The 57,671-nt window shown below is 26.6% G+C and carries 61 protein-coding genes and 1 pseudogene (2 of these 62 cut by a window edge); 33 read left to right on the forward strand and 29 right to left on the reverse strand.

Annotated features, from left to right (window positions below; all coding sequences use genetic code 11):
- The 13 genes from CRU91_RS01235 to CRU91_RS01295 form a co-directional block, all read left to right on the forward strand.
- On the forward strand, positions 1-94 hold the final stretch of the coding sequence (locus tag CRU91_RS01235; protein ID WP_113892568.1) for a SulP family inorganic anion transporter. Its footprint begins 1,472 nt before the window's first position; only the last 94 of its 1,566 coding nucleotides appear in the window; its start codon lies beyond the left edge, outside the window; it ends in the stop codon at positions 92-94.
- Between the two features lie 3 nt (positions 95-97).
- Positions 98-739 carry a uroporphyrinogen-III synthase gene (locus CRU91_RS01240; protein WP_113892570.1) on the forward strand — a complete coding sequence of 214 codons (642 nt, stop codon included), beginning with the start codon at positions 98-100 and terminating at the stop codon, positions 737-739.
- A 284-nt stretch (positions 740-1,023) separates the two neighbouring features.
- Positions 1,024-2,295, forward strand: a complete 1,272-nt coding sequence (gene purD / locus CRU91_RS01245) for a phosphoribosylamine--glycine ligase (protein ID WP_113892572.1) — start codon at positions 1,024-1,026, stop codon at positions 2,293-2,295.
- Between the two features lies 1 nt (position 2,296).
- Entirely contained in the window at positions 2,297-2,731 is a 435-nt protein-coding gene (locus tag CRU91_RS01250; RefSeq protein ID WP_113892574.1) for an RDD family protein, read from the forward strand.
- Positions 2,724-4,883 carry an LPS-assembly protein LptD gene (locus tag CRU91_RS01255; protein ID WP_113892576.1) on the forward strand — a complete coding sequence of 720 codons (2,160 nt, stop codon included), beginning with the start codon at positions 2,724-2,726 and terminating at the stop codon, positions 4,881-4,883. The genes CRU91_RS01250 and CRU91_RS01255 overlap by 8 nt, the downstream gene beginning before the upstream one ends.
- The gene (locus CRU91_RS01260) at positions 4,870-5,529 is read left to right on the forward strand and encodes a phosphoribosyltransferase family protein (RefSeq protein ID WP_113892578.1); all 660 of its coding nucleotides are present in this window, start codon (positions 4,870-4,872) and stop codon (positions 5,527-5,529) included. Before CRU91_RS01255 ends, CRU91_RS01260 begins: the two co-directional genes overlap by 14 nt.
- Positions 5,526-7,673, forward strand: coding sequence for a polyribonucleotide nucleotidyltransferase (locus CRU91_RS01265; RefSeq protein ID WP_113892580.1), 2,148 nt, complete (start codon positions 5,526-5,528; stop codon positions 7,671-7,673). The genes CRU91_RS01260 and CRU91_RS01265 overlap by 4 nt, the downstream gene beginning before the upstream one ends.
- 109 nt (positions 7,674-7,782) lie before the next feature.
- The gene (locus tag CRU91_RS01270) at positions 7,783-8,151 is read left to right on the forward strand and encodes a response regulator (RefSeq protein ID WP_026804398.1); all 369 of its coding nucleotides are present in this window, start codon (positions 7,783-7,785) and stop codon (positions 8,149-8,151) included.
- Positions 8,152-8,167: 16 nt separating this feature from the next.
- On the forward strand, positions 8,168-10,240 hold the full coding sequence (locus CRU91_RS01275) for a chemotaxis protein CheA (protein WP_113892582.1): 2,073 nt from the start codon (positions 8,168-8,170) through the stop codon (positions 10,238-10,240).
- Between the two features lie 8 nt (positions 10,241-10,248).
- The gene (locus CRU91_RS01280) at positions 10,249-11,094 is read left to right on the forward strand and encodes a CheR family methyltransferase (protein WP_113892584.1); all 846 of its coding nucleotides are present in this window, start codon (positions 10,249-10,251) and stop codon (positions 11,092-11,094) included.
- Positions 11,091-11,765, forward strand: a complete 675-nt coding sequence (locus tag CRU91_RS01285) for a chemotaxis protein CheD (protein WP_113892587.1) — start codon at positions 11,091-11,093, stop codon at positions 11,763-11,765. Before CRU91_RS01280 ends, CRU91_RS01285 begins: the two co-directional genes overlap by 4 nt.
- Before the next feature lie 21 nt (positions 11,766-11,786).
- Complete coding sequence (locus CRU91_RS01290) at positions 11,787-12,860, forward strand: protein-glutamate methylesterase/protein-glutamine glutaminase (protein ID WP_113892589.1); 1,074 nt, start codon at positions 11,787-11,789, stop codon at positions 12,858-12,860.
- A gap of 147 nt (positions 12,861-13,007) precedes the next feature.
- A complete protein-coding gene (locus tag CRU91_RS01295; protein ID WP_113892591.1) occupies positions 13,008-14,060 on the forward strand; it encodes a tyrosine-type recombinase/integrase in 1,053 nt (350 codons plus the stop codon).
- Between the two features lie 6 nt (positions 14,061-14,066).
- Here CRU91_RS01295 and CRU91_RS01300 read toward each other — a convergent pair whose 3' ends face one another.
- Genes CRU91_RS01300 through hemW form a run of 5 tightly spaced genes read right to left on the reverse strand, consistent with a single transcriptional unit; the run spans position 14,067 to position 18,832 of the window.
- A complete protein-coding gene (locus CRU91_RS01300; RefSeq protein ID WP_113892593.1) occupies positions 14,067-14,345 on the reverse strand; it encodes a hypothetical protein in 279 nt (92 codons plus the stop codon).
- A gap of 13 nt (positions 14,346-14,358) precedes the next feature.
- Positions 14,359-14,865 carry a hypothetical protein gene (locus CRU91_RS01305; RefSeq protein ID WP_113892595.1) on the reverse strand — a complete coding sequence of 169 codons (507 nt, stop codon included), beginning with the start codon at positions 14,863-14,865 and terminating at the stop codon, positions 14,359-14,361.
- Positions 14,866-14,919: 54 nt separating this feature from the next.
- Positions 14,920-16,884: a M3 family metallopeptidase gene (locus CRU91_RS01310; RefSeq protein ID WP_113892597.1), complete on the reverse strand. Its 1,965-nt coding sequence runs from the start codon at positions 16,882-16,884 to the stop codon at positions 14,920-14,922.
- Positions 16,877-17,716 (reverse strand): peptide chain release factor N(5)-glutamine methyltransferase, encoded by an 840-nt coding sequence (prmC, locus tag CRU91_RS01315; protein ID WP_113892599.1) that lies wholly within the window; start codon positions 17,714-17,716, stop codon positions 16,877-16,879. Before prmC ends, CRU91_RS01310 begins: the two co-directional genes overlap by 8 nt.
- A gap of 24 nt (positions 17,717-17,740) precedes the next feature.
- Entirely contained in the window at positions 17,741-18,832 is a 1,092-nt protein-coding gene (hemW, locus tag CRU91_RS01320) for a radical SAM family heme chaperone HemW (RefSeq protein WP_113892601.1), read from the reverse strand.
- A 55-nt stretch (positions 18,833-18,887) separates the two neighbouring features.
- On the opposite strand from hemW, the gene CRU91_RS01325 reads away from it, so the two are divergent.
- Genes CRU91_RS01325 through folP form a run of 5 tightly spaced genes read left to right on the forward strand, consistent with a single transcriptional unit; the run spans position 18,888 to position 22,928 of the window.
- A complete protein-coding gene (locus CRU91_RS01325) occupies positions 18,888-19,379 on the forward strand; it encodes an RNA pyrophosphohydrolase (protein ID WP_113892603.1) in 492 nt (163 codons plus the stop codon).
- A gap of 18 nt (positions 19,380-19,397) precedes the next feature.
- Entirely contained in the window at positions 19,398-20,609 is a 1,212-nt protein-coding gene (locus tag CRU91_RS01330) for an aspartate kinase (RefSeq protein ID WP_113892605.1), read from the forward strand.
- A gap of 2 nt (positions 20,610-20,611) precedes the next feature.
- Positions 20,612-21,163: a HobA family DNA replication regulator gene (locus CRU91_RS01335; protein WP_113892607.1), complete on the forward strand. Its 552-nt coding sequence runs from the start codon at positions 20,612-20,614 to the stop codon at positions 21,161-21,163.
- A gap of 2 nt (positions 21,164-21,165) precedes the next feature.
- Positions 21,166-21,792 (forward strand): DNA polymerase III subunit delta', encoded by a 627-nt coding sequence (locus CRU91_RS01340; protein ID WP_113892820.1) that lies wholly within the window; start codon positions 21,166-21,168, stop codon positions 21,790-21,792.
- Entirely contained in the window at positions 21,789-22,928 is a 1,140-nt protein-coding gene (gene folP, locus CRU91_RS01345; RefSeq protein ID WP_113892608.1) for a dihydropteroate synthase, read from the forward strand. Before CRU91_RS01340 ends, folP begins: the two co-directional genes overlap by 4 nt.
- On the opposite strand, the gene comJ is transcribed toward folP, so the two are convergent.
- The 7 genes from comJ to CRU91_RS01380 all read right to left on the reverse strand — a co-directional run bounded on the left by comJ (position 22,925) and on the right by CRU91_RS01380 (position 29,211).
- Positions 22,925-23,386, reverse strand: a complete 462-nt coding sequence (gene comJ, locus CRU91_RS01350; RefSeq protein ID WP_113892610.1) for a competence protein ComJ — start codon at positions 23,384-23,386, stop codon at positions 22,925-22,927. The genes folP and comJ overlap by 4 nt on opposite strands.
- Positions 23,387-23,421: 35 nt before the next feature.
- Positions 23,422-23,967 carry a protein adenylyltransferase Fic gene (gene fic / locus CRU91_RS01355; protein WP_113892612.1) on the reverse strand — a complete coding sequence of 182 codons (546 nt, stop codon included), beginning with the start codon at positions 23,965-23,967 and terminating at the stop codon, positions 23,422-23,424.
- Entirely contained in the window at positions 23,951-24,607 is a 657-nt protein-coding gene (locus CRU91_RS01360) for a hypothetical protein (RefSeq protein WP_113892613.1), read from the reverse strand. Before CRU91_RS01360 ends, fic begins: the two co-directional genes overlap by 17 nt.
- A gap of 21 nt (positions 24,608-24,628) precedes the next feature.
- Positions 24,629-25,447, reverse strand: coding sequence for an AbiTii domain-containing protein (locus tag CRU91_RS01365; RefSeq protein WP_113892615.1), 819 nt, complete (start codon positions 25,445-25,447; stop codon positions 24,629-24,631).
- 94 nt (positions 25,448-25,541) lie between these two features.
- Positions 25,542-27,311, reverse strand: a complete 1,770-nt coding sequence (locus CRU91_RS01370; RefSeq protein WP_113892617.1) for an Eco57I restriction-modification methylase domain-containing protein — start codon at positions 27,309-27,311, stop codon at positions 25,542-25,544.
- On the reverse strand, positions 27,220-28,362 hold the full coding sequence (locus CRU91_RS01375) for a type I restriction enzyme HsdR N-terminal domain-containing protein (RefSeq protein WP_113892619.1): 1,143 nt from the start codon (positions 28,360-28,362) through the stop codon (positions 27,220-27,222). Before CRU91_RS01375 ends, CRU91_RS01370 begins: the two co-directional genes overlap by 92 nt.
- A 12-nt stretch (positions 28,363-28,374) precedes the next feature.
- Complete coding sequence (locus CRU91_RS01380; RefSeq protein ID WP_113892621.1) at positions 28,375-29,211, reverse strand: prephenate dehydrogenase; 837 nt, start codon at positions 29,209-29,211, stop codon at positions 28,375-28,377.
- 99 nt (positions 29,212-29,310) lie between these two features.
- On the opposite strand from CRU91_RS01380, the gene bamA reads away from it, so the two are divergent.
- The 6 genes from bamA to CRU91_RS01410 are packed head-to-tail and all read left to right on the forward strand — an operon-like array spanning position 29,311 to position 37,180.
- Positions 29,311-31,569, forward strand: coding sequence for an outer membrane protein assembly factor BamA (gene bamA, locus CRU91_RS01385; RefSeq protein ID WP_113892623.1), 2,259 nt, complete (start codon positions 29,311-29,313; stop codon positions 31,567-31,569).
- Positions 31,569-32,642 (forward strand): dehypoxanthine futalosine cyclase, encoded by a 1,074-nt coding sequence (locus CRU91_RS01390; protein WP_113892625.1) that lies wholly within the window; start codon positions 31,569-31,571, stop codon positions 32,640-32,642. The genes bamA and CRU91_RS01390 overlap by 1 nt, the downstream gene beginning before the upstream one ends.
- Positions 32,643-32,702: 60 nt before the next feature.
- Positions 32,703-33,941 (forward strand): M16 family metallopeptidase, encoded by a 1,239-nt coding sequence (locus CRU91_RS01395; RefSeq protein WP_113892626.1) that lies wholly within the window; start codon positions 32,703-32,705, stop codon positions 33,939-33,941.
- A 2-nt stretch (positions 33,942-33,943) separates the two neighbouring features.
- Positions 33,944-35,245: a glutamate--tRNA ligase gene (gene gltX / locus CRU91_RS01400; protein ID WP_113892628.1), complete on the forward strand. Its 1,302-nt coding sequence runs from the start codon at positions 33,944-33,946 to the stop codon at positions 35,243-35,245.
- Positions 35,242-35,514, forward strand: coding sequence for a YggT family protein (locus tag CRU91_RS01405; RefSeq protein ID WP_113892630.1), 273 nt, complete (start codon positions 35,242-35,244; stop codon positions 35,512-35,514). Before gltX ends, CRU91_RS01405 begins: the two co-directional genes overlap by 4 nt.
- Positions 35,515-35,518: 4 nt before the next feature.
- Positions 35,519-37,180, forward strand: a complete 1,662-nt coding sequence (locus tag CRU91_RS01410) for a lytic transglycosylase domain-containing protein (RefSeq protein WP_113892632.1) — start codon at positions 35,519-35,521, stop codon at positions 37,178-37,180.
- Here the strand turns inward: CRU91_RS01410 and CRU91_RS01415 are convergent.
- Positions 37,146-37,625: a hypothetical protein gene (locus tag CRU91_RS01415; protein ID WP_113892635.1), complete on the reverse strand. Its 480-nt coding sequence runs from the start codon at positions 37,623-37,625 to the stop codon at positions 37,146-37,148. The two genes, CRU91_RS01410 and CRU91_RS01415, sit on opposite strands and share 35 nt — an antisense overlap.
- Positions 37,626-37,722: 97 nt before the next feature.
- Between CRU91_RS01415 and mobB the strand changes: the two genes are divergently transcribed.
- Genes mobB through CRU91_RS01440 form a run of 5 tightly spaced genes read left to right on the forward strand, consistent with a single transcriptional unit; the run spans position 37,723 to position 42,227 of the window.
- Positions 37,723-38,220, forward strand: a complete 498-nt coding sequence (gene mobB, locus CRU91_RS01420) for a molybdopterin-guanine dinucleotide biosynthesis protein B (protein ID WP_113892637.1) — start codon at positions 37,723-37,725, stop codon at positions 38,218-38,220.
- Complete coding sequence (locus tag CRU91_RS01425) at positions 38,221-39,063, forward strand: class 1 fructose-bisphosphatase (protein ID WP_113892639.1); 843 nt, start codon at positions 38,221-38,223, stop codon at positions 39,061-39,063. It begins immediately after the preceding gene.
- Entirely contained in the window at positions 39,056-39,259 is a 204-nt protein-coding gene (locus CRU91_RS01430; RefSeq protein ID WP_113892640.1) for a hypothetical protein, read from the forward strand. Before CRU91_RS01425 ends, CRU91_RS01430 begins: the two co-directional genes overlap by 8 nt.
- 14 nt (positions 39,260-39,273) lie before the next feature.
- Complete coding sequence (gene metG / locus CRU91_RS01435) at positions 39,274-41,229, forward strand: methionine--tRNA ligase (RefSeq protein ID WP_113892642.1); 1,956 nt, start codon at positions 39,274-39,276, stop codon at positions 41,227-41,229.
- Complete coding sequence (locus tag CRU91_RS01440) at positions 41,229-42,227, forward strand: UDP-N-acetylmuramoyl-tripeptide--D-alanyl-D-alanine ligase (RefSeq protein WP_113892644.1); 999 nt, start codon at positions 41,229-41,231, stop codon at positions 42,225-42,227. The genes metG and CRU91_RS01440 overlap by 1 nt, the downstream gene beginning before the upstream one ends.
- Here the strand turns inward: CRU91_RS01440 and CRU91_RS01445 are convergent.
- Entirely contained in the window at positions 42,224-42,880 is a 657-nt protein-coding gene (locus CRU91_RS01445; RefSeq protein WP_113892646.1) for a S24 family peptidase, read from the reverse strand. The two genes, CRU91_RS01440 and CRU91_RS01445, sit on opposite strands and share 4 nt — an antisense overlap.
- A gap of 172 nt (positions 42,881-43,052) precedes the next feature.
- Here CRU91_RS01445 and CRU91_RS01450 point away from each other — a divergent pair, with 172 nt between their 5' ends.
- Both CRU91_RS01450 and pckA read left to right on the forward strand, forming a co-directional pair.
- Positions 43,053-43,262, forward strand: a complete 210-nt coding sequence (locus CRU91_RS01450) for a hypothetical protein (protein ID WP_146951586.1) — start codon at positions 43,053-43,055, stop codon at positions 43,260-43,262.
- A 121-nt stretch (positions 43,263-43,383) separates the two neighbouring features.
- Entirely contained in the window at positions 43,384-44,961 is a 1,578-nt protein-coding gene (pckA, locus tag CRU91_RS01455; protein ID WP_113892650.1) for a phosphoenolpyruvate carboxykinase (ATP), read from the forward strand.
- A gap of 29 nt (positions 44,962-44,990) precedes the next feature.
- Here pckA and CRU91_RS01460 read toward each other — a convergent pair whose 3' ends face one another.
- The 12 genes from CRU91_RS01460 to CRU91_RS01510 all read right to left on the reverse strand — a co-directional run bounded on the left by CRU91_RS01460 (position 44,991) and on the right by CRU91_RS01510 (position 55,474).
- Entirely contained in the window at positions 44,991-46,022 is a 1,032-nt protein-coding gene (locus CRU91_RS01460; RefSeq protein ID WP_113892652.1) for a bifunctional 3,4-dihydroxy-2-butanone 4-phosphate synthase/GTP cyclohydrolase II, read from the reverse strand.
- A gap of 52 nt (positions 46,023-46,074) precedes the next feature.
- A complete protein-coding gene (locus CRU91_RS01465) occupies positions 46,075-47,046 on the reverse strand; it encodes an LPP20 family lipoprotein (RefSeq protein WP_113892654.1) in 972 nt (323 codons plus the stop codon).
- Positions 47,043-48,041, reverse strand: coding sequence for a tetratricopeptide repeat protein (locus CRU91_RS01470; RefSeq protein ID WP_113892656.1), 999 nt, complete (start codon positions 48,039-48,041; stop codon positions 47,043-47,045). Before CRU91_RS01470 ends, CRU91_RS01465 begins: the two co-directional genes overlap by 4 nt.
- Positions 48,038-48,166 carry a hypothetical protein gene (locus CRU91_RS12450; protein ID WP_257118598.1) on the reverse strand — a complete coding sequence of 43 codons (129 nt, stop codon included), beginning with the start codon at positions 48,164-48,166 and terminating at the stop codon, positions 48,038-48,040. The genes CRU91_RS01470 and CRU91_RS12450 overlap by 4 nt, the downstream gene beginning before the upstream one ends.
- An 8-nt stretch (positions 48,167-48,174) precedes the next feature.
- On the reverse strand, positions 48,175-48,696 hold the full coding sequence (locus CRU91_RS01475; protein ID WP_113892658.1) for an LPP20 family lipoprotein: 522 nt from the start codon (positions 48,694-48,696) through the stop codon (positions 48,175-48,177).
- A gap of 74 nt (positions 48,697-48,770) precedes the next feature.
- The gene (locus tag CRU91_RS01480) at positions 48,771-49,715 is read right to left on the reverse strand and encodes a tetraacyldisaccharide 4'-kinase (protein ID WP_113892660.1); all 945 of its coding nucleotides are present in this window, start codon (positions 49,713-49,715) and stop codon (positions 48,771-48,773) included.
- Between the two features lie 6 nt (positions 49,716-49,721).
- Entirely contained in the window at positions 49,722-50,861 is a 1,140-nt protein-coding gene (locus tag CRU91_RS01485; RefSeq protein ID WP_113892662.1) for a DegT/DnrJ/EryC1/StrS family aminotransferase, read from the reverse strand.
- Positions 50,862-50,873: 12 nt separating this feature from the next.
- Positions 50,874-51,626: an NAD+ synthase gene (locus tag CRU91_RS01490; protein ID WP_113892664.1), complete on the reverse strand. Its 753-nt coding sequence runs from the start codon at positions 51,624-51,626 to the stop codon at positions 50,874-50,876.
- Between the two features lie 20 nt (positions 51,627-51,646).
- On the reverse strand, positions 51,647-51,868 hold the full coding sequence (locus CRU91_RS01495; protein WP_113892666.1) for a hypothetical protein: 222 nt from the start codon (positions 51,866-51,868) through the stop codon (positions 51,647-51,649).
- Positions 51,869-51,870: 2 nt separating this feature from the next.
- The gene (locus CRU91_RS01500) at positions 51,871-52,101 is read right to left on the reverse strand and encodes a (2Fe-2S)-binding protein (RefSeq protein WP_113892668.1); all 231 of its coding nucleotides are present in this window, start codon (positions 52,099-52,101) and stop codon (positions 51,871-51,873) included.
- Positions 52,101-52,859 (reverse strand): DnaJ domain-containing protein, encoded by a 759-nt coding sequence (locus CRU91_RS01505; RefSeq protein WP_235826917.1) that lies wholly within the window; start codon positions 52,857-52,859, stop codon positions 52,101-52,103. The genes CRU91_RS01500 and CRU91_RS01505 overlap by 1 nt, the downstream gene beginning before the upstream one ends.
- 224 nt (positions 52,860-53,083) lie before the next feature.
- The gene (locus CRU91_RS01510) at positions 53,084-55,474 is read right to left on the reverse strand and encodes a TonB-dependent siderophore receptor (RefSeq protein WP_113892670.1); all 2,391 of its coding nucleotides are present in this window, start codon (positions 55,472-55,474) and stop codon (positions 53,084-53,086) included.
- A 209-nt stretch (positions 55,475-55,683) separates the two neighbouring features.
- Between CRU91_RS01510 and CRU91_RS01515 the strand changes: the two genes are divergently transcribed.
- Together CRU91_RS01515 and CRU91_RS01520 are read left to right on the forward strand one after the other, a co-directional pair.
- Entirely contained in the window at positions 55,684-56,091 is a 408-nt protein-coding gene (locus CRU91_RS01515) for a hypothetical protein (protein ID WP_113892672.1), read from the forward strand.
- Entirely contained in the window at positions 56,084-56,863 is a 780-nt protein-coding gene (locus CRU91_RS01520) for a nucleotidyl transferase AbiEii/AbiGii toxin family protein (protein ID WP_113892674.1), read from the forward strand. The genes CRU91_RS01515 and CRU91_RS01520 overlap by 8 nt, the downstream gene beginning before the upstream one ends.
- 93 nt (positions 56,864-56,956) lie before the next feature.
- On the opposite strand, the gene CRU91_RS01525 is transcribed toward CRU91_RS01520, so the two are convergent.
- The 3 genes and pseudogenes from CRU91_RS01525 to CRU91_RS01535 all read right to left on the reverse strand — a co-directional run.
- A complete protein-coding gene (locus CRU91_RS01525) occupies positions 56,957-57,241 on the reverse strand; it encodes an addiction module antidote protein (protein ID WP_113892676.1) in 285 nt (94 codons plus the stop codon).
- Positions 57,234-57,395, reverse strand: a pseudogene (locus tag CRU91_RS12525) (type II toxin-antitoxin system RelE/ParE family toxin); the annotation flags it as partial. The gene CRU91_RS01525 and the pseudogene CRU91_RS12525, both read right to left, overlap by 8 nt.
- 111 nt (positions 57,396-57,506) lie before the next feature.
- On the reverse strand, positions 57,507-57,671 hold the 3' end of the coding sequence (locus CRU91_RS01535; protein WP_113892678.1) for an AAA family ATPase. Its footprint extends 1,305 nt past the window's final position; only the last 165 of its 1,470 coding nucleotides appear in the window; its start codon lies off the right edge, out of view — the gene reads right to left on this strand; its stop codon occupies positions 57,507-57,509.

Consider the following 57,671-nt stretch of genomic DNA (forward strand, 5'->3'; position numbering starts at 1 on the left):
AGTCTTAAATATTGATAAATCAGATATATTTAAAAATATTAAGATTTATAGAAGTATTGATGATGCTATAGATTATATAAAAAAGATAAATTAAAATATGAGTAAAATATATTTATTAAATGAACAAAAATTTGAAAATGTCGAGAATTTAGAAGTTTTTGATATAGAATTTATAAATTTTAATATAGATTTAAAAAAATATGATGCCTTGGTTTTTACTTCGAAAAATGCAGTTTATTCACTTGATAAAAACAATAAAGATTGGAAAAACATTCCATCTTATCTAATTGCACAAAAAACTGCAAATATTGCTAAAAACTTAGGAGCGAATATAGCTTTTATAGGTGAAAGTGGACATGGAAATGATTTTGCTTATGAATTAATTCCACATTTAAAAGAGAAAAAAGTTTTATATATAAAAGCTTTAAAAACGGTATCTGATTTGCCAAATATTTTAAAGGGAAATAATATAGATTTGGATGAAGTTATAGCATATAAAACAACTTGTAATCACAAAGAGCCAATAATTTTAGAAAAAAATTCAACTATAATATTTACTTCTCCATCTAGTGTAGAGTGTTTTTTTAAAAAATATAGTTGGGATAATAGTTTTAAAGCAATATCAATAGGAAAAACAACAGCCAATTTTCTTCCAAAAAATATAAATTCAAAAATAAGTGATATTACAAGTGTAGAAGAGTGTGTAAAAATAGCTTTAAAAAATAGCTTTAAAAAATAGCTTTAAAAAATAGCTTTAAAAAATAGCTTTAAAAAATAGCTTTAAAAAATAGCTTAAACACAGTTTTAAACTTTTTTAGATAAAATCTTGAACTCTAAGTGGTACGGGATTTTCATTACTTGCGGGTCCGATAATATAATTTTTATACGAATTGTAGTCGTATAGTGTGTAGCAATTCATTGTGTTTTTGCTCCTAAAATACGCTCTTTGTATTACAACTGGCTTTTAGGGCCATTTTATGATTAACGGCTACTTGGATTTTATAATTTTTAAAAGGAAAAATCGTGAATATATTAATACTTGGAAGTGGAGGAAGAGAGTACTCTATAGGGTTAGCTTTAAAAAAAGAGCAATCTCACAAACTATTTTTTATGCCTGGAAATGGTGCAACTTCAAATCTAGGAACAAATATTAATATAAGTGATTATGATAAGTTAGCAATTTTTGCAAAGGAAAATAGTATTGATTTGACTATAGTTGGACCTGAAGCTCCTTTAGTAGATGGTGTTGTTGATATATTTAGAAAAAATGAACTTGTGATTTTTGGACCTACAAAAGAAGCTGCAAAATTAGAAGGTTCAAAAGCATATATGAAAAATATTTTAAAAAAATACAATATACCAACAGCAGCATTTATAGAAACATCTAGTGAGAATGAAGCACATAGTTTTATAAATAGTATGAGTTCTACTCCTATTGTTGTAAAAGCTGATGGACTTTGTGCTGGAAAAGGTGTAATTATAGCTCAAAGTAAAGATGAAGCAAAAAAAACTGTAACTGATATGCTAAGTGGAACTTCTTTTGGAGAAGCAGGTGCAACTGTTATAGTTGAAGAATTTTTAGATGGTTATGAATTATCAGTTTTTGCTATTTGTGATGGAGAAAATTATAAAGTTTTACCAGCAGCTCAAGATCACAAAAGAGTAGGAGATGGTGATACTGGACCAAATACTGGTGGTATGGGTGCTTATGCTCCAACTCCTTTAGTAAATGATGAAATTTACAAAAAAATTGAAGAAAGAGTTATAAAACCAACATTAAAAGGTATGCAACAAGAAAATGCACCTTATGAAGGTGTTTTGTTTATAGGTATTATGGTTGTAAATAATGAACCAATAGTATTAGAGTATAATGTAAGATTTGGAGATCCAGAGTGTGAAATTTTGATGCCACTTTTAGAATCAAAAGCTTCTGAACTATTTTATTATGGTGCTACAAAACAACTTGATAAATTAGATATTAAAATAAAAAATGAATATTGCGTTGGAGTTGTAATGGCAAGTGAGAATTATCCATATAGTTCATCTGCTCCAGCTATTATTACTATTGATAATATAGTAGATAAAGATTTATTGGATAATTCTCATATCTCTTTTGCAGGAGTTGAAGAAAAAGAAGGTAAACTTTTAGCAACAGGTGGAAGAGTTTTAGTTTGTGTTGGAATAGGAAAAAGTATTAAAAAAGCAAGAGATAGAGCTTATATGTTATCTTCAGAAGTTCATTTTGATGGTAAAAAATTTAGAACTGATATTGCATATCAAGCTTTAAAGAATTAATATGCAAGAAAATAATGGAAATTTACAATTAGCTTCTATGCGGTCAAGAGCATTTGCTTTTGTAATAGATGATGTGATTGTTAGTGTATTAATGATGTTTATTTACTGGGATAGTGTCGTATCAATAAGTGATGATAGTGATGCTATGATTTCTCTTATGCAGACTATTTTAATTCCATTAATGATATTAAAAGTTATATATCACACTTTTTTTGTTTGGTATTATGGAGCAACTATTGGTAAGAAAATTGTAAAAATCAGAGTAATAGATGCAAATCATTGGGATAGAGTTACAATCTTCCAATCTTTTTTAAGAGCCGTAGGAAGAGTTATATCTGAATTGTTCTACTATATTGGATTTATAGTTGGATTTTTTAATGATGGTAGAAAAACTTTCCATGATTTTACTGGTAAAACGTTGGTAGTAAATGCGTAAAGTAGTTGCATCTTTACTTATTGCTTCAGTTTTATTCGAAGTACAAGCAGAAGAATTAAAAAGTGAAAAATTACAATTAGTTGCAAAAAATGTTGATACAAAAGAAAATATTATTACAGCAATAGGTGATGTTGTAGCATATTCTCCTACATATTATTTAAGTGCAGATAAACTTGTTTATAATAAAGAAAAAGAGATTTTAGAACTTTTTGATAATGTTTTAATTATAAAAGACAATAGAGTTCAAACACAAAGTAATTATGCTTATGTAGATTTAAATAATGAAATTATAAATCAAGACCCTGTTTTTTTATTTGATTCTCCTTCTAATATATGGACAAATGCAAAAGAAGCAAATAAAAACAAAGAGATAATAAACCTCGATGGTTCAATTATATCATCTTGCGATTGTGTTGATCCAATTTGGAGTATTAGAACATCAAGTGCTGATTATGATACGGAAGATATGTGGATAAATGCTTATAATGCAAGACTTTATGTAAAAGATATACCAGTTTTTTATCTCCCATATTTTGGGTTTCCCACAGATACAACTAGAAGAACTGGATTATTACTTCCAACTTTAGGTTATTCAAGTGATGAAGGTTTTTTATACTCTCAACCTTTATTTATAGCACCTGCTGATAATTATGATATAGAATTAATCCCACAAATTAGAGCTTTAAGAGGATATGGAAGTTATGCAAATTTTAGATATGCTGATTCACCTAATTCTATGCTTAAAATTAAAACTGGATACTTTAAAGAAAAAAATAATTATAGGAAAAAAGAAAAGCTTGAAAATAGCGAACATTTTGGTTTAGATGTAGATTATGAAAGAAGAAATATAGTTTCTAACAGTAGAAATCATCAAGATGGAGTTTTTACATCCATTAAATTATTAAATGATATTGAATATAGAACTTTATCAGAAACAAGTAATGATGATATAGGTACTGATAAAAAAGTTGAATCAAAATTTAACTATTTTTATAATACTCCTGAATATTATGCTGGAGCATATGCTAAATATTATATAGATGCTTCACAAAAATCAAATAGTCAAACTCTACAAGAAATTCCACAATTTCATCTTCATTCATATAATAAAGAACTTTTTTTAGAAAATTTGATTTATTCAATTGATGCAAAATATCAAAATTTTACAAGAGAAAAAGGATTAACAGCACAAATATATGAGCTTAGTGTTCCGCTTAGTTATAGTCAAAATATTTTAGATGACTATTTATATGTAGGTGTTGAAAATAAAACTACTTTAAATCAATTTAATTATAGTAATTCTATTCATAAAAATTCAGACTATGAGAATGGTACTTTAATACAAAATATAACATCTTTTAAAATGGGAAGTGATTTAATAAAGCCATATAAAGATTATATTCATACTATAAATCTTAGTGCAAGTTATGATATACCGAAGAATTTGAGAAAAGATGGTGATTTGTATGGGATAACAGTAGATAAAGATCAATCTTCAAAATATCGTGAATTATCAGCATTTCCAACAATTCAAGATAATAAAACTATCAATTTGACTCTAAATCAATCAATTTATGATAAAGAGAGTTTACAACAGTTTATAAATCACAAAATGAGTCAATCTATTATTTATGATAGCTTAGATGAACCAAAATTTCAAGATTATGAAAATTATGTAAAAATAAATCATGATTTTGGTTCTATATCTGGAAAAGTTATTTACAATATGGATGACAATGAGATTGTTGAAAGTAGTGTAGACAATAGTTTTACTTATGAAAATTTTACTTTAAGTGCTGGATATTATAAAACAAAAAAAACAAATAATGATTTTAACGATAGAGATGACTTAGAATCATATAGGCTAAATACTTCATATAAAATAGCAAAAGATTACTCTGTTGGATATTATGAAAACTATAACTTAGAAGAAAAGCTAAGAAATAAACAAGGAGTAAGATTAAATATTGATGATGATTGCTGGAATTTAGATTTAAGGCTAGAAAAAGAAATTACTCCAAGAAGTAGTTATAGAAGTGGTGGAACACGATATGATAGCCATGAACAAACTATAGTTTATGCTGTTTTAATGTTAAAACCAATTGGAGGAATAAGACAAAAATATAAAGTAAGTGATAATGAACCAAGATAAGATTTTTTTTAAAAATAGAAAAGAAGCTTCTTTACAATTACTTGATGTTCTACCAGTTGAAAGTATGAAGCTAGAAAAGTGGATAGTGATTGGTTGTTCTTATGGTGGATATGAAATGTCTAAAATTATAGCAGAGGCTTTAAATGCAGATTTTGATATTATGTTTAGTCAAAAAATATTTGCACCAAATAATGAGGAGTGTGAAATAGCAGTTGTTACCGAACTTGAAGAGGTTTTAATCCACGAAGAGTTGGTAAAAGCTTTTGATATAAATTTAGATTCAATTTATTTGAAATCAAAAGATATATATGATAGCAGTATTAAAATATTAGCAAATAGATTTAGACAAAATGAAAAATTACAAAATTTACTTGGTAAAAATGTTTTAATTATAGATGAAGATATAAATGTTGGATTGGTAGTAATGGCTTGTATAAAAACTATTATTAATCAAAAAGTAAAATCTTTAAGTGTTGCAACTCCTATTTTATCAACAGCAAGTATTTCTACAGTTGATAGAATCACTGATGATTTGTATTATATAAAAAAGCTTGAACATTATATAGAAGCTGATTACTACTATGAAAATTTAGAGGAATTAACTTTTGAAGATATTGAAAGAATTAAAAATGAAGGAAAAAAATGACAATAGCATGCGAATTTGAATTAAATGGAAAAAATGAGATATTTGAGTTTAATAAAGTAGCCAAACAAGCAAATGGTTCTGTTTTATTAAAAGTAGGGGATGCGGTAATACTAGCAACTGTTGCTTGTGAATTTGATAATCCAGTAAGTGAAGATTTTACACCATTAACAGTTCAATATATTGAGAAAACTTATGCATCAGCAAAATTACCTGGAGGTTTTATAAAAAGAGAAGGGAAACCTAGCGATTTTGAAACTTTAACTTCAAGAGTTATAGATAGAAGTTTAAGACCACTTTTTCCAAAAGGTTTTGTATATCCAACAACAATAACTGTAATGGTATTGAGTGCAGATAAAAATGTTGATTTACAAACTGTAGCTTTAAATGCAGCTAATGCAGCACTATATACTTCAAATTTACCTATAAAAAAATCTGTTTGTGGAGTACGAATTGGGAAAATAGATGGTGAACTTGTGGTAAATCCAAATCAAAATGATTTAACTAATTCAACTTTAGATTTGTATATTGCTGGTTCAAAAGATGAACTTTTAATGATAGAAATGAAAAGTATATCTTCATTAGAAGAAAAGAATCACAAAACAAATGAAATTGTTGAAGAAAATCTAGTTGAAGCTATAGCTTTTGCACAAAATGCTTTAAAAAATTCAAATATTTCTTATGAAAATGGTTTTGAAAAAGCTTGTAAAGAAAAAGCTATTGTTGAACTTGTAGAATTTTCTATTGATGAAAAAGTGATCTCTTATGTAAGAGAAAAATTTTCAAATGATATAAAAGAAGCAATTAAAAAATTAGCAAAAAGTGAAAGAGCAACACAATTAAAAGATGTTGCAAAAATAATTTCAAAAAATGAATATTGTATATCAAATGAGATAGAATTTAATACAATTTATGAAGCTGTAAGTATAGTAAAAAGAGAACTTGTAAGAGCTATGATTGTAAATGATAGAGTAAGAGCAGATGGAAGAGGGCTTAAAGATGTAAGACCAATATCTATTGAAACAAATATTTTACCATCAGCTCACTCTTCTTGTTTATTTACAAGAGGTGAAACACAAGCTATTGTTATTGGTACACTTGCTGGTCATAAAGATGGTCAAATGTACGAAGTTTTAACAGATAAATCAACTTCAATGGAAAACTTTATGGTACATTATAACTTTCCAGGTTTTAGTGTTGGAGAAGCAAAACCAATATTTGGTGTAGGAAGAAGAGAATTAGGACATGGAAACTTAGCTAAAAAAGCTTTAGAGTCTACAATTGATAAAAAGTTTAGTGATACTGTAAGAATTGTATCTGAAATATTAGAGTCAAATGGTTCTTCATCTATGGCAACTGTTTGTGGTGGTTCATTGGCCCTTAAAGCGGCTAGAATTCCAGTTTCAAATCTTGTAGCTGGAGTTGCTATGGGAATGGTTGTTGAAGATTCTAAATATGCAATATTAACTGATATTATGGGATTAGAAGATCATGATGGAGATATGGATTTTAAAGTTGCTGGAACAAAAAATGGTATTACTGCATTGCAAATGGATATAAAACTTGGTGGAATTGAATTAAAAGTTTTAGAAGAAGCTTTACTTCAAGCAAAAGAAGGAAGAGAACATATTTTAACTATTATGGAAGAAGCATCAAAAGATATCATTTCAAGTAAAGCTTTACCAAAAGTGGAAGAATTTCCAATAGATTCATCGAAGATGATGGTAGTTATTGGAAAAGGTGGAGCAACTATAAAAGAAATTATTGAGAAATATTCTGTTAGTATAGATTTAGATAGAGATAATGGTATTGTAAAAGTTACTGGAGATAATGAACAAAAAATAAATGATGCTTGTGAATTTATAAAAACCCTTGTAAATAATGCAAATTCTTCAAAACCTCAATCTAAAAATATAGATTTTGAAAAGCTATATAGTGTTGATGAAGTCGTATCAGGAAGAGTTGAAAGAGTTGTTGATTTTGGAGCATTTATTCTTTTATCTAAAGGGGGAGAAGGTTTGTTGCACATCTCTAAAATATCTGATAAAAGAGTTGAAAAAGCAAGTGATGTTTTATCAGTTGGACAAGAAATAGAAATAAAAGTATTAAAAGTTCAAAAAGATAGAATAGAACTAGGAATGAAATAAGTTAATAATATATGAATATTATGATGTACATAGAGAAATATAATTTTAAATTAATAATTTCTATGTTAGGATAGTAAAATTTTAAATTGTAAGAATCTAAGGGGTTTATATGGCTAAGCTTTTAATAGTAGATGACTCAACTATGCTAAGAGATATGTTAAACTATGCTTTAAATGAAGGTGGTTATACAGATGTTATTGAAGCGGTTGATGGTGTAGATGGTCTAGCTAAAGCAAAAACTACGAATTTTGATCTAGTAATTACAGATGTTAATATGCCAAATATGGATGGATTAACTCTAATTGGGGAACTTAGAAAAATTCCTCATTATTCAAAAATACCAATTTTAGTTCTTACAACAGAACGAAGTGATGAGATGAAAGCAAAAGGTAAGATAGCTGGTGCTACAGGATGGATTGTTAAACCTTTTGTACCTGATCAGTTATTAAAGGCTGTAAATATAGTATTAAGTAGATAAATAGGGGGAACTTGATATGTCATTTGATATTTCTAAATATAGAGAAATGTTTTTAGAGGAAGCTACAGAGCTTTTCGAATCAGCAGATAATGTGTTATTAGAAGCTGAGAATAACGGGACGCTAACAGATGATGAAATGGGACAACTTTTCCGAGATGTTCATACATTAAAGGGTAGTGGAGCTTCTGTTGAGTTATCATATTTCGCAGAGTTTACTCATGATGTAGAAAATTTGATGGATAAACTTAGAAGTCATAAGATAGAGTATATTCCAGAAATGGCAGAAACTCTTATTGATGGGCTAGATGTTATGAAAGAAATTTTGGATCTTGAAGTTTCAGAACAAATAAACAGAGAAAAATTTACTGAAATGACTAGTTCTTTATTAGAAGAAATTAGAGCTTATTCAAATGGTGCTAAAGTTGTTAGAATTGAACCTGTTTTAGAAACTAAACAAGCAAAAATAGTTCAATCTCAATCAAAAACTGAAGAATTAAGTTCTCAAAAAGAGAGCTTTGGATTTTTTAGTGATGAATTAAATATTCAAAGAGATAGAACAGATAAACCTTTTGGTATTTTTATTGATGATGATGTAGATGATAAAAATTTTGGTTTTTATGATGATGATTTAGAAATAAAATCTAATTCTATTGATGATGATAAATTCAAAATCGACGAAAGTAAAGATAATTTTGGTTTCTTTGATGATATGCCAAAAATAACACCTAATTCAGTAATGAAATCGAATGATATTGAAGAAAATAGGGTTCAAGAGGAGAAAGTTGTTTCTGAAAATGATGATTCAACGACTCAAATCACACAATCAAGAAGAGTAAAAAACAGTGATGATGAGTCTAAAAAATCTATATCAAACAATAATAATAGTATTAGAGTAAACTTAGATAAAATCGATTTACTAATGACTAATGTAGGTGATTTAGTTATAACAAATGCTATGCTTACTCAATTTTCATCAACAATAGAAGATACAAAAACTAGGGGTCCTGTTTTAGAAAGATTAGAACTTCTTGAAAGACATATTAGGGATATGCAAGATAGTATTATGAGTATTAGAATGGTTCCTATGGATTCAATTTACTCTAAATTTCCTAAAGTTGTAAGAGATATATCAAAAAAACTTAATAAAAAAGTGGAATTTAAACACTATGGTGATAATGTTGAAATTGATAAAGCCATGATTGAGGGATTAACAGACCCATTAATGCATATTATCAGAAATTCTTTAGACCATGGAATAGAAATGCCAGAAGATAGAATAAAATCTGGTAAAAATGATACAGGAACTATTAGTATTTCTGCTGAGCAAGCAAATGGTCAGATGATTATTACTATTGAAGATGATGGAAAAGGTATTGATAGTGAAAAAGTAGCTCAAAAAGCACTAGAAAAAGGGCAAATTGATGAAAATCAATATAGTACAATGTCACATAATGAAAAAGCACTTTTAGTATTTGGAGCTGGAGTTTCAACAGCAGACCAAATTACAGATATTTCTGGTCGTGGTGTAGGAATGGATGTTGTAAAAACAAATATTCATAAACTAGGCGGAATTATAAAATTAGATACTGAAATAGGAAGAGGTACTGTAATTACAATTATGCTTCCATTAACTCTTGCAATTTTAGATGGGCTCGATATTAGAGTAGGTGAACAAAAATATATTTTACCACTTAGTTCTATTGTGGAATCTTTACAACCAACAGCTGATATGATTAAAAAAATTGGTGATGGAACACAAGATTTATTAATGTTAAGAGAAGAATTTATTCCTGTTGTTAAACTTCATCAGTTATTTGGATTACAAAAAAGCTTTGAAAAACTTGAAGATGGTATGCTGATTGTTGTAAAATCAGGTAATACTAAAGTTGCATTATCTATCGATGAATTTTTAAATCAGCATCAAGTAGTTGTAAAACCTCTTGATAAAAACTTTAGAAGTGTTCAAGGAATTGGTGCAGCAACAGTACGAGGAGATGGAAGTATAGGATTAATTCTTGATGTTGTAGGAATTATTGATGCTCAAATTAAAATAGAAAGAGATATGAATTCTGTAAGAAAGGCATCTTAAGAATACAAATGTCATATACAATAGAAGATGTTCATAATAAGATAAAAAAGCTTCTTTATTCTCTAACAGGTATTACCCTTACAGAGAATAAAGATATTATGATTTCAAACAGAATAGATAAATTAAGAAGAAATTGTAACTATTATGGTGATATTATGGAGTTACTCATATCAATTGAACAGGGTAAAAATGTTACAGAATTTATAAACTCTTTCACTACAAATAAAACTCATTTTTTTAGAGAAGATTTTCATTTTATAGATTTAAAGAATAGAGTTTTACCTGAATTATATAAAGCAGGGCAAAAAGCTTCTATTTGGTGTTCTGCTTCATCAACAGGAGAAGAACCGTATTCTATTGCTATGACAGTTTTAGAAACAAATGAGGAATTGCACTATAATATTCAAGCATCAATAACAGCAACGGACATAGATACAAATGTTTTACAATATGCAGCAGATGGAATATATAGATATTCGAAGTCATCAAAAGAATTTCCTTCTTGGATAAAACCTCAAAAATATTTCAAAAAAAGAGTGCAAGAAAATCTTACAGGTGAAGAAATACTAATAAAAGTAAAAGATGAACTAAAAAGAATGATAACCTTTCATGTAATGAATTTAAATGATGATAGTTATCCATTCTCAAATAATCAATTTGATGTTATTTTTTGTAGGAACGTTTTAATATATTTTTCTGTTGAAGACCAAAATAATATCCTAAAAAAGATTTTTAAACATCTTAAAATAGGTGGAACTTTATATATAGGACATTCAGAAAATCCTCAAGATTTGATACATTATGTAAGAAGAGTAGGACAAAATATCTTTGTAAAAGAGAAAGATTTAATATGATTACTATAGGTAGAAAAGATGGGAATATTGAAAAAATTTCTTCTACAAAGATTACACAGAAAACAAAAGGATATAGTACCCATACTGTTTTGGGTGGAGAGTTTGCAGTTGTATCAGACGATGACGAAGTAGCACTTAAAACTCTTTTAGGATCTTGTGTTGCTTTAATGTTTTATGATAGAAAAAAAAGAATAAAAAGTATGAACCATTTTCTATTACCAGATACGAATGATAATACAAATGATATGAAATATGGGTTATATTCTGTTGAAGCTATGCTAAATGAAATGTATAAAATGGGATGTTCTAAATCAGATATTATTGCAAAAATATCTGGTGGGGCTGATATTATGAACTTAAACCTTAGTAGTTCAATAGGTCAAAGAAATGTAAGCTTTGCAAAAGAGTTCTGCCATAAAGAGGGATTTAGGGTTATCTCTGAACACACAAGAGGAGAGCATGGTAGATTAATACTACTTGCAAATGATTTTGAAACATTTATTAAAGTTACTCAAAAATCTGAAACTGATAATAAAATTTTATCTAATGAAAAATCATTACAAATTGAAATTACTAAAGCTCCAGTTATTAAAGAATACACTGGTGGAGTTGAACTTTTTGGTAAAGACAAAAATAAATTTGAACAAACAATGGAAATTGAACTTTTTTAATAATATTTATAGGATAAATTTATGTATACTGTATTGATAATAGATGATTCAGCTTCAATGAGAAGAGTTTTAAAGGATATGATAAACTCTATTGATGAATTTGAAGTTATAGATGTAGCAAATGATGCTTATGAAGCAAGAGAAAAAATAAAAGAATATGAACCCGACTTAGTAACAATAGACATAAATATGCCAAAGATGGATGGAGTTACATTCTTAAGAAATCTAAATAGACTTCATCCTATGCCGGCAGTTGTAATATCTGGAGAGAGTGTAAGAGGAAGTGATATTTTTGATGATGGTGCAGTTGGATTTATTCCAAAACCAGAGATGGGTGAGTCTATGGAATCTTTTAATGATAGAATAAAAGATACTCTTTTAAGTTTAACATTTCTACTTAAAAAATATACCTTAAAAAAACCTAAACCACAAAAAAAAGGTTATATCCAAACTCAAAATGTTGATTATAAGGTCCATCCTGATGAAGTTATTCCTCTTCGCGCGGCAACTTTTAGTGGACAAAAGGTCATAGCTATTGGTTCTTCAACTGGTGGAGTAGAATCTTTATTAAGAGTATTTAGTAAACTACCATCTAATTTACCACCAATTGTTATAACTCAACATATTCCTTATGGATTTTCTAACTCTTTTGCACAAAGACTAAATGACTATTCAAATGTAAATGTATGTGAAGCTAAAGATGGTATGATTTTGGAAAGAGGGCATGGGTATTTAGCTCCTGGAAATATGCACTTAACAATAGAAAAAATTGGTAATGAACTAAGAACAAAATTATTGGATACTAAAAAAGTAAGCCAACATAAACCTAGTGTTGATGTACTTTTTCGTTCTGTAAACAATACAGTTGGTGGAAGTGCTATGGCTGTTATGATGACAGGAATGGGAGATGATGGAACTATTGCTATGAAAGAACTATTTGATAATGGAGCATATACAATTGCCCAAAATGAAGCTAGTTGTGTTGTATTTGGAATGCCAATGAAAGCCATACAAGCTGGAGCTGTTAAAGATATTGTTCATTTAGATGAAATTGCTGATTATATAATTTCTTTTTCAAATGGTAAAATTAGATAATTGTATAAAGATAAATAATTCTATGTAAACTATTAAGATTGCATAGAATTATTTATTTAGTATTGAAAACTATAATTTTCAAACCAATATTAATATATATTTTGATACAATCTTTTTATTAAATACAACCCATTATAAAGGTTCTCTATGAGATATGAATTAGATTTTAAAAATAGTTTCAATATTACTTTACTTTTTTGGATAGAACGATTTGTGAGAAATAAACTTACAAGTCTATCTAATCGACAAGTAACAAATAAAGATAAGTTAGCTTCAATTATTCAAAACTTAGTTAAAGGTACAAAATCTATTGAAGAATTGGAGATTTTAGTAAAAGAAGCAAGAAATATTGGATTAAGTGGTATAAATACATATTTTAATCCTCTTTTAAAATTATACAACTATACAAATTCTTTAGGTTTAGCTTCTATGAAAGAAATTGATGAAGAACTAATTAGTGACTTTTTAGCTAGCCAAACAAGTTCTTTATCTGATGCTTCAAAAAAAAATCATAGAATTGCACTACTATCTTTGTTTTCATATATAGATAAACAAAATGAAAATGAAGATGGAAGCTCATATTTATTTAAAATTGAATTAAAAAATTGGGGTGGTTTAAGTGGTAAAAGTGGTACTAAACTACCCTCTTTTATGAATAAAGATGAAATTGATAAGTTTTTAGAAGCTATTGATAATTTTGAATTTACAGATAATACTGCTTATAGAAATAGACTTATTTTAAAAATCATAATTTACACAGGTGTTAGGGTTAGTGAAGTTTTAAACTTAAAAATAAAAGATTTATTTAAAGAAGATGATGTATATATGCTTCAAATCAGAGGAAAAGGAAATAAACCAAGAGTCGTGATGATTAAAAAATATATCATTGAGAATGACTTACAAAACTGGTTAAATATGAGAGTTTGTCAAAATGATTTACTTGTTTGCAACCAAAAAGGTGAAAGGCTAACGCAAGCTTATATTAGTAGAGTTGTAGAAAATATACTAATAAGTGCTGGTATACGAAAAGAAAAAAATGGAGCTCATATGTTACGGCACTCTTTTGCTACATTACTCTACTCAAAACACCATGATTTAATACTTGTACAAGAAGCTTTAGGTCATGCTGATATTAATACAAGTAGAATTTATACTCATTTTGATAAAGAAAGACTCAAAAAAACTACAGAAATTTTTTAAATATTTTTACCAAAAAGATTGAGTCAAATTATCTAAATTTGACTCTTGTACTTCTAAATATATATTTTCATCATAATCCAAATAAATACTATATTCCCCTATAGAGAAACTATTTTCAATATCTCGTTTATTGAAATACGATATATCATCACTAATATTACAAAAATTAGCTAAATGATACTCCACTAACGATGGTGACATATTATCTATTTTACTTTCTAGTAAGTTAAAATTTTCAACTCCAAAAAGGTTTAAAATAGAATTTTTATCAATACAAAATATCACTCTAAACTCTATTTTACTGATTTATTCCAAGCAAAGAGTTCAATCTTGGATCAGTTAAATCAACTCTATTATCATCTTCTTCATCTTCAGATTTTTCTTCATTGCTAAATGTATTTAAAATATTAGGTTCTTCATCTTTTTCATCTTCATTTGTTGTTTCAGAATAAGAAAGTCCTAAAAGATTATCTACTGATTGTAAATTTGACTCAGTAGTAGTTGAAGAGCTAACATTAACATCACTTAAGATGCTATTTTGTGTATTAACACTACTTTTATTTAAAATAGTTTCAATTTGTCCAAGCATAGTTGAAATATGTGTCTTATCTTCTTCTGTATTATTCTTAAGCTCATCAACACTTTTCTCTAAGTCCTCTTTTGCTAACTCAAGGTTAAATACATCTTCTTCTAACTCATTTATTCTTATTTTTAAACCTTCATTCTCTCCTTGAAGTTCTTCATAAGCCTTGATTAAAGTACTTAAAGCATTATTTAGTTTTGAAATTGTTTCTGCATTTGTCATAGTTATTAAATCCTTATTAGTTATATATTAAAACCGTATTATTACAAAATTTAGCTAAATAATTCCATCAATTTTTAATAACGATTCAACTTTTGGATTTCTTTGTGCAAAATCAAAAAATAACTTATCCATATTGTATGAACCTCCTTGACTTAAAATACAATCTTTATATTTTTGTCCTAACTCTTTATTAAATATATTTCCAGACTCTATAAACATATAAAAAGCATCAGCACTTAGTACTTCAGCCCATTTATATGAGTAATACCCTGCACTATAACCACCAGCAAAAATATGTGAAAATCCATTTTGAAATTTATTATATTTTGGTGGTATAACAACTGCAAACTCTTCTCTTATACTATCAAGTAAATTTTGTACTTTATCTTCAGTTTTGTATAAATCTTGATGAAGTTTAAAATCAAACAATGCAAATTCAATTTGTCTTAAAGTAGCCATAGATGATTGGAAATTTTTTGCTTTTATTATCTTATTTATTGCTTCATCATCTAAAACTTCACCTGTTTTATAATGTTTTGCAAACAATTTTAATACATCTTTATCATAAGAGAAATACTCTAAAAATTGTGATGGAAATTCAACTGTATCCCATGTAACACCAGAAATACCACTTACAAATGGTTCATCAACTTTACTCAACAAATGATGCAGAGCATGTCCCATTTCATGAAAAAGAGTTACAACATCACTATGTCTTAATAAAGATGGGATTTCATTTGTAGATTGTGGGAAATTACCTACTATATAAGCTGTTGGAAGATTTATATCGCCATTAGAATTTTTAAAATATGAGTGCCAATTATTCATCCAAGCACCACCTCTTTTATCTTTTCTTGACTCTAAGTCTATATAAATTCTAGCACTTACCTTTCCATTTTCACTTAAATCATAAACTTGAACTTTATCATCCCAAGCTTTTGCTTTATTTTTTGTAAATTTAACTCCAAACATAGCCTCTAAAAAATTAAAAAAACCTTTTAAAACAGAATTTTGTTCAAAATATGGTCGATAATACTCTTCATCTAAATCATATTGAGCTTTTTTTAGCTTTTCACTATAATAACTTATATCTGAAGGTCTAAAATCTATAATTCCATCTTTTAAAGCCAACTCTTTTATTTCTTCTAACTCTTTTATAGCTTTTGGTTTTACTTTTTTTCCAAGTTCAATTAAAAAATTTACAACTTCATCTTCATTTTTTGCCATTTTTGTAGCTAGTGAGTATTGTGCAAAGTTTTCAAACCCTAATATTTTTGATTTTTCATATTTTAAAGATAAAAGATCTTCTATTATTTTGCCATTTTCACTTGCCCGTGTTGTGTATGCTTTGTACAACTCTTCTCTTTTATCTCTGTTTGAACCATAAGTCATATAAGCTAGATATGATGGCATTTGAAGTGTAAATTTATATTTTGTTTTACCATCTTCTTCAAATTTGGCTAGTTCTAAATCAGATTGTGGTATCTCTTTTACATCTTCAAAATCTTCAATAATCAATTCATAACTATTTGTAGCTTTTAAAAGGTTTTGAGAAAATTTATGTGATAACTCACTTTTTAATAAATCCATATCTTCAAGTCTTTTCTTTTTATTATTATCTAAGTTGCAACCAGATAGTTCAAAGTCTCTTATCTCATTTTCTAAAACTTTATTTTGTATATTATTTAAAGTGTTATTTTCGTTATATTGTATATCTTTTAAAGACATATAAATATTCTCATTTTGACTTATCTCACTTTCATATTTTGATATAATTGGTAAGCACTCTTCATATACTTTTGAAGTTATTTCTGAATTCTTAACTGAATCAATATGAAATATTGGAGTGATAAATTCATTGATACTCTCCCCTATTTCTTGAAATGGTAAAACAAAATTTTTATAAGTTTTAATTTCAATCTTTAAAAGTTCTTCAACTTTTTTTCTACTACTATTTAATAACTCTTCTAAAATAACACTAGATTTCTCTAAATTTTCTAAATTAAACTCTTTAAACATCTTTTTCCTTTTTAAATTTTATTGTAAATCCTCTATCAAAACTCTCATAATCCTTGTAAAAACTATATTTTTCAATACTAAAGGTTTTAAAAAAGCTTTCTAAAGAGGCTTTTTGATCATATCCCATTTCACAAAGAAGATATGGAATTTTTCTGTCTGCTGTATTTTTTACTATATTTTTTAATAACTCATCTCCAACAATTCCACCAAAAAGTGCATTTTTAGGTTCAAATTCTACATTTTGTGGTAGCTTATAATCATTTGCTATATATGGAGGATTTGAAATCGTCATACAAATATCATCTTCTAAAACATTTTCATATAAATTACTCAAACGAAACTCAATTTTATCTAAAACATTATGTTTTTTTGCATTTTTTTGTGCCAACTCTAAAGCATTAGGATTTATATCAACTGCAATTATCTTTATATTTTCTACTAATAAAGCTAACATTACAGATATTATCCCACTTCCAACACCTATTTCTAGTATTTTAACAGGTTTTTCTAAATCTTTTAAAATTTCTAAACAATTATCCACTAAAAGCTCTGTTTCAGGACGAGGAATTAGAACTCCTTGTTCAACAATAAATTGTTCTCCATAAAATGATGCTTTACCAATAATATACTCCAAAGGATAATTTGTAGCCCTTTGTTTTACAAGTTTTTCTAGTTCTTTCACCTTTTCAAACTCATTATTGTAGTTTAGATGAAGCCAAATAGAGTTTTTATCTAAAAGATACATTATTAGTATCTCTACTTCTTTTGCTGGAATATGCGTAACTAATTTTAATTCACTAGAAAACTTTTTAACGCAATCTTTTATCGTCATTTAACACCTTTTTTATTTAAACTTTTAATCTAAGATATATAAAGAAACTTCATCTGCTAATAAAAAATTATTATTATAAACTATATTTTCTGCTATACAAACTTTATCTATTTGTACTAAATCATCAATTTTTTTTAATTCTTTATCACTAAAAATATCTAAAGCTACTCCAACTTTACTTCTAAATCCAAGTAAAACTTTTTCACTCTTTACATCTTCATCATTTAACTCTTCTGTATCTATATAAGTAGGATTTTTGATATACTCTTCTACACTTTTTTGGCTATATTCCCGTTTTTTATTTACATAAGCAACAGCTCCTGCTCCAACTCCCAAATACTCTTTATGTTCCCAATAACCAAAATTATGTTTTGATTGGAACTTATCATCTTTTGCAAAGTTTGCTATTTCATATTGTTCAAAACCAATACTTTTTAGATAATCAAAAAGCTTATATGATAACTCTTCATCATCTATTTTTAGGCTCTGTTTTGTTTTATTTAAAGATTTCTCATTTAAATGAAATTTTGTACCCTCTTCTATTATCAATGAATATGCACTAATATGTCCTATTCCTAAAGTCAAAATAGTATCAAAATCTTTTTTAATAAGTTCAAAATCATCATTCATAACACCATAAATAATATCACAATTAATACTATTAAAACCTATATTTTTTGCATTTTGTATAGCTTTTATAGCATTATTTTCATTATGATTTCTTCCCAGAAATTTTAGTTTTTCATCATTAAAACTTTGTACTCCAAAACTTATACGATTTACTCCCAAATCAAACATTTGCTTTTGCCATTCAAAAGTTGCTGAATTTGGATTTGCTTCAGTAGTTATCTCTATATTTTTTGAGAAATAAGGTTTTAGCATATCAAAAATATCTTTGTAAAGAATAGCATCTATTGTCGATGGAGTTCCTCCACCTATAAATATCGTATTTAAAAGTTTATTTGATGTTTTTAAATGCTTTAAAATATTCTCTTTAAGTTGTATTTTTAAGGCATTTATATAGTTCTCTTTTAATTTGTTTTTTGTTGTATATGAGTTGAAAGCACAATAAAAGCACTTGCTATCACAAAAAGGAATATGTATGTATAAAAGCAATTTTTAATCCTATATTTTATAAAATATCGGGCTAATTATAAGGAAAATTATATTTATGACTGATAAAGAAGAGATTAAAAAAGAGAAAAAGAATTTTAGACCAAATGTTGCAGCTATTATATTATCAGCAAAATATCCAGCAAAATGTGAAATTTTTATAGCCTCAAGAGTAGATATTGACAATGCATGGCAGTTTCCACAAGGTGGAATTGATGATGGTGAAACTACAAAAGAAGCTCTATTTAGAGAACTTGAAGAGGAAATAGGAACAAAAGATGTGGAAATAATTGCAGAGTATCCAAATTGGGTATCTTATGAGTTTCCGCCAACTATTGCTCAAAAAATGTATCCATTTGATGGTCAAAAGCAAAAATATTATTTAGTAAAACTAAAAAAGGGTGCTAAAATAGATATAAATACAGAAATTCCTGAATTTAGCGAATATAAATTTGTACCTACTAAAGATATTTATGAATATATAACTTTTTTTAAAAGAACTGTTTACAAACAAGTTTTGAGGTATTTTAAACAAGAGGGTTATATTTAAAAAAGGAAAGAAAAACAGATGTTAAAAGTGTTGAAGTTTGGTGGAACAAGTGTTGGTGCACTTGATAGAATTCAAAATGTTGCAAATATCATTAAAAAAATGAAAGATGATGGTGATGATGTTATAGCTATTGTTTCTGCTATGAGTGGAGAAACAAATAAGCTTATTGAATATGCTCAATATTATACAAAAACTCCAGATTTAAAAGAAATGGATATGTTATTAAGTTCTGGTGAAAGAGTAACATCAGCTTTACTTTCTATTGCTTTGAATGAAATGGGATATAAAACTATATCTATGAGTGGAAGAGAAGCTGGGATTTTAACAGATTCTTGTCATACAAAAGCTAGAATAGAAAAAATTGATACATCAAAAATGAAAGATGCAATAAAAGATGGTTATACTATCATAGTTGCAGGTTTTCAAGGTGTAACATTGGATGGTTCAAGAGTTACAACTTTAGGACGTGGAGGAAGTGATTTATCTGCTGTTGCAATTGCAGGAGCTATAAAAGCTGATGTTTGTGAGATTTATACAGATGTTGATGGTATCTATACAACTGATCCAAGAATTGAACCAAAAGCTAAAAAACTAGAAAAAATATCTTATGATGAGATGTTAGAACTTGCAAGTTTGGGTGCAAAAGTTCTACAAAACAGATCAGTAGAGATGGCAAAAAAATTAAATGTAAATTTAGTATCAAGAAGTAGCTTTACACCAGAAGTTGAAGGTACATTAATCACAAAGGAAGAGAATATTATGGAAAAACCGATAGTAAGTGGGATAGCTTTAGATAAAAATCAAGTTAGAGTTGGAATGTATGGAGTTATAGATAGACCAGGTGTTGCAAGTGCTATATTTACAGCTTTGGCTGATAAAAATATAAATGTAGATATGATTGTTCAAACAAGAGGATTGGACGGAACAACAGATTTGGATTTTACAATTCCTACAACAGATTTGGAAATTTGTAAAAAAGTTATGACTCAATTTACTGCTGAAGCAAAAAATATTGATTACAATGAAGCTATCTGTAAAGTTTCTATTGTAGGTGTTGGAATGAAATCTCACACTGGAGTTGCTTCAAAAGCATTTACAGCTTTGGCAAATGAGAATATAAATATAAGAATTATCTCAACAAGTGAGATTAAAATTTCTATGATTATAGATGAAAAATATGCTGAATTAGCTGTTCGTGCTTTACATGATGCTTATGAATTGGATAAATAGTAGTGCAAGAATTTCTTAATTGGACAGTAGATACAATCAGGGAAGATAGACTTATATCTCCTTGGTTAGAAGAGAAAAAATTTGAGTGGGCACCACTTGTATCTAAAAATATTACAAATATTTTGGATAAAAACTACTCAGTTTTAATAATCACAGATAAAGATAGAGATTGGTTTTTAAGCTATATTTTATCAAATATTAATTCAAATAAATTAAATAGACCATTTTTACCATTTTATGATTTTAGTTCATTTTACAAACAAATAGATTCTTTAAAATCAGAAGATGATATCTCAAATATTCAAGATATGTTAAAGATATCTTTTCCAAATGGGTACTGTTTTTGGTATATTGGGAAAAGCCAAGATACTAGAGCAACTTTAGCAAAAATTACAAAAAGTTCGTTTCTATGGGTTTTTGATGAAGAAAGACAAGGTACAATCAATCTTAAATCAAATGATGATGGACTTGATATGAAACTTTTACAAATGTTTAGATTATATAATAGAACACTAAGTGCTGCACTTTTTGCTGAAATTAATGTAGAGAGTTGAAATTGGATATTTTTAATAACTCTACAATTTTAATAGTAAATGATATAGAAGAAAGTTTAAATCTACTATTACCAAACTATCCATTACACTCAATAAGAGTTATTAAAAATGAAGAAAAAGATGAATTCCAAATAGCACAAGCAAATCAAGCTATAAAAGAGGCTTATATAGCTTCAAATGATACAAAATATCTATTTTTATGTGGAGCAACTTTTAGAGTAGAAGCACAAAATGCTCTTTTAAAGATTTTGGAAGAACCACCACATAATGTAGTTTTTATAATACTTGTATCATCTAAAAACTCATTATTACCTACCATTTACTCAAGATTGCCATATAAAAATCTTAAAAAATCAATAGTAAAAGATGATATTGCTTTAGATATAAAAAGAATGGATTTAAAAGATATATATAACTTTGTTAAAGAAAACCAAAGAGTTACAAAATATGAAGCTATAAGTATTGTTGAGTCAATTTTACTGAAAGTAAATAAAGAAAATATAAAGCTAAATAAAGATGAATTAGATGTATTTTTTAAATCTATTAGGTTACTAGAACTTAATTCAAAACCTTCAAATATCCTAACATATCTTCTTTTATCAATACTAGAAAGAGAAAACAACAAATGAAAACATATAAAGTATCACTAAGTGATACAAAAAAGTTTTTTGAAGAATTAGGTTGTGATAGTGGTGGTATTTCGATATTATCAAAAAAATCAAAAATACATACACTTTTTATAAAAGATTTACATGTTGGTGCTGCAAATATTTTAAAACAAGATGCTTTATCTATTGGAGCTGATTTAGCTGTACCAAATGGTGTTATAATCGCCAAAGATAAATATGTAAATGCCCTACTCATAGGAACAACTAAGCATTTTGAAATTTTAAGTAAAAAAGAGTTAGCACAACCTTTTGGTTTAAAAGAATTTGCTAAAACTTTAAAAGATTATATAAAAGAGAAAGACTATCATAGAAAAATAATGGGTGTTTTAAATGCAAATGAAGACTCTTTTTTTAAAAATAGTAGATTTGACAACTCTCAAGCTTGTCAAAAAATAGAAAAAATGATAGAAGATGGTGCAAATATCATAGATATTGGTGCGGTTTCAAGTCGTCCTGGAAGTTTGCCTGTAAGTGCAAATGAAGAGCTTAATCGTATAAAAGATATAGTTAAAACTATCTATAAAAACCGATATTTTGAAAAAGTTGATTTTTCTATTGATTCTTTTGAGCCAAAAGTTATAGAGTATGTTTTAAATCATGGCTTTAAAATAGTAAATGATATAACAGGCTTACAAAATGATGAAGTTTGTCGTCTAATAGCAAAATATGAAGCACAAGCAGTCATTATGCATATGCAAAATAACCAAACAACTATGCAAAATAATCCCTATTATGAAGATGTTATAGTTGAAATTGATGCGTTCTTTACTCGACAAATAGAAAAAGCTAAAACTTTTGGTATAAAAGATATAGTTTTAGATGTGGGAATTGGTTTTGGTAAAACTTTAGAACACAATCTACTTTTACTTAAAAATTTAGAACATTTTAAACATTTTGGTTATGAGTTATTAATAGGGGCTAGTAGAAAATCTATGATAGATATGATAACTCCTGCAAAAATTGAAGATAGACTTAGTGGAACAATAGCTATTCATCTTGAAGCATTAAGATATGGTGCTTCAATCATAAGATGTCATGATGTAAAAGAACACTATCAAGCTATAAAGGTTTTTGAAGCAATAGAAAAGATAAACTAAAAAAGTTTATCATCTTTTTTTGCACCAAAAATATCATCTATTAAATATCTAGCTTCTGCTTTTTCTTTTACAAATGTGATGTTGTAGTAAACTTCATCTATATCTTCTGGCTCACAAACTTCAAAATACAAAGAGTACTCTGCTTTTTCTAAATCAATATCTACTTTTTGAATAGTTTCCATAGATGAAAGATATATATTTTCAGGGTTAATAACTTCAAAAGGAATAACTATCGCTCTTAAAGCATTTTTATCTTTTTCATAACTATTTTTTAATGAAATATTGATTTTTGCAAAAAATTCACCTTCAGCAATTGGGTCAAAAATTGCATAACCTTTGCCAAAACTAACACCCTGCTCTAGCCCTTCATCATCCCAATCTATATTTTCTTGTGAAAATAAAACTGATTTGATTTTTATTTCATGGTTTGATATTTTAAAATCTATTGTTTGTGGCATATTTTTTCCTTTTTTTAAAACTATTGTAATTATTTTTAATCTTTTTTATATCCCTCATAGTAATAAGACTGTTCAATACCTTTAAATATAACTTCTCTATCATCTACTTTAGGCGTTAAATTTTCACCAAGTAATGTTCTTATTTCTAAATCATTTATAGGACTTCGCTCCATTGCTTGAAGATATAACTCTTTACTTACATTTTGCCAATCTACTACTTTTTTAAGCTCTTTTTTGAGTATCATATCTAGCCATATTCTCATGGTTCTGCCATTCCATTCTAAAAAAGTGTGAGCAATATTCATTTCAACATATTTTTCAATAATTTCTTTAAAATTACTTTGTGGCATTTGCTCTATTTTTGGTAATATCTCTTTTAGATATAAACTATTTGCAAATCTAAATCCACCTTTTGAGATATTTAATTCTCTTAGTTCTCCAGCAAATGGATAAAGTCCATCAAAAAGATATTTATGTATTTGTTGTAAGCCTTTTAAAGTACCTACTTCAATTTTATCTATGTAGCCACTATCAAATAATTGATATGCTTTTTCTAAACTTTGTTTATCTATATCTTTCATTTTTAGCCTTTAACTTTCGTTTAAATAATAAATCTTTACTATTTTTATATTTTTCTTTAAATAAATTATTTTGTTTTATTTTTGTATCTTTTATTTTATTAAACTTATATTTTTCTATTAAAAAATCCAAAGAACTTATATATAAATTTAATACAAATATCCACAATAATACTTTTAAAGGTAAATTAAAATATGTTATATTTTGTTCAACAGTAATATAAATATATAAAAATATACTAATAAAAGTAACAATATATGGAGTAAAAATTATTGCAAAATTTTTGATAGATAAACCATCAATAAAAAAAAGGAAAGGAGTTGAAAAAGGATAAATTATATTTAAAATAATACTTTTCTTATTTTCTCTTAATTTTAGGAATAATGCATTATTCAAATCAAGTAATGATTTTTTTTCATTATGTATTAAAAATGAATAATATATAATAAAAAAGTAAACTGTTAAAATAACCAGAATATCACTTAAATTACTAACAAAAGGTATTTTTAATATATCTATTTTAAAAAAATATAAATTTATAGAAGTTATTTTTTCTTCACTAATTAAAGATATCAAAAGTAAAATATTTACAAAAATTAAATTTCTTCTAACAGAATAAAAATTATTATAGTTATATAACATTAAAAATATTCCAATTTTTTACTATATTAAAAGTTCTTTGACTAATGAAGTAATCGTTGCTACTTCTGAAAATCTAGTTAATAAATTACCTAAAATAGCATTTAGACCACTTTTATTTGTTTTTGAAGCTTCTAAATCTAAAATAATTTGTTTCTCCTCTTTTAGATTTAATTTTTTTATTTCATCTATTAATTTGTTAATATTTTCATTATATATATTTGTAGAGTTATCTTCTATTGAGAAATTACTATTATTTGAAACATCTCCTAAAATTCCATTAAAATTTTGAATATTTATATTTTTTGCCATTTCTTTTTCCTTTTCTGTAAATATTAAATCGTCATTACCAATAATTCCATCCTCTTCAAGTTTTAGAGTCCATTCTAATAGTAAATTCCTAACTTCATTTATAATTCTATAGATTTCAATATAATTTACAAATTGTGCTGGCTTAAAATCTATTTTATATAATTTTTGTATTTCAATTATAAATTCACCTTTCAAATGCATTTGAATTGTTTTATGTTCTTGATAATGAATAAGCATATTTTCTAATTCTACTATCGATTGTTTAATATCTACTCGAGATAATATACTCTCAAATTCTTTATTTACAATAGCATCTATCCAACCACGATAAGGATTAAAGAATTTTAGTTGTACGTTAATTATCCTATAATTAGGTATATTATCACTATAGCCTCTTAATTCAGAATTAATCCACTCCTTGAAATCATCTAATTTTAATTTTGTGCTAATAACTAATGCCTCTCTGAGTAAATCTTGTAAACTTTCATTTTTATCTAAACATTTTTTTTGTAATTTAAGAATAATTGACATATTTCCCTTTAATAATTAGGTTATTTAAAATTATAGTAAGATACTATCATAAATTCATAAATTTCAAAACGAATATTACAAATTGTAATACTTTTTAAATATTTTCTACAATCTTAATCTCATCTTGCGTTAAATTGTAGAGTTTATAAACCATTTGGTCGATAGTTTTTTCATTTGTTGTACAAATATTTTCTAACTTTTCGAGCTCTTTTTTAAGTGCAATTTCTCTATCAAAATTATTAATTCTGATAGCTTCATCTAATAAAACTTTATAATCTTTGATTTTTTGCTTAGCCTCTAAAATTTCATCTACAAGATTTATAAATGGTTTTTGTGAGTCTTCATCTATTTTTGGAATTGGAAACTCTTTTAATGTAAATATTGTCATTTCTCCATCAATTCCACCACCAGAATAAAATTTATAAAATTGTGTTTTAAAGAAAAGTGAATTTAAAATACTAATTATATATTTTAAATTGTTTCCACTAATGATATAAGCTGTAACATCTATATAAAAATGTTGTTTATCATAATAAAAGACTGTATCTTTTGAAGCTTTAGAAAATATTATTTTTTCTTGTTGAAAATCTTTATAATAAGCAATATTACCTTGAGTTTCAAACCATTTATTAGTTGTTTTCTTTCTACTTTCTTTTTCTCCTGTTTGTTCCAGTCGTTTTCCAAAACTTTGTAAATAATCTTCAATAGCTGTGTAGTTATTTATATCTAGTTTTAAAGCAGGAAAAGTAGCTATTGAATATAATTCTTTAAAAATACAATCATATTTTTTAATATCTCTACCTTTTAAAAGTGGTTTAATAATTTCTGCACTTTTAAAATCTTTTTTTATTAATTCATTTTTAGTATTTTCATCTATAATAAATGCTTCATTAAATCCAGTTTTTATTCCAGAATTTATATTTATATCCCACTCTTTTAAAGGAGTTCCAATCTTTTCTATTTTTTGTTTTATTGCTAGTTCTTTTGGATTTGAAAAACTAAAGTTAGTTTTTGTTAAATCACTTTGTTTCATATCATAGCTATTTATTAAATCTACATCTACTACTTTAAAAGTTGCATTTTTATTGGATATTTTTTTAAATATTGTGATAGCACTATCAACTGTGGCATCTTCAAATATTTTTACACCATTAAAATCTGCTATTTGCAAGATAGTTGTATTTTGTAAAATATATTCTCTTAGATTTTCTCCATATTTTGCACGAAAGAATTTATTTGAACAGATAAAACCTTTTAAACCATTTTGTTTTAACATATTTATAGCCAACTCATAAAAATATACATATAAATCAGCTGTTCCATTTGCTACTTTGTAGATTTTACTTAAAGTTTCTTTTTGCTCTTTTATAGCCTCTTGTCTTACATACGGTGGATTTCCAATAACAACATTAAAACTATTCTCTTCAAATGGCATTTCTAAAAGTGAATTTGCACAAACTATTTTATCACTAAGTTTTGTTAAAATTCTTCCTTTTTGTGCTGTTCGTAGCCACAAACTTAATTTTGCTATCTCAACAGCGTCTTCATTTATATCTACACCATATAAGTTATGTTCTAAAATACTCTCTTCTACTTGATATGAAGCAAATAAATCTCCCATCAAAGCCAAGTCATTTTGAAGATTTTTATGTTCATTTATCAAATATTCTAAAGCTTGATTTAAAAATGCTCCACTTCCACAAGCAGGATCAAGTATTTTTAGTTCAAAAAGCCAATTCTTATATATTTCAAGATTATCTTTTATTTGTTGTTCAGCTTTTGTAAGTTTTTTTAGATTTTTGGGAGAGTTTATATCTACTATATCTAACTCTTCTCTTTTTTCTTTTCGATTTTGTTTTATCAAAGCTTATATTTTCTATATTTGCTTGAAGCTCTTCAAGGTCTGTTAAACTTTGTTCAAAAATATGCCCCAAAATATTTACAGATATTTCACTTGCAAAATCATAGTTTGAAAGCTTTTGTGCTTTTTCATCTAGTATTTCATCATCTATTTTTAAACTATCAAGAAGTTCATCTTTAGCAAATAATCCACCATTATATTTTGGTATTTGTAATCTATCATTTCCATTATTTATAGCTTCAAAATATATTTTATAGTATCCATAAAGAGTAATATCGTGTATATCATCTTGATGTCTTTTTCTTATATCTTTTATAGTGTTTGTATTTAAAAGTCCTCTATCTTCTGCAAAAAGTATAAATATGATTCTATCGCATAGTTTTTGTGTAAGTCGCAAAAGTGTTGATTTATCTATATTTTCATTGTTTTTTACAATATTTTCAAAAAGTGCTGTTCTAAATAGTGAAAAATCTTTATAAAGCTCTTTTGAGATATTTTGTTCAAAAAGATTTGATTTTTCTTTTATTTTTAGTGGAATTTGCTCTTTTATACTCTCATATGATAGTAAAAGATGAAGCTTTTTAAACTCTTCATAATCCATATTAAAAAGGCTAAATTTTTCATAAGCTGTACTTTTTTCTATATAAAATCTTATTTCATCAAAGTTTGAGATTATCACATATTTAGCATTCGAGTGTTGAGATAGATAATAAAATGCTTGTTGTTGAACCTTATCAAGATTTTTAGTATCTTGTGCTTTTAGTTCAATTATAGCTATGATTTGTTTATCTTGATATATAACTCCATCAGCTTTTTTGCTATCTGTTTCATTTTTCTTTTCTCTTTCAAGATTAAAAGAGCTTGGATTTGTAGTTTTTAGAGTGTATCCCAAACAAGACTCAAAAATATCTTTTAAAAAGCCATCTTGATACTCTTCTTCTTTAAAATCTTTTATCGCTTCTATTTTGGCTTTGTAGTTTTGAAAAGCTGCCCATCTAGTGGCAACTAAACTCTCATCTTGTTTAAAACTATCTATAACACTCTTTTGAAACATAAAATAATCCTTTTACAAAATCTCATGTAAAGTATTTGCTTTTTTCATCCACTCTTCAAGTTCTTCGTATTTTTCATCTATTATAAGCTTTTTAGCACTATTTAACTGTTCTTCAAATGACTCAATAGAAGATAAAAGGTTATCCCTATTTTGTTTAAAAATATCTCCCCACATTCTAGGGCTTGATTTTGCAATTCTACTCATATCTTTAAATCCACCAGCCGCCAAAGCTATAATCTCTTTTGGATTTTGATGACTCATAACAGTATTTGCTAAAGAAAAAGAGATAATATGAGGTAAATGAGAGATATAACAAGCATTTATATCGTGTATATGGCTATCCATAACTACTATTCTCATACCTATTTCTTGAAAAATTTTAAAAGCTCTATTTACATGAATATTTGCATTGTCTTCTAAATCGCAAAAAACAACAGTTTTCCCCTCATACAAATCATCAATAGCAGCTTTTGGTCCTGATTTCTCAGTTCCTGTCATAGGATGTGCTGCAATGAAGTTTTTTCTTATTTTGGGTGGAATACTTTTTACAATATACTCTTTAGTAGAACCCATATCTATAATAGTTGTATTTTCATCTATATCTAAAAAGTTTGGAAACATAGATATTATCGCATCAACAGGAATAGCTAAGATAATCACATCAGATACTTTTTTAAGAGTTTCTAAATCAACCAACTCATCAACTAAATTCAAATCCATAATATCTTTTTTGTTTTTTTCACTATTTGTAAAACCATAAACTTTTGAAGCAATACCGTATCTTTTTACAGCTTTTGCTAAAGAACCTCCCATAAGTCCTAAACCGATAATTCCTATATTCAAAATCATACCTTTTATTAAAAATCGAGCGAAATTATACACTACTTTAGATTTATGTAAACTATATTTAGATATATTATTGTTTTATTTTTGAAAATAAGGATATTTGTGAAAAATCGAACAATTATTTTGTCTTTAGCTTGTGCTAGCGTGCTAAGTGCAAGTAGTATTAAATCAATTGAATATAAAAATGTAAGTAAAGTTTCTCCTCAAGTTTTAAATGAAACACTGAATATGAAAACTGGGGATAATTTAGATGAGAATAAATTAAATGATGCAATAATTAAATTTTATAGCTATGGATATTTTGATGATATTCAAGCATTAAATGACGATGGAAATATCAAACTTATTTTCAAAGAAAAACCATCAATTGCAAATGTTGATATAAAAGGTTACAAAACTAGAAGTGAAGATGTAGATTCACTCAAAAAAGTTATAAAACTAAACAAAGGTTCTATGTATAGTGAAAAAAGAGTAAAAGAAGCAAAAGATACTCTTTTAAAAATGCTTGAAAGTGAAGGTTATATAAACTCTGTTGTAGAAGTGGAAACTGAAAACTTAAGTGATGAATCTTTAAAAGTAACTTTCAATGTAAACAAAGGTGATGAAATTATCATCAAAAAAGCAAATTATCATGGTGCTGACAATTTAGAACAAGATGATTTTGATAAAGTTACAGCAAATAAAGAAAAAGAGTTTGCTTCTTGGTGGTTTGGACAAAATGATGGTGAAGTGAAAATCGACCAACTAAAATATGATGCAAGAAGGATAAATGACTTATATTTTGAAAAAGGTTTTTTAGATGCAGAGGTTAAAGAGCCATTTTTAGATATTGATTTTGCTTCAAACCAAGCTAAATTAGACTTCTTCATAAAAGAAGGAGAAAAATATACTACAAAAGATATAACAATATTTTTAGACTCTTCTATTGTTGATCCAGATACTATATATGATGATTTAAAACTAAAAAAAGATAGAACTTTTAATATTAAAAGATTAAGAGATGATCAAGAATATATAAAAACTTTAGTAGCTGATAAAGGTTATGCTTTTGCAGAAGTTAGATTTGATTTAAAGAAAAATGAAGAAGAAAATCTTGTAGATGTTGTTTTCAATGTAATTCCAGGAAAACAAGTATATATAAATGATGTAAAAATAGCTGGAAATACGAGAACTTTAGATAGAGTTGTAAGAAGAGATGTATATTTAGCACCTGGTGATTTGTATAATCTTACTGATATTAAAGATGCTACAAACAAACTTAAGCGTTCAAGATTTTTTGATGATGTACAGTTTGAAGAAAAAAGAATCAGTGAAGATAAGATGGATATCATAGTAAAAGTAACAGAAGCTCCAACTGGAAGCTTAATGCTTGGTGGAGGATATGGTTCTTATGATAAATTCATGGTAAATGGTTCTATCAGCGATGCAAATATATTTGGTTCTGGATTAGCTTTAGGATTAAGTGCTGATTTATCAAAAAGATCAAGTAGATTTGAGTTAAGTCTAAAAAATCCTGCAATCAATGATAGTGATTACAATGGAGAAGTTGAAATTCACTCAACTGATAATGAAATCAGAAGAAGTAAATATGATTCTGATATAAAAACAAAAGGGTTTTCTGTTGGTGTAGGAAAAGAAGTGATAAGAAATACTTACGTTGGAGCTAAATATAGTCTTGACTTTATAGATGAAAAATATGATTATGATCAAGCTACACTAACTGATATTGCAAGTAGAGGAAAACTACCATTTGAAAATCAAGATTATGTAAATAGTGCTATTACTCCATATATAAATTTTGACAATACAAATGATTTTTACTTTCCAACAGAAGGTTTCAGAGCAAATATTTCGGCTGAATATGCTGGTGTTGGTGGAGATTCAAAATATATCAAACCAAGTGCAAGTTTAAGATATTTTTACTCTTTAGAAGATTTAACAGAACTTGATTGGGTTTTAAGATTTAAAACACAAGCTAGAATGTTAATAGATAATGGTCAAATAAATCAAGGAGATTCTCTATATTTAGGTGGTCCTAGAACTCTAAGAGGATACAAATCTTATGCCTTCCCAAATAATGAAACAGGAGAAAGAACAGATCCATATAAAAAAATGTGGTCAAATTCGGCTGAAATAAGCTTTCCTTTAGTTCCAAGTGCAAAAATGAGATGGGGAGCATTTTATGATTATGGTATGATTGGTCAAGATTCATTTAGCGATATAAAAAGATCAGGGACTGGTCTTTTATTAGAGTGGATATCTCCGATGGGTCCACTACAATTAATATTTGCTAAACCAATTGGTAAAAAACCAGGTGATGAAACATCATCATTTGAGTTCTCATTTGGAGCAAGTTTCTAATGGTAAAAAAATTAGAAATTGATATAAAAAGACGTATTAGCAATGAAGAAGCACTATTTTTAATAAAAAATGCTTCTTTAATTGAGTTGGGTGAATTAGCAAGCCAAAAAAAAGCCCAATTTCATAAAGACAAAATCACAACATTTATAGTTGATAGAAACATAAACTATACGAATGTTTGCTGGGTTGATTGTAAATTTTGTGCATTTTATAGACATAAAAAAGATGATGATTCTTATGTTTTAAAATTTGATGAAATAGATAAAAAAATTGAAGAACTTTTAGAAATTGGTGGAACACAAATCTTATTTCAAGGTGGAGTTCATCCAAATTTAAAAATTGATTATTACGAAGAATTGGTAGAACATATACATACAAAATATCCTCAAATTACAATTCATGGATTTTCAGCAATAGAAATAGATTTTATAGCAAGAGTTTCAAGAATATCGAAACTTGAAGTATTAAAAAGACTTCAAGCAAAAGGTTTAAGCTCAATTCCAGGAGCTGGAGCTGAGATTTTATCTGATAGAGTAAGAGATATAATTGCTCCTAAAAAAATGGATACAGATGAATGGCTAGAAGTTCATAGACTTGCTCACTCTATTGGTATGAAAACTACTGCAACTATGATGTTTGGAACAGTTGAAACTGATGAAGAGATAATTGAACACTGGGAGCACTTACGAAAATTACAAGATGAAACTGGTGGATTTAGAGCATTTATTATGTGGAGTTTTCAAGGTGAAAACACTCAACTTCTTGAAGAACATCCAGAGATAAAACCACAATCATCAAATAGATACTTAAGATTGTTAGCCGTTTCAAGACTATATTTAGATAATTTTAAAAATTTTCAAAGTTCATGGGTTACTCAAGGTTCATATATTGGTCAAATGGCATTAAAGTTTGGTGCAAATGACTTGGGAAGTACAATGATGGAAGAAAATGTTGTAAAAGCAGCAGGTGCATCAAATAGAATGAATCAAGATGAGATGATAAGACTTATAAAAGATATCGGTGAAATTCCTGCAAAAAGAGATACTGCATATAATGTTTTAGAGAGATTTTAAAATTTTATGAAAACAATAAACTATATTTTATATATTTTTTTTATTTTACAAGGAAGTTTAATGAGTGCAACGATAAAAGAGATAAATATTAAAGGTGTAAATATACCTATAATATTTGAAGAACAAAAAAATTTACCTATTTTAAATTTACAATTAGTTTTTAAAAATGCTGGATATGGACAAGACAAAGGTAATATAGGACTAGCAAATCTATCTTCAAAAATATTAAATGAAGGAACAAAAGAGTTAGGAGTTACAAAATTTTCTCAAACTTTAGATGAAAATGCTATTACAATAAATAGTTCAAATGGTTATGAAACTTTTGTAATAGAACTTTCAAGTTTAAAAGAGAAATCAAAAACTGCTGTTAAACTTTTAGAAGATTTACTTAAATCTCCAAATTTAACTCAAGATAGTTTAGAAAAAATAAAAACTTTACAAATTGGAAATTTAAAAAGAAAAGAAAATGACTTTGATTATATAGCACAAAAAGAGCTAAATACACTACTTTTTAAAGGAACAGCATTAGAAAATCCATCTAGTGGTAGTATTGAAAGCATTTCAAAAATCGAGTTAAAAGATATTGAAACTTTTATAAAAAAATATCTTGTTTTAAATAACTTGATAATTGTTGCTGGTGGTGATTTTACAGTTTCTGAATTAGAAACTTTGATAAAACCTATTTTAAATAGTTTAGAAGTAGGCGAAGTTTCACAATCTTCAAAAATTGAATTCATATCAAAAAAAGATGAAAGAATCTTCAAAAAAGAGACAGAACAAGCTTATATATACTTTGGAAGCTCTTTTGATGTAGATTCAAAAGATGAAAACAATTATAAAGCAAAAGTTGCTTCATTTATTTTAGGTGGTTCTGGATTTGGTTCAAGACTTATGGAAGAGATAAGGGTTAAAAGAGGATTAGCATATAGTGCTTATGGAAATATATCTATAAATAAATCATACTCTTATTTTAGTGGTTATTTACAGACAAAAAATGAGAGTTCAGATGAAGCAAAAGAGCTTGTAAAAAGTTTAGTTAAAGAGTTTGTAGAAAATGGTGTAACACAAGAAGAGCTTGATGCAGCTAAAAATTTTTTAATGGGAAGTGAACCTTTAAGAACTGAAACTTTAGCACAAAGATTGAATAGAGCATTTATGTTATTTTTTAAAGATTTAAGTCAAGATTATCCTAAAATTGAGTTAGAAAAAATCAAAGATTTAAAACTTGAAGATTTAAATGAATATATAAAATCTCATAAAGAGATAAATAATTTAACATTCTCAATAGTAAGGAGATAATTTTGTTAAGATTTGCCCCAAGTCCAACTGGTGATATGCACATAGGAAACCTAAGAGTTGCAGTTTTCAACTATATTGTAGCAAAACAACTAAACGAAGGTTTAATAATAAGAATAGAAGATACAGATAAAGAAAGAAATATTGAAGGTAAAGACAAAGAAATTTTAGAGATATTAAATCTTTTTTCTATCGAATATGAAAGCCTATTTTATCAAAGTGCCAACTTAAAATATCACCAAAAAATGGCTCTTCAATTAATGACTGAAAAAAAAGCATTTGCCTGTTTTTGTAGTGATGAAAAACTTGAAGAGCTAAAAGAAGAGAGTATAAAAAAAGGAATACCTTTTCGATATGATAATTTTTGTGAAAATTTAAGTGATGAAACAGTTTTAAATACAAATGCTCCATTTACAGTAAGACTAAAAAAACCAGAACAAAATATAAAATTTACTGATATTTTAAAAGGTGATTTTGATTATGCTCCTTTTGATATAGATAGTTTTATTATTTTAAGACAAGATAAAACTCCAACTTATAACTATGCTTGTTCTGTTGATGATATGCTTATGGATATAAGTATGGTTATTCGTGGTGAAGACCATATCTCAAATACTCCAAAACAGATACATATAAGAAATAGTTTAGGATATACAAAAGAGATAAAATATGTTCATTTACCAATAATTTTAAATGCTCAAACTGGTAAGAAAATGAGCAAAAGAGATGATGCAAGTAGTGTTAAATGGCTTATTGAACAAGGTTTTTTACCAAGTGCAATAGCAAACTATCTAGTTTTGATGGGAAATAAAACTCCAACAGAGATTTTTACACTTGAAGAAGCTATTGAGTGGTTTAAAATAGAAAATGTTTCAAAAAGTAGTGCAAAATTCGATATAGACAAATTAAGATTTATAAATAGAAAACACATAGAAATGCTTGATGAGATGAGATTATCTAAGATTTTAGGATTTGCTGATGCTGATATTGGTAAATTAGCAAAACTATATTTAGAAGAAACAAGCACTATAAAAGAGATAAAATCAAAAATAGATGATATTTTTAGCCAAAAAAATAGTTTAGAAGGCTTTGAAGATGAATTTAAAATTATAAAAGAGTCTTTAAAAAATGCCACTTATTTTGAAACTTATGATGAACTAAAAAATTATGTAGTTGAGAAGACGGCACTTAAAGGTAAAAACCTATTTAAACCATTAAGATTTATTTTAACAGGAACTGAAAATGGACCAAATCTAGCTGATATTTATCCATTTATTAAAAACTATTTAGGAGAAATTGTAAGATGATAGATGCATTAATTAGTTCTTTTTTAACTATATTATTTAGTATTATTTTTCTGTATAAGTGGGTTGTTATAATCTCTGCTCTTTTATCTTGGGTTAGACCTGATCCTTATAATCCAATAGTTCAGATGCTACAAAGATTAACTGAACCTGTTTATGCAAAAATGAGACAATTTATACCAACTGTTTTTGGTGGTATCGATTTAGCACCAATTATTTTGATTTTTGCTTTAATATTTTTAGAAACATTCCTTTCAAAAGTACTTTTATAAAGATATGTTACAAATATTTAAAGTAATACTTTTTTTCTCTTTTTCTTTAAATCTTTTTGCAAATGTTCCTAAAACTGATTTTATGCAAAAAGATTTTAAAGTAACTCTTGATTGGTTAGAAAACAAGCCAAAATCTTCAGCAAAAGACTTTTTTATCCTCCAGTACATGGAAAATACTGAACTTTCTTATGAAGATGCAAAAAAAGCCTATGATATGAGAAATGGTAGAAACTCACTATTAGACAGAGCATTTAAACAAAAATTCAATGATAAATTAACTCCTGAAGATAGATTTTGTTACAACGCTACAATTGAACAGCTTAAAATTACTGATTCAAAATGTATTGCATTGGGACTTTCATCATTGAAAAAAGCTTCAGATTTATCAAAAAGTGATTTAAACTTTTTTATATCAAAACTTGACCCCTACCCTACACTAAAAAAAGATTTACAGATTTTAATAGCACAAAATCCTTTTGAAGAGTTGAAAAAATCTGGAGTAGATAGATTTTTGAGAATTTTCTTTGATGTAAGTGATTATTTTAGAAATAAATATTTTAACAAATCATTAGAAAATCAGTTTCTAACAAATATAAGTTCTCATAAAGATTTTGAAAAATTTTTAAGAACAGTTATTTACAATAAAAACCTAAAAATTTTGCAAAAATCTTTTGATAATCTACAAACAAACAAAACCTTAACAGCTGAACTTCAATTTCTTTTAGGTATAAATGCTGTAAATCATACTAATTTAGTAGCTGCAAAAGAGTTTTTTACAACTTCAAATAATATATCAAATTTACGAGAAGACAAAGATAAAGCACTCTTTTGGCTATATTTGGTAACAAAAGAGAATAGTTATTTAGATGAATTATCAAAAAGTTTAGATGCAAATTTATACTCTTTGTATGCAAAAGAGATGTTAGGTGTTAAAGTTGATAATATTATTCATAAAGTAGATTTAAAAAATGAAGAGAGTTCTTATGATATTTATGATGTTTTCTCTTGGATGGAAGTAAATCAAGATAGTAGAACAAACCTTGATGAAATAAAACTATCAAAATATCAAAATCTTTTTAGCAACAAATCAACTGAGCCTCATTTAGCTTTTATTTTAGAAAGATTTAATAAATTTAGAGTTCAATACTTCATAACTCCTTATGAAAATTTAGTTAAAAAATATGGTATTTATAAAGAGGTTTTAATCTACTCTATTGCTAGACAAGAAAGTAGATTTATACCATCTTCTATATCATTTTCAGGTGCTATGGGAATTATGCAAATAATGCCTTTTTTATCAAAAGATATAGCAAAAAAATTAAATGAAGATTACAATATTTACGATCAATTTCTTCCAGAAAAAAATATAGAATATGCAAGTTTTCATCTTGATAGCTTAATAAAACAATTTGATAGTAATCCACTTTTTATAGCATATGCTTACAACGGTGGAGCTGGATATACTAGATCTCAACTAAAAAGAGGTTTATTTAAAGATAAAAATGAATTTGAACCATTCTTAAGTATGGAGATGATTTCTTATAAGGAAACAAGAGAATATGGGAAAAAAGTTTTAGCAAACTTTTATATATATAACAACTATTTAAATAGTGAAAATAAAATTTCACTATCTAGTATTTTTCAAAAATTAGTGTGGCATCATTAGACTTAGGTTTTAAAACTATATTTAGTTTTGAAACTAGCTCTTGATTATTAAATTTTACTAAATAGTAAGTCCCCCAAAAATTTCTAAGCATCATATTTTTATAATTTTCATCATCTTTTTCTAATTTTTCTATATATGTTGGAACTTTACCGTTTAATAAAATCTCGTAATTATTAGATTGTATATCCTGATTTTCTAAATTTGAAAAATATACATAGACCAAAAAGCTATCCTCTTTTTCATCTAATCTAGGATTTAATTTATTTAAATAAGTTGCCATAAATGTAATATCTACTTGATTATTACTAATAATATCTGCTTTTTTTGTATATCTAGTAGCATTTGCTTCTATATCACCTTTATCAAAATATCTAAAAGCACTGTTTTTAGGTGTACAAGATATCATTAAAAATGAAATTGCAGATAAAAATAAAATTTTTTTCATAAAAGCCCCTTTGCAAAGGAAGGATTATACATAAACTAGACTTTAAAATATATTTTTATAAATAGAGTTTAACGTTTCTTTAGATAAAATCCATCTTATGAATAAAAAAAGATTAGTAGTAGCCTTTTCAGGTCCGTCAAATAGCGGTAAAACAACAGCTATTGTAAGAGTTGCAACTATTTTACAAGATAGTGGTTTTAAGGTGTGCATAATAAAGCACGACCCAAAAGATAAAGCAATGTTTGATAGAGAAGGAAAAGACTCCTTTAAATTCTCTCAAACTGGTGCTGATGTTGCCGTTGTAAGCCCAAATAAAACAACAGTTTTTAAAAAATCAACTTCATCAGTAGATGATATGATAGATATTTTTGGTGATTTTGATTATTTACTTGTAGAAGGATTGAAAACTTTAGAATTACCAAGAATTTCTATTTTTAGAAATAAACTTGATGAGAGTTATTTTAGTGTAACAGATGCTCTAGCTATCGATGAAACTATAAATAAAAAAGATATTCCAAAAAGTTTAGATATTTTAGATTTAAATGATCCACTTCAAATAATAGAGTGGATAGATAAAAATGCAAAAAGGGTATAGATGCAAGATATAATCAAAGCAATTGAAGAGAGTGCTAAAAAGATTAAATATTTAATAGAAACTGGAGATACAAGTAAAAGTGAATTTGAAAATTCAACAGGAGATACACAGTTAAAATTAGATATTCAAAGCGATAAAATAATAGAAGAAATTTTTGCAAAAATTCCAACTATAAAAGCAATAGTTAGCGAAGAACAAGACGAAATAAAAAATATTAATGAAAATGGTAAATATCTAATAGCTTACGATCCTCTTGATGGTTCATCTTTAGTTGATGTAAATTTATCTGTTGGTTCAATTTTTGGTATTTATGAAAATGAGTTTAATGCTAAAAATATTGTAGCTTCTGTTTATGTAGTATTTGGACCAAGAGTTGAAATGGTAGTAACAACTTCTGAAGTTAAAATGTATAGATTATTAAATAATGAATTTAAATTTATACAAAATATAAAACTTAATGAAAAAGGTAAATTAAATGCTCCTGGTTCAACTCAAAATTGTTGGACATCTTTTCATAAACAATTAATTGATGATATTTTTACTGACGGATATAGATTAAGATATAGTGGTGGAATGGTACCTGATTTGCATCAAATTTTATTAAAAGGTGGTGGACTATTTTCTTATCCAGCAACTAGCGATAGACCAAAAGGAAAATTGAGACAACTATTTGAAGTATTCCCTTTTGCATTGGCTTTTGAAAAAGCTGGTGGTCAAGCTATTGATGGAGAAAAAAGAGTTTTAGAAGTTCATACAAATCATATTCACGATACAACCGCTTGTTTTTTTGGTTCAAATACTGAAATTAAAAGAGTTTTAGAAGTATATAGTAAAAATGTCTGAAGAAACAAAAATATTAGATGAATGGGAAGAAAAACTTGAGAAAATGATTGTTGAATTAAACAATTGTCAAAGTGAGAAAAACTTAAAAACTTGTACTCCTTGTAGTGCTTTTTTTGAATGTAGTTTAAGAAAAAAATATGTTATTGCCGTATATGAATCAATGAATAAAGGTTCTGGTGGTGGATTTGAATTTTAAAAAAGAGGTAAGAAATGCAAGAGAATTGTAAAAATGTATATATTACAACTCCAATATACTATGTAAATGATATAGCACATATAGGTCATGCTTATACAACAATAATAGCTGATATGATAGCTAGATATTCAAGATTAACTGGATTAAACACTTTTCTTTTAACAGGAACAGATGAGCATGGACAAAAAATAGCTCAAAGTGCAGAAGCTAGAGGAAAAACTCCAAAAGAGTATGCGGATGAAATATCTGGGAAATTTAGAGCTTTATGGGATGATTTTGATATAAGTTATGATAAATTTATAAGAACAACAGATGAAGAGCATAAAGTTGGAGTTCAAAAAGCTTTTGAAGAGATGTACAAAAAAGGTGATATTTACAAAGGTGAATATGAGGGATATTATTGTGTACCTTGTGAAACTTTTTTCCCAGAATCACAACTTGTTGATGAACAATTCTGTCCAGAATGTGGAAGAGCAACAGTTGTAGTAAAAGAAGAAAGCTATTTTTTCAAATTATCTGATTATGAAGATAAACTTTTAAAATGGTACGAAGAGAATGAAAACTGTATTTTACCAAGAGCTAAAAAAAATGAGATAGTAAACTTTGTAAAAAATGGATTAAAAGATTTATCAATTTCAAGAACATCATTTGATTGGGGAGTTAAACTACCAGTTTCTATGAATGAACCAAAACATGTTATGTACGTTTGGCTTGATGCACTTTTAAACTATACAACAGCACTTGGATATGGAAGTGATGAAAAAAATATGAATTTTTGGCCAGCTAATATTCATTTAGTTGGAAAAGATATTTTAAGATTTCATGCGATATATTGGCCAGCATTTTTAATGAGTTTAGGCTTACCTTTACCAAAACATATAGCTGCTCATGGTTGGTGGACTAGAGATGGCGAAAAAATGAGTAAATCAAAAGGTAATGTTGTAAATCCAAAAGAAGTAGCTGATGCTTATGGACTTGATGCATTTAGATACTTCCTTTTAAGAGAAGTTCCTTTTGGGCAAGATGGTGATTTTTCACAAAAAGCTTTAATGGATAGAATAAATTCTGATTTAGGAAATGATTTAGGAAATTTACTAAACAGAATTATGGGAATGAGTGGAAAATACTTTGATTATAAAGTTAGTTCACAAAATGTTGAGAAATTCCATAAAAAAGAACTTGATGAAGTAAATCATATAATTGATTCTTTAGAAAGCTATATTTTCAATATGCAAATAAATAGATATTTAGAAGAGATTTGGAAAATTTTAACGATAGCAAATAAAGCGATAAATGATTATGAACCATGGAATTTAATAAAAGATGGCAAAAATGATGAAGCTATGGCACTTGTAGCACTTATTACAAATATAATGGCAAAAGTAGCCCTACTTTTAGATTCTGTTATGCCACATAAAATAAAAGATATTTCAAAGTGTTTAAATTTAGAAATTTCTACTTCAAATTATAATAAATTTATAAAGAACAAAGAATTACTAAGCGATACAATAATTACAAAAGTAGAACAATTATTCCCAAGAATTGAAGATATTTTACTAGAACAACCAGTTGTTAGTGATATATCAAAAAGTGAAATTGAAACTAAAAAAGATCTAAAAAATGAAGAAATTGTTGAAGATGACAATCTTATAACTATTGATAAATTCTTTGAAACTACTATAAAAATAGGAACTATCGTTGAAGCAGTAGAAGTTCCAAAATCTTCAAAACTTCTGAAATTACAGGTTGATTTAGGAGAAGGAAGAAATAGACAAATTTTAGCTGGTATAAAAGAGTTTTATAAACCAGAAGATTTAATAGAAACTCAAGCTTGTGTAGTTGCGAACTTAAAACCTGCAAAACTTATGGGAATGATAAGTGAAGGTATGCTAATGGCAGCAAAAGATGAAAATGGTTTAAGTCTTATTCGTCCTGAAAAACCAAAAAAATCTGGAACAAAAATAAGCTAGTGAAAATCTCTTCTATTTTAGATATTGTTGATGGAAAGCTATTAAACTCTCCATCAATATCTTTTATATACTCAATAAAAACAAATTCTAAAAAAATAAAAGAGTCTGATTTATATATAGCTAAAGATGAAGAGGAAGTACAAGAGGCTATACAAAATGGTGCTTTTGCTATTATATATGAAAAAGATTTTATAATAAGTGATAATGAAATAGCTTGGATAAAGGTAGAAAATATCCAACTAGCAATGATAAAACTTATTCGTTTTAAGTTATCAACATTAAATTTAGATAGTTTTTATTGTAGTAATTCTTTATATGATATGCTTAAAATTTATCAAAATAACTTAAAAAAAGATATTTTTTTTATTCCATCTAAAATAGAAAAAATTTTCTCATATTTAGATGATATAAAAGATAGTGATATTTTAATATCTAAAAACAAAGAATTTTTAGACAAAATTTATCCAACAAATAAAGAATTAAAAGAAATTATTGACCAAAAAGATATTTCAAATTTGATAGAACACTCTTTATTTGAAACAAGTTTTTCATATAAAGAACACTTTTTTTCAAGAATAAAAATTTCAAGTTTATATATAAATGAGTTTATAAATGTTTTTAATTTCTTACAAAAAGAGATAGATTTATCAAAGTTAAAAAATTTTTTAAATATGAAGGCTATATTTTTTAATAAAAATTTTGAAATAGTAGAGTTTGGAAAAAGTGATAGATTTGTAATCTGTCAAGATAATACTTTATTAGTTGAAAATGAAATAAAACATTTACAGTTAAAGTTTAAATATGCAAAATCCTTGTTTCTTTCAAAAAATGGTATTAATTTTCTAAAAAAAAATGAACAAATGATAATAAATAATCTAAATGAACTAAAAACTACTATAAAAAATAAAGATTTCCACTGTATTTATTTAGTAGATTTTAGTTACAAAGAAGTTTTAGAGTATTTTATAAAATCCCAAAATCATTCAACACTATTTTAATATACAAGACCAAAAGAACTTACAACTTTTCCTAAAATTGTCAATTCATCTTTATTTAAAATCTGAAGTGGATAGTCTTTATTATCTGAAATAATATCGAGTTTTCCATCTACTCTTTTTTGAATTCTTTTTACAAAAAGCCCATGAATTGTAGTAAAAGCATATATTCCATCCCTTGAAATATCATTTTTTGTTTTATCAATAAATATTATATTATCGCTATTTAAAGTTGGTTCCATAGAGTCACCTACTACATTTATAGCATCAATATTTTTTAAATTATCTTTTCCTCCAAGAGTATTCACAAAATAACTTGGTAATTCTAAAGATTCAAACTCATCTTCACTTTCATATGCTCCTCCACCAGCACTAACACTAACACTAGGATAGTATTTAATCCAATATTTATCTGTACTATCTATCAAAGAATCTGGATTTTGATTAAATAAAAGCCAATTTATAGATATTTTTTTCTTTGCACAAAAATTTAAAATATTTGTATATGGGATTTTCCCTCTATTTTTCATAGTTGCAAAATTTGCTTGAGACAATTCCAAAGATTGTGCAACATCTTTATCAAAGACTTTTTTATTCTTTGCATCTGTACTTATTATAGTTTTTAACTTACTTATAATCTCTTCAACCATAAACATTTCATCCTCCAAAATTAAAAATCTTATAATTATATTACAAATTGATATATTTTTCAAGTTTATTAAATAAATATTACAATTTTATATATTTATAAATTTGAAAATTCATCTAATAAGTAACTTTCAATAAAGCTAATTTTTTATATTATTATCCTTGTAACAAAAATTAGATTTGGAGAAAATTGTGGGTATTGAAAAAAATGAAAAAAACAGTAACTCTTCCATTGATGCAAAAAAGATAGCAATTATAACAGCTGCTGTTAAACAACATCATCAAAAACTAAAAGTGGCAGCTATAATAGCAGCTATTAAACACCATAAAAAACTCAAAACTGCAGCAATAATTGCAGCATTACAACATCACAATAAAATAAATAGTTAATATATAAAATGTCTATGAACTATACAATAATAAACTTTAGCAATTATTGCCTAAGTTTCAGAAAGTTTTATATTTTTTTAGATAAAATTCAACATTAAAAATTAGGATAGGAATTTACATTATGTCTAATATCAAAGACTCATTAGGTTTAGAAAACGTTGGTACAGTATTTAGAAATTCGGATATTGATTTTTTAATCGATTTTGCAGTTAAGAATGAAGGTGCTAAAGTATCTTCAACAGGTGCTTTGATGATTGATACTGGGATTTTTACAGGAAGAAGTCCAAAAGATAAATTCTTTGTAAATCAAGATCCGTCAAATAAATATATTGCTTGGGGAGATATAAACCGAAAGGTTTCAAAAGAAGTTTATGAAGATTTATTAACTCTTTCAAAAAAACAGTTAAGTAATAAAGATATTTTTATAACAGATGTTTACTGTGGTTCTTCACTTGATTCAAGAAGAGCGGTTAGATTTATAACTGAAGTTGCTTGGCAAGCTCATTTTATTCAAAATATGTTTATTTTACCAACACAAGAAGAATTAAATAACTTTAAGCCAGAATTTACAGTTTATAATGCTTGTAAAACTGTTGATATGGCTTATGTAAGTCATGGTTTACATTCAGAAGTTTATGTAATTTTTAATGTTGAGAATAATACTTCTATTATTGGTGGAACTTGGTATGCAGGTGAAATGAAAAAAGGTGTATTCTCTATGATGAATTACTGGCTTCCACTTGAAGGAAAACTTCCAATGCACTGTTCTGCCAATATTGGTAAAGATGGTGATACAGCACTATTTTTTGGACTTAGCGGTACTGGAAAAACTACACTTTCAACAGACCCAAATAGAGCTTTAATTGGTGATGATGAACATGGTTGGGATGACAATGGAGTTTTTAACTTTGAAGGTGGTTGTTATGCAAAAGTAATAAACCTTGATAAAGATAGTGAACCTGAAATTTTCAATGCTATTAGAAAAGGTGCTATATTAGAAAATGTAGTTGCTGATGAAAATGGATTGGTTGATTACAGTGATAAATCAAAAACTGAAAATACAAGGGTTTCTTATTCAATTGACCATATTGAAAATCATGCACCAACTATGAGAGGTGATCATCCAAAAAATATTATATTTTTATGTGCTGATGCATTTGGTGTTCTACCTCCAGTTGCAAAACTTGATAAACAACAAGCTATGTACTACTTCTTAAGTGGTTATACAGCAAAAGTTGCTGGAACAGAAAGAGGAATTACTGAGCCAATAGCTACTTTTTCTTCTTGTTTTGGAGAAGCATTCTTACCTTTAAATCCTACTGTTTATGCTGAACTTTTAGGTAAAAAAATAGATAAGCACAATGTAAATGTATATTTAGTAAATACTGGATGGACTGGTGGTCCTTATGGTGTTGGAAAAAGAATGAGTATTAAAAATACAAGAGCTTGTATAAATGCTATTTTAGATGGTTCAATAAATGAATCAGAATTCCAAAATATGACTATATTTAATTTACAAATTCCAAAAACATTAAAAGGTGTAGATACTCATGTTCTAACTCCTAGATATACTTGGTCTGATCCATTAGAGTATGATAAAGCAAAAAAACAATTAGCAGAAATGTATATTGAAAACTTTAAAAAATATCTAACTTTAGAGAGTGAATATGACTTTACTGCAGCTGGTCCCCAGCTGTAAGTAAAAATAAGAAAGGAATAAAATTTATTTTATTCCTCTATTTGAATTTCTTCAATAATTTCCAATCCAAATCCTTGTAATCCTACAAACAAGTGTTTTCCCCCACTTGTCATTAATTTAACTTTTTTAATATTTAGTGAGTTTAAGATCTGAGCACCTATTCCATAGTTTTTTTCTAGTTCTTTGTTTTTACCTTGACTATCTAAAAACACCAAAACACCATCTTTACTCTGTAAAAAGTTAATAGTTTTTAACATAGAACTTAATTTATCATCATTTAAAAAAATCTTTATATCTGGTCTAATTGTATGAAACTTTACGTGATTTATTTCATTTAATTCTCCAAATATAATTGCTGTATGAATATTTCCTATATGATCTTTAAACTCTTTTTTTATAACTTCTTGAGAGAAAAATTTAGTCTTTTCACTAGATATTTCTTCTACAAGTTTTTCATGAGATAATCTATATTCAACTAAATCAGATATATAAACTTGTTTTAGATTGTGTTTTTGGGCAAAAATATCTAAATCATCTCGTCTAGCCATTGTTCCATCATCTTTTAAGATTTCACAAATAACTGCTTCACCTTTTAATCCTGCCAATTTACATAAATCAACACTTCCTTCTGTATGCCCAGTACGTACTAACACTCCTCCATCTTTTGCAATAAGTGGAAATATATGCCCAGGTCTTACTAACTCGCTAGCTTTTGAAATAGGATTTGCTAATATTTTGATAGTATCATCTCTTTCTATTGCACTTATTCCCGTAGCAGCAGTAGCTGCATCAACAGAAACTGTAAATGCTGTTTCATAAGATGAAGTATTTGATGTAACCATAGGATTTAATTCCAATCTATTTGCTGTATCAGTTGTAACAGATAAACAAACTAAACCTCTTGCATGAGTTACCATAAAATTTACATGTTCAGGTGTACTTAACGCAGCTGAATAAACTAAATCTCCTTCATTTTCTCTATCTTCATCATCAAGCATAATTACCATATTGCCTTTTTGAATCTCTTTTATAGCTTCTTGTACTCTTTGTATTGCATTCATATTTTACTCTTTTTTATATATTATAAATTTGTTGGATTATATCGAAAAAACTTTAAAATGGTAAAATATCTTCTTTCTCCTGTTCCTTCTTTAATTTTTGTATTAAATTTATTTTTGCATCATCAAAACTATTTGAAGAAGCACCTTTTAATTCAATACTTTTTCCTAAAATTTGGCTATTTTTACTATTTATGATTTTTATATTTAAAATATTTTCAATAATATAGAAATCATAAGCCCTATTTTGTGAACTTTGCGAGTTTATATTAAGTTCATAGCTATTTTCATTTTTTAAACTAGATTCAATAACTTTAAAACCTTTGTTTACTAAACTATTTTTAAATAAATTATCAAATTTTTTTGAATTATTATCAGAATTTATAAAAAAATCTATCTGATTTTTTAAAATATTTTTTGTCTTTTTAATTTCATCTATTGTTTTTATATATTTATCATTATCATCAATAAAAGATGATAAAATTTGAGATTTATTATAATTTTTATAAAAAACATCTAATAAATCTTTATACTTTAAATACTTACTTAAAGTATCCATCTTTTGATTTTTTAGTGATTCAGACTCTTTATACAAAAAATCTATCTCTTTTTTTAAATCATTTGCTACTTTAGATTTTTGAACACTTAATAATACTATAATGTTTTTATCAAAATAAGTTGATTTTTCTATTATATAATTTTGAAAGCTAAGCTTTTCTATTTGACTTTTTATATCTTGCACTACCGTTTTTTGTGTATATTCTCTAAAATCTCTATAAGATTTAGATGAAGTTGTAGTATTGGCACTAATAGTTACTAAAAGTCTTGAAGATAGATCGTCTAAAGCATTTTTAACAGCTTGATTATTATTTTGCCCTATTCCAACTCCATATAAAGATATATCATTATTTTTAGGTGCATTTAAATACCAATCTGGATATTGTAAATCATCTTTTTTTATATCAACTTTACTTGTACAAGATGTAAATAATAATATTATGAAAACTAGATGATATAACTTTTTCATTCTTTTATATTTATCTGTTCTTGTAATTTATTATGATTTGATATTTGAGTGTTAATTCTATTTATTGATTCTATAATCGTACTATCTGGTTTATCTATTAATTTATCAGCTAAATTATAGAGCTCTTTTGCATTTTCATATTCACCTTTACTCTCTTTTATCACACCTAAATTATAAGCTGCTAGATAGCACCTATCATTTGTAGAGTTTAAAAGTTGGCTAAAAAGTTCCTCTGCTCTATCCAAATGATTATGTTTTAAATAAGATAAAGCATTTTCCAAAATCAACTCTTGTTCTTTTGTATATTTTATTTGTGGATCTTCAAAAATTTTTATATAATATTTTTCTACAGTTGGAGATATATTTGGCAAAAATTTTCTTACAATATTATCCGATAAAGATTCAAAAACTGCACTTTTAGATGGCAATCCTCCACCATAATCAAGGCATGTTCTATAACTTGTATTTTCAAAATAGTTATTTGTATAAATAACATCACCTTTTTCTACATCAATCATTGAGATATTTGCTTTTAAAGAATATCTAGCATTTGTACACTGAACTAAATATTCTTGTTGTCTTATACACTTTGCATCTAAACATCTATATCTTCTTTCATAATAGTAGTCTTTTTGCATATCTGCGTTATTTATTTTACCAGTTATCAAAGCTTGTGCACCTAAGAGTTCACCTATTTCAACACTATTTTTTTTATTTGCCAAACCAGAATATTGAAATTTTTGTTCATTTAAAATATCATCTCTATTTTTACTAATAACTGTAAAATATGGCTTATTATCGACTTCAACTTTATATAACGCTGATTCTATTTTTGATCCCATTGATATATTATCATTTTCAAATTTCAAAACTGCTATCTTTTTTGTTTTTGAAGCTCTATCAACAATAGCTGGTTTAGTAGCTGTTATTAAAACCTTTTGGCTACAACCACCTAAAATTAATATTGATAGAATAGATAATAAAAATATTTTCATAGCTCTTTTAATGCCTCTTTTGCATTCTTTTGTTGGATATTTGTATCTATCAAAGTTTTATCTTTTGAAGAACAAGCACTAAAAAATATTGATAAAATCATTAAAGATATATAAATTCTTTTCATAATATTTCCTATATTAAATCTAATTCATCAAGTGCTTTTTGTACTTCATCATCAATTTTTTTGTCAATATTTGATTTTGTCATACCAATTAAAACATATAAGTAGTTATCATTTGGATTTTCCCAAAAACTTAATTGATTTGACTCTTTTAAAGTAAGTTTAGAAGTTTGTTTTGAAACCATTGTTGTAACTTTTTGCACAGATTCATTCTCTTTTAAACCAGCCGTGTTCATATAAGTTTCTACTTTTGCCTTAACTTCCACTTCTATTTGCTGAACTAAACTTGCTCTTGCATTTGCTAAGGCTTCTTTTCTTGTAAAATCATAACCCAATTTTGACATAGGAGCAGACCCTACTGCTAAAAATTTGCTTTCATCACTATATGTTCCACAAGCCCAAGCTGGAGCTTTCGCACCTGCTATTATACAATTTGGTACTTCAATAACTTGCTCATCCTTTGAAGAACAAGCTGTAAAAACTAATGTCGAACAAGCCAAAAAAGTTATAAATAATCCTTTTTTTGTTCTCATATTATTTCCTTAATTTTAAATTGCATATTTCTATATAAAAATTATATATAAATTGTGAATTTATATTTATAATACTAATTATACTTTTTTATATATGAATTTAGTTTAGAAAAATCAATTTTATTATCAAATTCTATTGATAAATCCATTAAATATATATTTTCTAAATTAAACTCTTTTAATTTTACAAAATCTTTTTTTGTTGTAACTATTGAAAAACCTTTATATTGTTCCAAAATTTTATCTATGTCATTTTTTGTAAAAATATAATGATCTGGATATGCTAACATCTGCAAACCGTTTGGTAAAAACTCTAAAAGTCTTTTTGGTTTTGAAATTGCTGATATAAGTATAGTTTTTTTAGGAAGTTCCACTATATTATCATCTTTTTTTATTACAACAACTCTTTTAAAATCTTTCTCTTCTTGAAGTACTATATTAGAATATTTATAAAAACTTTTTGGTTCTCTATATCCACCACTTGGGATACAAAAACTATTTGTTGGTTCAATTTTTGGCTTTAAAAGAATATCAAACTTAGAAATATTATATTTTGAAAAACCATCATCTAAAAATATAATCTTCGCACCCAATTCTTTTGCTGTTAAAATAGCTTTTATTCTATCTTCACTTACAATTACAGAAGCATTTTTTAAACTTTGTGATAAAAGCATAGCTTCATCACCACTTATTTTTACATCTGTTAATATTTTTCCATTTAAAGAAACTATTTGCAAACCTTTTGATTCTCGCCCATAACCTCTTAAAATCACAAAGGCTTTTTCATAGTTTGAAGCCAATTTTATAGTAATTGGTGTTTTACCACTTCCACCAATAATCAAATTCCCAATAGAAATTATTGGGATATTAAAATCTGTTTTTTTAGCAAGTAATCTTTTTGTAAAGATAATAAATAAGTAGATAATTGAAAATGGTAAAAGTAAAAAAGATATAACTTTTTGAATATTATTTGGAAAAAAAAGATAATCTTCAATCCATAAATTAATCTTTCTCTTCATAAAATATCAAATCCAGTCAGAAGCAACTTCAATAACCTGATCACAAATATAATTTACATCTTCATCGCTAAGCCCAGCATAAATTGGCAATGATAAAATTTGTTGATAGTTATGTAAAGCATTTGGAAATGCTGTTATTTTAATAGAATATTTATTTTTATAATATGATAAAAGGTGAAGTGGAATATAGTTTAATGCTGTTGAAACTCCACGTTCTTTCAATGCTCTTGCAAAAGCATCACGATTTCTTGATATTTTTATAATATATTGTGTATAAATATGCCCTTCTTTAAATGGCAAAAGAGTGATATGTTTTACATTAGTTAATCTTTCTTCATATATTTTTGCTATTTCTTGTCTTTTTTTTATAAAAGCATCTGTTTTTTTAAGCTGTGCTATTGCATAAGCAGCATCAAGCTCCGATAAATCAAACTTATGTCCTATATCATCAACATCATAAAGATAATCTAAGTTTCCATAACTATCATAAGTAGTTGTGATAGCATGTGTTCTTAAAAGTTTTGCTCTTTTTGCTAAATCTTCATTGTTAGTAACTAAAACTCCTGAACGGCTTATCGCATATTTAGAAGGAGATGGATTAGTAGAAAATATCGTCATATCAGCACTTAAATTCCCTACTTTATTACCTTTATAAGTTGAACCCAAAGCCGCTCTGCAATCTTCTATTATCAAAATATCATGTCTTTTTGCTATTTCATAAATTTTGTCCAAATCAGGAGCTAATCCTCCTATAAAAGTTATGATAGCTGCTCGTAATTTTTTTGATTTATTTGCTATTAAAACCTCTTCAAATTTTGTTATATCAATATTCATATCACTCAAATCTATATCTACAAAAATAGGTTCTGCATCAAAATGTCTTACTGTTTCAGGTAAATTTACAAAAGAGTTTACAGACATTAAAATCTTATCTCCTCGTTTAAGTTTCATAGAACTCAATGCAAGATGTAAAGCAGCAGAAGATGTAGCTGTTGCAACAGCATATTTTGCCCCTATATAATCAGCAATTCTCTCTTCAAACTCTAGTACTTTTGATAAATCGTCTTTTGCTTCAAGAACTGATCTTATCTGATTTAACTCTTCATCATCTAAAGTTGCTTTATATATTGCAATTTTTCTACTCATTTTTTACCTTTTTTATATTTTAGCTATTGTTGGAAGTCGCCTTTTAAACTCATTTATTTTTACTCTTTTAGAGATTTTTTCAATAAATAACTCTTCAAAACCTAAGCTTAATAACTCATCTTTACTTTTATTTTCATCTATCATAACTTTCAATAGACTATCTATTTTAAGATAACTAAAGCCCAAATCATCTTCATCACTTTGACCTTCCCACAAATCAGCACTAGGTTTTTTATCTATAATATTTTGTGTAACACCTAAAAATTTAGCAAATTCAAATAAATCACTTTTATATATGTTTCCAATAGGATTTATAGCACAAGCTGTATCACCAAATATTGTTCCATATCCAAGTAAAATTTCACTTTTATTTGAAGTTCCTACAACTAAAGATTTTTCTCTTGCACTAATATCATATAAAATTGTCATTCTAAGTCTTGCACAAAAATTTCCTATTCGTAAATTATCATTTTGCATATTTTGTAAATAAGCATTTAAAATAGGCTCAAGTTCTACAATCTCATATCTTATATCAAAATTTCTACAAAGTTCCAAAGCATCATCAACTGAAGCTTTTGATGAAAATTGAGATGGTATTAAAACACAATTTAAATTATCCTCAAATGCCTCTTTACATAAAACAGCAACAATAGCTGAATCAAGTCCACCTGAAAGACCTAAAGTAACACTATTTAACCCAGTTTTGCTAACTTCCTCTTGTAAAAAATTTATTAAATTTTGCTTAACTTTTTTCCAATCTATCATTTTTAAACCTTAATTTAAGATTATATCTTATCTTTTTTTGTTTTATTATAAATTTCATCTAAATAATCTGAATTTGTCTTATCAAACTCTTTTTTTCTATTTTCTAAAGTATTTTTTATATCTTCTAACTCTTCTATATTAAAATAGTTTAGATAATTTGGATTTATGAAGATATCTTCTTCTTTATTGGTTTTTATAAGTTCTTTTATCTCTTTTATTATATCTTCTTTTAGTTTTTCCACTTCTACTCTTTTACAAATTTATTTAAAATATCTTCTATATATAGTTGCATCTTTTGCTCTCCTATATCATCTTTTGCACTTCTACAACACCCACAAGAGCTTCCTGCATCAGTGATATTTTCTATATCTTCCAAATTTTTTGCACCTTTTTCTTTTATTGCATAAATTATTTCACCTAAGCTTACTTGCTTACATTCACAAACAATAAAAGAGTGTGGAAAATTTCTAGCCATTAAACACCTCTAGCTTTTTTGATAATCTCATAAGCTTCATTTATCTCTTGAAGTTTTTTTGTAGCTTCATCTATGATATTTTGACTTTCGCCTCGTCCTTCTAAAATATCTGGATGGTATTTTTTTACTAGATTTCTATAATTTTTCTTTAAAGTTTGTTCATCATCATTTGAATTTGATTCTAAAATTTCATAGGCTTTTTCAAGTGTTAATGCTTTTTCATTTGCTCTTGATTTATAAAAATTTTCAAAATTTGTAATAAGATTAAAATAATCTTTTTGATCTATTTTAAGTGCTTGAGCAATATCTTCTGTAATCTCTTGTTCTTGTTTTGAAAAATCTCCATCGATAAATGCAAGATTTAATAAATACTCCATATACTTTAATCTTTTAGAGTAGTCATTTCTTGTCAAAGAGTACAATCTATCACAAATGATGATTAGATTTGAAAAGTTTTCTTTCTCTTTTTCATATAAATTTTTTAATTGTTCTCTAACTTCAACAAAATTGTGAAAATGACTTGAAATATCTGCAAAGGTGTGTTTTAATATCTCAGCCTCAAGTTCACCTACTTTTCCATCTGCTTTTGCAACTTTTGACATCAAAGCTACTAAAAGACCTGCTTCGTGATTTAGCACATCACCTTGGAAAATCTCTTTTTGCTTTAAATTGATATTTTTAAACTCTTCTGTTTTATAATTTTTACCTATAAAAAATAAAATTGATATAATAACTGCTAAAACAAATATTTCAATCATCTAATTACCTTATAAATTTTGCCTGATTCTATCAAACTTTAGATAAAAAATTGTAAATCATAAAAAATAATAAAGAAAGATAATATATCTTTTAAGTATGAGTTCCAAAGTAAAAAGGAAAGTATATTTTTTGTATCGAAATTTTAATCTCAAAATTAAATAAATACTTTGAAACCCATGCCTAAAAGTACAAAGAGAGAAAAACTCTCTTTATGGATAGTTTTTTAGAACTCCATTTTCATAGAAAATGCAACAGCTCTTGGATCACCTAATTGTTGAATATTAGTCCAATAAACTTTATCTGCTAAGTTTTGTGCAGTTATATTAAAAGTAGTTGGATATTTATCTAATTTTGTTTTATATCTAATCCCTGCATCATATAAAGTATAAGATGGAATAATATCTGTATTTACACTATCACCATATTTTTCGCCAGTATAATATGCTCCAGCATTTATAGATAAACCATTGATATATGGAATATTATACTCTGCAAAAAGTTTTGCCATTTTAGTAGCTACATTTGTTGGTTTTTTACCTTCTAATGCAGGGTTTGTAGCTTTTTCAACACTTAAATCCATAAATGTTACCCCACCAAATAATGTTAAATCATCAGTTACTTTTCCAGTTACTGTAAGTTCAATTCCTTGATGTAATTGTTCTCCATCTTGTGTTAAAGTTGGTTTTGGTGTCGTATTAACTTCATATTGATTTGCTTTTTCTATTCTAAATAAAGCAGCAGTTAATAAAGCTTTTTCATCAAATATACTATATTTTGTTCCAACTTCGTATTGTTTACTTACATAAGGGTCTAATATCTCATTTGCATTTTGAAATCTAGTTCCTACTATTGTTCCAGCTTCTAAACTCTCTATATAAGTTACATAAGTTGTTAAATCTTCAAATGGTTTATAAATAAGTGAAAGAGTAGGCGTAAGTTCAGATACATCATATTTTGAACTTTGTACACCATTACTATTATAGCTTGTATTTATGATAGTTGCATAATTTGCTCCAACCAAAGCACTCCATTGGTCATTGAAAACTATATCATCACCAATTAATATATTTTGATATTGAATTCTTGAATTAATTTTTCTTGGTTGAGTTCCTACTGTACCATCCCAAAGAGAGCTATCAGGTTCAGGAAAGTTTTTTAAATCATTTAAAGATATATCATTAATAAAATCATAACTTGCACGCCAATCAGCAGGAGTAAAGCTCTTATATGAACTAAGTGTATATCCAGTTGATAAAGTATGACTTACACTTCCTGTATCAAACTTTGAATCTAAATATATATTTGCACCATTATTTTCAGCCTTATACCAAGGTTGTCTTGATAACCAAGACGGATAGTTTCCTGTTCCATTATCTCCAACTATATAACCATTTTGTACAAACAGACCAGTATCATCCCCTCTACTTCTCATTTCTTCATAAAATAGATTTGTTCTTAAAGTAAAAATGTCATTTATATCCCATATTACACTATTTTCTATTTTATTTGATTTTATCTCTTCTTCCATCCAATCTGGACTATAACTTTTATTTTTTTTGATACTTGCTCTATCAAAACCACCTGATGATGGTTGAAATAAAATACCTCCAGCTTTTGTAAAACTATCTCTATGTGAATATTTTATATCTGTATAAAAATTATCTGTTGGTTTCCAATCAAATACTAAACTAACGGCTTTTTGTTCTTTATTAGTTTCATTTGGGAGTTCACCATCTTGATAAAAAGCATTTAACCTATATCCAAAAGTATTGTCTTGATTAAACTGTCCACTTAAGTCAATATGTCCATAATATGATTCATTTCCATAACTTCCAATTGTAACATTTCTTAAGTCTTCTGTTGTTGGTTTTTTAGTTATATAATTAACTGCTCCACCAACTCTTCCTCCACCATATAAAAATCCTGTTGCTCCACTTATGATTTCCACTCTTTCTATATCTTGCATCATAGGTGCACTTGTCATTCCTCTTGAGTATGAAATCCCATTTACTATTGGATTTTGTACTTCAAATCCTCTCATAGTAGTTCTAGGACTATCTACTCCAAAATTTGCTTTTCCTGTTTCTTGAGTTGTTGGATTCATCTTAAAAACTTGTTGCATATCTTTTGCTTGTACATTTTCAATTAAGTCTTTTGAGATGATGCTCATTGAGTATGGAGTGTCTTGTAGTTTTCTATCATTCCAAATACCTACTCCCTTTGTTTCTTCTACAAGGTAGCCTGATTCTGCACTTCCACTTCTACCAGTATTTACAGAAACATCATCTAATATATATGTTCCATTTATAACTTTTACAGAACCTTGTATAGGAATTATCAAGATTGTATCATTTTCAATAGTTGCTTCAAGTCCACTATTCTTTAAAATCTCATTTAAAGCATTTTGTACACCCTCAATATTTTTTATATTTGGTGCTTTTTTACCATCTAGTAGCTTTCCATCTACCATATATGGCATATTTGATTTTTTACTTATCTCTTCTATCGCATCTTTTAGTGATAGATTTGAAACTGAAAATTGCTCTGCATTTAGGCTTGTAGTTAATAATAAAGCCAATGTTGGAGCGATAATCGCTGATTTAAACTTTGTCATTTTTTCTCCTATTATAGTATAAGAACAACTATTAAAATTGTTTCTTTCAATAATAAGACGTTTGAGATTAAAAAAACATACACTTTTTTTGAAGAAATTTTGAAATTTGTAAAAATTTGTAGGAAAATGATGATTTTTTGCGTGTTTAATTGTCAATTTGACATATAAAATAAATATAGATAATATTATAGATATTTTAGGAGAAAATTATGGAAGTAAAAAATACAATATTTGAGTTATTACTAACAAAAAGTAATTTTAAGAAAAAAGATTTTGCAGAATACTCTAAGATACCATACGATACTGTTGTTGGTTGGAAAAAAAAAGATAAAGTTCCAGCTTATGCTATGGTTATTTTAAAAGATATGATATATAGAAAAAAAGTTGATGATGACCTAATAGAAAATTTAAATAGAAATCACATCTCTATAAATAATTATAATTTGACTAAATATGAAGAAAAAAGACTTAGTTCAGCTTTTTGGGGAACTAATCTAACTATTGATGAAATTATAAAACAAATAAAAGAAAAAAACCAAAAAATTTTAAAAAAAGTTGAAGAAAATCTTCCAAAGGATCTAATAAAACAAATTTTAGGAAAAATAAATTATGCATAGAGATGATTGGAAAAGTGTTTTTTTAAATCAAGATAAGATTCTAAAAGTATTAAAGCCACTTGAAAATGTGATGTTTCTAGCTGGAGGTACTGGTTTACAAAGATTTGTTTTAAAAGAAGCCTATAGACACTCTGAAGATTTAGATTTCTTTTTTGAAAAAGTAAAATTAGAATATGAAAGATGGATAAAAGATGAAAAAGCTTGGAGATTGTTTTTTAGCTTTAAAGATAATGATGAGATTATTAAACTTGAACTTTTAAATTTCACTTGCAAAAGAATAAAAGATTTATCATTTATAAATCAAAATATTTTTAAAACTGAAAATTTATACAACCTTCTTCTATATAAAATAAAAGCTTTGTGTGATAGACCAGATACTATAAAAGACCTTTTTGATATATATTTTATTTTAAGAGAATTTGGAAACATTCAAATAGATACTTTAATAAAAGATGTAAATCTAAAATTCAAAGAAGCAATAGGAATAAATTATTCAAAAGAAAATCTTATAAATTCGCTAAATCAAAATCTAAAATGGGATATAGAAATTGGAGACAATATAAAATATATTTACGGATTAAAACAAGAAATAGATTTATTTCAAGAAGAACTAAAAAAAGCTTTTATTCAAAGTAAAAATATTGATTTTTCATATAAAACAAGATTTACAAATAAATCTTTAGATTTTGGGCTTAATATAGGTGAATATATAAATCTTATTGAAGATAATCAGTTTTTAGTTGAAGAGTGGAATAAATATTTTGATATTTAAGAAGTTCTATTTTGAAGAAATTTTGAAATTTGTAGGAAAATGATGATTTTTTGAGTATTTTTAAGGAGAAGATTCTTTATACCATTGAATTTATTAAGCTAAGACTTGCATTTTTACACCAAAAGAGTCTAGCACTTTTTTTATAGTTTCAAATTTAGGTTTTGTACCTTTTTGAAATGTTTTATATAAACTCTCTCTACCTAGTCCAGTATCTTTTGCTAATTGGCTCATACCTTTTGCTTTAGCAATATTTCCTAAAGCTTCTAATAACTCATCTGTACTTCCATCACTTAATATTTGAGATAAATACTCTGCTATTACTTCTTTATCATCAAGATATTGTGCTATATCAAAATTTGTAATTTCTAGTTTACTCATTATCTAGCTCCTTTAAAATTTCATTTGCTTTTTTTATATCATCACTTTGTGTTGATTTATCTCCACCAATTAATAAAACAATAATCTCTTCATCTTTTTTAGTATAGTAAACTCTATAAGCTGTACTTGTTGTAATTCTTAGTTCAGATATATTATTACCTACAGAATGTCAATTAAATATCATTTCTTAAAAAACTTAAAACTATTATCTTTTTTATCTACTTTTATAGAGTATATTTTTCGATTTTATATCTTGTACTAGAAATTAGCTATTAAGAAGCTCTGATAATTTAATATCACTTGTTATATTTAAACTGTTGTAATGACTATTTCTTTCACAACAATAACTTGATAACATAACCAGTTTAATATCATACTTACCTTTTAATCCATATTTTTTAAACATTTCTAATTTGTGTAGTAGTTTATC

It is taken from the genome of Aliarcobacter vitoriensis (genome assembly GCF_003316695.1).
Taxonomy (GTDB): domain Bacteria; phylum Campylobacterota; class Campylobacteria; order Campylobacterales; family Arcobacteraceae; genus Aliarcobacter; species Aliarcobacter vitoriensis.

Bases quoted from the DNA above. Each gene is read 5' to 3' on its own strand.
- CRU91_RS01505 (WP_235826917.1), bottom strand. From the start codon at position 52,859: ATGATTGAAATATTTGTTTTAGCAGTTATTATATCAATTTTATTTTTT.
- pckA (WP_113892650.1), top strand. From the start codon at position 43,384: ATGTCTAATATCAAAGACTCATTAGGTTTAGAAAACGTTGGTACAGTA.
- CRU91_RS01255 (WP_113892576.1), top strand. From the start codon at position 2,724: ATGCGTAAAGTAGTTGCATCTTTACTTATTGCTTCAGTTTTATTCGAA.
- CRU91_RS01325 (WP_113892603.1), top strand. From the start codon at position 18,888: ATGACTGATAAAGAAGAGATTAAAAAAGAGAAAAAGAATTTTAGACCA.
- CRU91_RS01295 (WP_113892591.1), top strand. From the start codon at position 13,008: ATGAGATATGAATTAGATTTTAAAAATAGTTTCAATATTACTTTACTT.
- CRU91_RS01395 (WP_113892626.1), top strand. From the start codon at position 32,703: ATGAGTGCAACGATAAAAGAGATAAATATTAAAGGTGTAAATATACCT.
- CRU91_RS01415 (WP_113892635.1), bottom strand. From the start codon at position 37,625: ATGAAAAAAATTTTATTTTTATCTGCAATTTCATTTTTAATGATATCT.
- CRU91_RS01250 (WP_113892574.1), top strand. From the start codon at position 2,297: ATGCAAGAAAATAATGGAAATTTACAATTAGCTTCTATGCGGTCAAGA.
- CRU91_RS01430 (WP_113892640.1), top strand. From the start codon at position 39,056: ATGTCTGAAGAAACAAAAATATTAGATGAATGGGAAGAAAAACTTGAG.
- CRU91_RS01365 (WP_113892615.1), bottom strand. From the start codon at position 25,447: ATGTCAATTATTCTTAAATTACAAAAAAAATGTTTAGATAAAAATGAA.
- CRU91_RS01380 (WP_113892621.1), bottom strand. From the start codon at position 29,211: ATGATTTTGAATATAGGAATTATCGGTTTAGGACTTATGGGAGGTTCT.
- CRU91_RS01520 (WP_113892674.1), top strand. From the start codon at position 56,084: ATGCATAGAGATGATTGGAAAAGTGTTTTTTTAAATCAAGATAAGATT.
- fic (WP_113892612.1), bottom strand. From the start codon at position 23,967: ATGAAAGATATAGATAAACAAAGTTTAGAAAAAGCATATCAATTATTT.
- CRU91_RS01330 (WP_113892605.1), top strand. From the start codon at position 19,398: ATGTTAAAAGTGTTGAAGTTTGGTGGAACAAGTGTTGGTGCACTTGAT.
- CRU91_RS01240 (WP_113892570.1), top strand. From the start codon at position 98: ATGAGTAAAATATATTTATTAAATGAACAAAAATTTGAAAATGTCGAG.
- CRU91_RS01290 (WP_113892589.1), top strand. From the start codon at position 11,787: ATGTATACTGTATTGATAATAGATGATTCAGCTTCAATGAGAAGAGTT.
- CRU91_RS01265 (WP_113892580.1), top strand. From the start codon at position 5,526: ATGACAATAGCATGCGAATTTGAATTAAATGGAAAAAATGAGATATTT.
- CRU91_RS01270 (WP_026804398.1), top strand. From the start codon at position 7,783: ATGGCTAAGCTTTTAATAGTAGATGACTCAACTATGCTAAGAGATATG.
- CRU91_RS01465 (WP_113892654.1), bottom strand. From the start codon at position 47,046: ATGAAAAAGTTATATCATCTAGTTTTCATAATATTATTATTTACATCT.
- CRU91_RS01510 (WP_113892670.1), bottom strand. From the start codon at position 55,474: ATGACAAAGTTTAAATCAGCGATTATCGCTCCAACATTGGCTTTATTA.
- CRU91_RS01410 (WP_113892632.1), top strand. From the start codon at position 35,519: ATGTTACAAATATTTAAAGTAATACTTTTTTTCTCTTTTTCTTTAAAT.
- CRU91_RS01500 (WP_113892668.1), bottom strand. From the start codon at position 52,101: ATGGCTAGAAATTTTCCACACTCTTTTATTGTTTGTGAATGTAAGCAA.
- metG (WP_113892642.1), top strand. From the start codon at position 39,274: ATGCAAGAGAATTGTAAAAATGTATATATTACAACTCCAATATACTAT.
- folP (WP_113892608.1), top strand. From the start codon at position 21,789: ATGAAAACATATAAAGTATCACTAAGTGATACAAAAAAGTTTTTTGAA.
- CRU91_RS01480 (WP_113892660.1), bottom strand. From the start codon at position 49,715: ATGAAGAGAAAGATTAATTTATGGATTGAAGATTATCTTTTTTTTCCA.
- CRU91_RS01525 (WP_113892676.1), bottom strand. From the start codon at position 57,241: ATGAGTAAACTAGAAATTACAAATTTTGATATAGCACAATATCTTGAT.
- comJ (WP_113892610.1), bottom strand. From the start codon at position 23,386: ATGCCACAAACAATAGATTTTAAAATATCAAACCATGAAATAAAAATC.
- CRU91_RS01260 (WP_113892578.1), top strand. From the start codon at position 4,870: ATGAACCAAGATAAGATTTTTTTTAAAAATAGAAAAGAAGCTTCTTTA.
- CRU91_RS01445 (WP_113892646.1), bottom strand. From the start codon at position 42,880: ATGTTTATGGTTGAAGAGATTATAAGTAAGTTAAAAACTATAATAAGT.
- CRU91_RS01275 (WP_113892582.1), top strand. From the start codon at position 8,168: ATGTCATTTGATATTTCTAAATATAGAGAAATGTTTTTAGAGGAAGCT.
- CRU91_RS01490 (WP_113892664.1), bottom strand. From the start codon at position 51,626: ATGATAGATTGGAAAAAAGTTAAGCAAAATTTAATAAATTTTTTACAA.
- CRU91_RS12450 (WP_257118598.1), bottom strand. From the start codon at position 48,166: ATGAAAAGAATTTATATATCTTTAATGATTTTATCAATATTTTTTAGT.
- CRU91_RS01285 (WP_113892587.1), top strand. From the start codon at position 11,091: ATGATTACTATAGGTAGAAAAGATGGGAATATTGAAAAAATTTCTTCT.
- CRU91_RS01280 (WP_113892584.1), top strand. From the start codon at position 10,249: ATGTCATATACAATAGAAGATGTTCATAATAAGATAAAAAAGCTTCTT.
- CRU91_RS01360 (WP_113892613.1), bottom strand. From the start codon at position 24,607: ATGTTATATAACTATAATAATTTTTATTCTGTTAGAAGAAATTTAATT.
- CRU91_RS01375 (WP_113892619.1), bottom strand. From the start codon at position 28,362: ATGTTTCAAAAGAGTGTTATAGATAGTTTTAAACAAGATGAGAGTTTA.
- CRU91_RS01425 (WP_113892639.1), top strand. From the start codon at position 38,221: ATGCAAGATATAATCAAAGCAATTGAAGAGAGTGCTAAAAAGATTAAA.
- CRU91_RS01475 (WP_113892658.1), bottom strand. From the start codon at position 48,696: ATGAGAACAAAAAAAGGATTATTTATAACTTTTTTGGCTTGTTCGACA.
- CRU91_RS01405 (WP_113892630.1), top strand. From the start codon at position 35,242: ATGATAGATGCATTAATTAGTTCTTTTTTAACTATATTATTTAGTATT.
- CRU91_RS01305 (WP_113892595.1), bottom strand. From the start codon at position 14,865: ATGACAAATGCAGAAACAATTTCAAAACTAAATAATGCTTTAAGTACT.
- CRU91_RS01515 (WP_113892672.1), top strand. From the start codon at position 55,684: ATGGAAGTAAAAAATACAATATTTGAGTTATTACTAACAAAAAGTAAT.
- CRU91_RS01470 (WP_113892656.1), bottom strand. From the start codon at position 48,041: ATGAAAATATTTTTATTATCTATTCTATCAATATTAATTTTAGGTGGT.
- CRU91_RS01485 (WP_113892662.1), bottom strand. From the start codon at position 50,861: ATGAGTAGAAAAATTGCAATATATAAAGCAACTTTAGATGATGAAGAG.
- mobB (WP_113892637.1), top strand. From the start codon at position 37,723: ATGAATAAAAAAAGATTAGTAGTAGCCTTTTCAGGTCCGTCAAATAGC.
- CRU91_RS01310 (WP_113892597.1), bottom strand. From the start codon at position 16,884: ATGTTTAAAGAGTTTAATTTAGAAAATTTAGAGAAATCTAGTGTTATT.
- CRU91_RS01390 (WP_113892625.1), top strand. From the start codon at position 31,569: ATGGTAAAAAAATTAGAAATTGATATAAAAAGACGTATTAGCAATGAA.
- prmC (WP_113892599.1), bottom strand. From the start codon at position 17,716: ATGACGATAAAAGATTGCGTTAAAAAGTTTTCTAGTGAATTAAAATTA.
- CRU91_RS01460 (WP_113892652.1), bottom strand. From the start codon at position 46,022: ATGAATGCAATACAAAGAGTACAAGAAGCTATAAAAGAGATTCAAAAA.